Source organism: Alcaligenes sp. SMD-FA (assembly GCF_025960365.1).
Taxonomy (GTDB): Bacteria; Pseudomonadota; Gammaproteobacteria; order Burkholderiales; family Burkholderiaceae_B; genus Alcaligenes; species Alcaligenes aquatilis.
The window spans coordinates 858,673-913,577 of record NZ_CP110108.1; the positions used below are offsets into that span (position 1 = coordinate 858,673).

Annotated in this window: 62 protein-coding genes, 1 tRNA gene and 1 pseudogene (2 of these 64 only partly in view); 35 read left to right on the top strand and 29 right to left on the bottom strand. The window is 56.1% G+C overall.

The genetic code is table 11. The annotated features are described in order from the left end of the window. On the bottom strand, positions 1–1,352 hold the 5' portion of the coding sequence (mutL, locus tag OKX01_RS03925; RefSeq protein ID WP_264672472.1) for a DNA mismatch repair endonuclease MutL. It extends 517 nt beyond the left edge of the window; only the first 1,352 of its 1,869 coding nucleotides appear in the window; the start codon lies at positions 1,350–1,352; its stop codon lies beyond the left edge, outside the window. 145 nt (positions 1,353–1,497) lie between these two features. On the opposite strand from mutL, the gene OKX01_RS03930 reads away from it, so the two are divergent. Next, positions 1,498–2,148, top strand: a complete 651-nt coding sequence (locus tag OKX01_RS03930) for a VTT domain-containing protein (protein ID WP_094195794.1) — start codon at positions 1,498–1,500, stop codon at positions 2,146–2,148. A 69-nt stretch (positions 2,149–2,217) separates the two neighbouring features. Here the strand turns inward: OKX01_RS03930 and OKX01_RS03935 are convergent, their stop codons facing one another. From OKX01_RS03935 to OKX01_RS03965, 7 genes are all read right to left on the bottom strand, one after another. After that, positions 2,218–3,192 carry an FAD:protein FMN transferase gene (locus tag OKX01_RS03935; RefSeq protein ID WP_264672473.1) on the bottom strand — a complete coding sequence of 325 codons (975 nt, stop codon included), beginning with the start codon at positions 3,190–3,192 and terminating at the stop codon, positions 2,218–2,220. Continuing rightward, a complete protein-coding gene (locus OKX01_RS03940) occupies positions 3,173–5,356 on the bottom strand; it encodes a PepSY domain-containing protein (RefSeq protein ID WP_108728013.1) in 2,184 nt (727 codons plus the stop codon). Before OKX01_RS03940 ends, OKX01_RS03935 begins: the two co-directional genes overlap by 20 nt. 9 nt (positions 5,357–5,365) lie before the next feature. Beyond that, complete coding sequence (locus tag OKX01_RS03945) at positions 5,366–5,845, bottom strand: DUF2271 domain-containing protein (protein ID WP_094195797.1); 480 nt, start codon at positions 5,843–5,845, stop codon at positions 5,366–5,368. Between the two features lie 75 nt (positions 5,846–5,920). Then, entirely contained in the window at positions 5,921–6,241 is a 321-nt protein-coding gene (locus tag OKX01_RS03950) for a PepSY domain-containing protein (protein WP_094195798.1), read from the bottom strand. Positions 6,242–6,680: 439 nt separating this feature from the next. Beyond that, on the bottom strand, positions 6,681–8,051 hold the full coding sequence (locus OKX01_RS03955; RefSeq protein ID WP_094195799.1) for an N-acetylmuramoyl-L-alanine amidase: 1,371 nt from the start codon (positions 8,049–8,051) through the stop codon (positions 6,681–6,683). After that, complete coding sequence (gene tsaE / locus OKX01_RS03960; RefSeq protein ID WP_094195800.1) at positions 8,015–8,515, bottom strand: tRNA (adenosine(37)-N6)-threonylcarbamoyltransferase complex ATPase subunit type 1 TsaE; 501 nt, start codon at positions 8,513–8,515, stop codon at positions 8,015–8,017. The genes OKX01_RS03955 and tsaE overlap by 37 nt, the downstream gene beginning before the upstream one ends. Positions 8,516–8,524: 9 nt before the next feature. After that, positions 8,525–9,421, bottom strand: coding sequence for an AEC family transporter (locus tag OKX01_RS03965; RefSeq protein ID WP_264672474.1), 897 nt, complete (start codon positions 9,419–9,421; stop codon positions 8,525–8,527). Positions 9,422–9,629: 208 nt separating this feature from the next. On the opposite strand from OKX01_RS03965, the gene OKX01_RS03970 reads away from it, so the two are divergent. Further along, positions 9,630–10,568, top strand: a complete 939-nt coding sequence (locus OKX01_RS03970) for a tripartite tricarboxylate transporter substrate binding protein BugE (protein WP_234354421.1) — start codon at positions 9,630–9,632, stop codon at positions 10,566–10,568. A 69-nt stretch (positions 10,569–10,637) separates the two neighbouring features. Here the strand turns inward: OKX01_RS03970 and OKX01_RS03975 are convergent, their stop codons facing one another. Then, a complete protein-coding gene (locus OKX01_RS03975) occupies positions 10,638–12,926 on the bottom strand; it encodes an NADP-dependent malic enzyme (RefSeq protein WP_094195803.1) in 2,289 nt (762 codons plus the stop codon). Between the two features lie 151 nt (positions 12,927–13,077). Between OKX01_RS03975 and OKX01_RS03980 the strand changes: the two genes are divergently transcribed. Continuing rightward, on the top strand, positions 13,078–14,073 hold the full coding sequence (locus tag OKX01_RS03980) for a LysR substrate-binding domain-containing protein (protein WP_094195804.1): 996 nt from the start codon (positions 13,078–13,080) through the stop codon (positions 14,071–14,073). Positions 14,074–14,293: 220 nt separating this feature from the next. On the opposite strand, the gene OKX01_RS03985 is transcribed toward OKX01_RS03980, so the two are convergent. Genes OKX01_RS03985 through dctP form a run of 6 tightly spaced genes read right to left on the bottom strand, consistent with a single transcriptional unit; the run spans position 14,294 to position 20,300 of the window. Then, complete coding sequence (locus OKX01_RS03985; protein WP_230019082.1) at positions 14,294–15,778, bottom strand: aldehyde dehydrogenase; 1,485 nt, start codon at positions 15,776–15,778, stop codon at positions 14,294–14,296. Next, positions 15,779–16,666, bottom strand: coding sequence for a 4-hydroxy-tetrahydrodipicolinate synthase (gene dapA / locus OKX01_RS03990; protein WP_264672475.1), 888 nt, complete (start codon positions 16,664–16,666; stop codon positions 15,779–15,781). A gap of 35 nt (positions 16,667–16,701) precedes the next feature. Beyond that, positions 16,702–17,352 (bottom strand): GntR family transcriptional regulator, encoded by a 651-nt coding sequence (locus OKX01_RS03995; RefSeq protein ID WP_094195807.1) that lies wholly within the window; start codon positions 17,350–17,352, stop codon positions 16,702–16,704. A 25-nt stretch (positions 17,353–17,377) separates the two neighbouring features. Further along, positions 17,378–18,697 (bottom strand): TRAP transporter large permease, encoded by a 1,320-nt coding sequence (locus OKX01_RS04000; RefSeq protein ID WP_094195808.1) that lies wholly within the window; start codon positions 18,695–18,697, stop codon positions 17,378–17,380. Then, positions 18,694–19,215: a TRAP transporter small permease subunit gene (locus tag OKX01_RS04005; protein WP_121738228.1), complete on the bottom strand. Its 522-nt coding sequence runs from the start codon at positions 19,213–19,215 to the stop codon at positions 18,694–18,696. The genes OKX01_RS04000 and OKX01_RS04005 overlap by 4 nt, the downstream gene beginning before the upstream one ends. A gap of 26 nt (positions 19,216–19,241) precedes the next feature. Continuing rightward, positions 19,242–20,300: a TRAP transporter substrate-binding protein DctP gene (gene dctP, locus OKX01_RS04010; protein WP_094195810.1), complete on the bottom strand. Its 1,059-nt coding sequence runs from the start codon at positions 20,298–20,300 to the stop codon at positions 19,242–19,244. 550 nt (positions 20,301–20,850) lie between these two features. Here dctP and OKX01_RS04015 point away from each other — a divergent pair. Continuing rightward, positions 20,851–20,925 (top strand) — tRNA-Arg (locus OKX01_RS04015). 166 nt (positions 20,926–21,091) lie between these two features. Next, on the top strand, positions 21,092–22,261 hold the full coding sequence (locus OKX01_RS04020; RefSeq protein WP_264672476.1) for a tyrosine-type recombinase/integrase: 1,170 nt from the start codon (positions 21,092–21,094) through the stop codon (positions 22,259–22,261). 261 nt (positions 22,262–22,522) lie between these two features. Here OKX01_RS04020 and OKX01_RS04025 read toward each other — a convergent pair whose 3' ends face one another. From OKX01_RS04025 to OKX01_RS04055, 7 genes are all read right to left on the bottom strand, one after another. After that, positions 22,523–22,750: a hypothetical protein gene (locus tag OKX01_RS04025; RefSeq protein WP_264672477.1), complete on the bottom strand. Its 228-nt coding sequence runs from the start codon at positions 22,748–22,750 to the stop codon at positions 22,523–22,525. A gap of 104 nt (positions 22,751–22,854) precedes the next feature. After that, a complete protein-coding gene (locus OKX01_RS04030; protein ID WP_264672478.1) occupies positions 22,855–23,151 on the bottom strand; it encodes a hypothetical protein in 297 nt (98 codons plus the stop codon). Continuing rightward, on the bottom strand, positions 23,144–23,359 hold the full coding sequence (locus OKX01_RS04035) for a hypothetical protein (protein WP_264672479.1): 216 nt from the start codon (positions 23,357–23,359) through the stop codon (positions 23,144–23,146). The genes OKX01_RS04030 and OKX01_RS04035 overlap by 8 nt, the downstream gene beginning before the upstream one ends. 172 nt (positions 23,360–23,531) lie before the next feature. Beyond that, entirely contained in the window at positions 23,532–24,905 is a 1,374-nt protein-coding gene (locus OKX01_RS04040; RefSeq protein WP_264672480.1) for a hypothetical protein, read from the bottom strand. After that, positions 24,902–25,060 carry a hypothetical protein gene (locus OKX01_RS04045; RefSeq protein ID WP_264672481.1) on the bottom strand — a complete coding sequence of 53 codons (159 nt, stop codon included), beginning with the start codon at positions 25,058–25,060 and terminating at the stop codon, positions 24,902–24,904. Before OKX01_RS04045 ends, OKX01_RS04040 begins: the two co-directional genes overlap by 4 nt. After that, a complete protein-coding gene (locus OKX01_RS04050; protein ID WP_264672482.1) occupies positions 25,057–25,299 on the bottom strand; it encodes a hypothetical protein in 243 nt (80 codons plus the stop codon). The genes OKX01_RS04045 and OKX01_RS04050 overlap by 4 nt, the downstream gene beginning before the upstream one ends. A 340-nt stretch (positions 25,300–25,639) precedes the next feature. Next, the gene (locus OKX01_RS04055; protein ID WP_264672483.1) at positions 25,640–27,286 is read right to left on the bottom strand and encodes a DNA cytosine methyltransferase; all 1,647 of its coding nucleotides are present in this window, start codon (positions 27,284–27,286) and stop codon (positions 25,640–25,642) included. Between the two features lie 166 nt (positions 27,287–27,452). Here OKX01_RS04055 and OKX01_RS04060 point away from each other — a divergent pair, with 166 nt between their 5' ends. Next, on the top strand, positions 27,453–27,902 hold the full coding sequence (locus tag OKX01_RS04060) for a hypothetical protein (RefSeq protein WP_264672484.1): 450 nt from the start codon (positions 27,453–27,455) through the stop codon (positions 27,900–27,902). Here the strand turns inward: OKX01_RS04060 and OKX01_RS04065 are convergent, their stop codons facing one another. Then, a complete protein-coding gene (locus OKX01_RS04065; protein WP_264672485.1) occupies positions 27,903–28,796 on the bottom strand; it encodes a recombination-associated protein RdgC in 894 nt (297 codons plus the stop codon). 63 nt (positions 28,797–28,859) lie between these two features. Between OKX01_RS04065 and OKX01_RS04070 the strand changes: the two genes are divergently transcribed. Then, complete coding sequence (locus OKX01_RS04070) at positions 28,860–29,474, top strand: hypothetical protein (RefSeq protein ID WP_264672486.1); 615 nt, start codon at positions 28,860–28,862, stop codon at positions 29,472–29,474. 4 nt (positions 29,475–29,478) lie between these two features. Here OKX01_RS04070 and ssb read toward each other — a convergent pair. Beyond that, positions 29,479–29,802, bottom strand: a pseudogene (gene ssb / locus OKX01_RS04075) (single-stranded DNA-binding protein); the annotation flags it as partial. 2 nt (positions 29,803–29,804) lie between these two features. Beyond that, positions 29,805–30,032, bottom strand: coding sequence for a hypothetical protein (locus OKX01_RS04080; protein WP_264672487.1), 228 nt, complete (start codon positions 30,030–30,032; stop codon positions 29,805–29,807). A gap of 104 nt (positions 30,033–30,136) precedes the next feature. Between OKX01_RS04080 and OKX01_RS04085 the strand changes: the two genes are divergently transcribed. Continuing rightward, the gene (locus tag OKX01_RS04085) at positions 30,137–30,742 is read left to right on the top strand and encodes a hypothetical protein (RefSeq protein ID WP_264672488.1); all 606 of its coding nucleotides are present in this window, start codon (positions 30,137–30,139) and stop codon (positions 30,740–30,742) included. 601 nt (positions 30,743–31,343) lie between these two features. Here OKX01_RS04085 and OKX01_RS04090 read toward each other — a convergent pair. The 4 genes from OKX01_RS04090 to OKX01_RS04105 all read right to left on the bottom strand — a co-directional run bounded on the left by OKX01_RS04090 (position 31,344) and on the right by OKX01_RS04105 (position 33,635). After that, positions 31,344–31,934, bottom strand: coding sequence for a hypothetical protein (locus OKX01_RS04090; protein ID WP_264672489.1), 591 nt, complete (start codon positions 31,932–31,934; stop codon positions 31,344–31,346). Positions 31,935–32,056: 122 nt separating this feature from the next. After that, positions 32,057–32,731 carry a LexA family protein gene (locus tag OKX01_RS04095; protein ID WP_264672490.1) on the bottom strand — a complete coding sequence of 225 codons (675 nt, stop codon included), beginning with the start codon at positions 32,729–32,731 and terminating at the stop codon, positions 32,057–32,059. Between the two features lie 411 nt (positions 32,732–33,142). Further along, positions 33,143–33,361 carry a hypothetical protein gene (locus OKX01_RS04100; RefSeq protein WP_264672491.1) on the bottom strand — a complete coding sequence of 73 codons (219 nt, stop codon included), beginning with the start codon at positions 33,359–33,361 and terminating at the stop codon, positions 33,143–33,145. 70 nt (positions 33,362–33,431) lie between these two features. Then, positions 33,432–33,635 (bottom strand): hypothetical protein, encoded by a 204-nt coding sequence (locus tag OKX01_RS04105; RefSeq protein WP_264672492.1) that lies wholly within the window; start codon positions 33,633–33,635, stop codon positions 33,432–33,434. A 103-nt stretch (positions 33,636–33,738) separates the two neighbouring features. Here OKX01_RS04105 and OKX01_RS04110 point away from each other — a divergent pair, with 103 nt between their 5' ends. The 27 genes from OKX01_RS04110 to OKX01_RS04240 form a co-directional block, all read left to right on the top strand. Further along, a complete protein-coding gene (locus OKX01_RS04110) occupies positions 33,739–34,260 on the top strand; it encodes a phage regulatory CII family protein (protein WP_264672493.1) in 522 nt (173 codons plus the stop codon). Beyond that, positions 34,257–34,517 (top strand): hypothetical protein, encoded by a 261-nt coding sequence (locus OKX01_RS04115; protein WP_264672494.1) that lies wholly within the window; start codon positions 34,257–34,259, stop codon positions 34,515–34,517. Before OKX01_RS04110 ends, OKX01_RS04115 begins: the two co-directional genes overlap by 4 nt. Further along, positions 34,514–34,648: a hypothetical protein gene (locus OKX01_RS04120; protein ID WP_264672495.1), complete on the top strand. Its 135-nt coding sequence runs from the start codon at positions 34,514–34,516 to the stop codon at positions 34,646–34,648. The genes OKX01_RS04115 and OKX01_RS04120 overlap by 4 nt, the downstream gene beginning before the upstream one ends. Further along, positions 34,635–35,156 (top strand): hypothetical protein, encoded by a 522-nt coding sequence (locus OKX01_RS04125; protein WP_264672496.1) that lies wholly within the window; start codon positions 34,635–34,637, stop codon positions 35,154–35,156. Before OKX01_RS04120 ends, OKX01_RS04125 begins: the two co-directional genes overlap by 14 nt. Beyond that, the gene (locus OKX01_RS04130) at positions 35,153–35,971 is read left to right on the top strand and encodes a hypothetical protein (RefSeq protein ID WP_264672497.1); all 819 of its coding nucleotides are present in this window, start codon (positions 35,153–35,155) and stop codon (positions 35,969–35,971) included. The genes OKX01_RS04125 and OKX01_RS04130 overlap by 4 nt, the downstream gene beginning before the upstream one ends. 37 nt (positions 35,972–36,008) lie before the next feature. Then, complete coding sequence (locus tag OKX01_RS04135) at positions 36,009–36,683, top strand: ATP-binding protein (RefSeq protein ID WP_264672498.1); 675 nt, start codon at positions 36,009–36,011, stop codon at positions 36,681–36,683. A 169-nt stretch (positions 36,684–36,852) separates the two neighbouring features. After that, on the top strand, positions 36,853–37,233 hold the full coding sequence (locus tag OKX01_RS04140) for a hypothetical protein (protein ID WP_264672499.1): 381 nt from the start codon (positions 36,853–36,855) through the stop codon (positions 37,231–37,233). 570 nt (positions 37,234–37,803) lie between these two features. Next, positions 37,804–38,097, top strand: a complete 294-nt coding sequence (locus OKX01_RS04145; RefSeq protein WP_264672862.1) for an HNH endonuclease — start codon at positions 37,804–37,806, stop codon at positions 38,095–38,097. Between the two features lie 191 nt (positions 38,098–38,288). Then, positions 38,289–38,768 (top strand): phage terminase small subunit P27 family, encoded by a 480-nt coding sequence (locus tag OKX01_RS04150; RefSeq protein WP_264672500.1) that lies wholly within the window; start codon positions 38,289–38,291, stop codon positions 38,766–38,768. 1 nt (position 38,769) lies between these two features. Beyond that, a complete protein-coding gene (locus OKX01_RS04155) occupies positions 38,770–40,530 on the top strand; it encodes a terminase large subunit (RefSeq protein ID WP_264672501.1) in 1,761 nt (586 codons plus the stop codon). Then, positions 40,530–40,685, top strand: a complete 156-nt coding sequence (locus tag OKX01_RS04160; RefSeq protein WP_264672502.1) for a hypothetical protein — start codon at positions 40,530–40,532, stop codon at positions 40,683–40,685. Before OKX01_RS04155 ends, OKX01_RS04160 begins: the two co-directional genes overlap by 1 nt. A 32-nt stretch (positions 40,686–40,717) precedes the next feature. Further along, entirely contained in the window at positions 40,718–41,917 is a 1,200-nt protein-coding gene (locus OKX01_RS04165) for a phage portal protein (RefSeq protein ID WP_264672503.1), read from the top strand. Positions 41,918–41,925: 8 nt separating this feature from the next. Continuing rightward, positions 41,926–42,531, top strand: coding sequence for an HK97 family phage prohead protease (locus OKX01_RS04170; RefSeq protein ID WP_264672504.1), 606 nt, complete (start codon positions 41,926–41,928; stop codon positions 42,529–42,531). A 12-nt stretch (positions 42,532–42,543) separates the two neighbouring features. Continuing rightward, on the top strand, positions 42,544–43,782 hold the full coding sequence (locus OKX01_RS04175; protein ID WP_264672505.1) for a phage major capsid protein: 1,239 nt from the start codon (positions 42,544–42,546) through the stop codon (positions 43,780–43,782). Next, positions 43,782–44,099 carry a head-tail connector protein gene (locus OKX01_RS04180; RefSeq protein WP_264672506.1) on the top strand — a complete coding sequence of 106 codons (318 nt, stop codon included), beginning with the start codon at positions 43,782–43,784 and terminating at the stop codon, positions 44,097–44,099. Before OKX01_RS04175 ends, OKX01_RS04180 begins: the two co-directional genes overlap by 1 nt. Before the next feature lie 11 nt (positions 44,100–44,110). Then, positions 44,111–44,455, top strand: coding sequence for a phage head closure protein (locus tag OKX01_RS04185; RefSeq protein ID WP_264672507.1), 345 nt, complete (start codon positions 44,111–44,113; stop codon positions 44,453–44,455). After that, entirely contained in the window at positions 44,448–44,984 is a 537-nt protein-coding gene (locus OKX01_RS04190; protein ID WP_264672508.1) for an HK97-gp10 family putative phage morphogenesis protein, read from the top strand. Before OKX01_RS04185 ends, OKX01_RS04190 begins: the two co-directional genes overlap by 8 nt. Next, positions 44,981–45,346, top strand: a complete 366-nt coding sequence (locus OKX01_RS04195; protein WP_264672509.1) for a DUF3168 domain-containing protein — start codon at positions 44,981–44,983, stop codon at positions 45,344–45,346. The genes OKX01_RS04190 and OKX01_RS04195 overlap by 4 nt, the downstream gene beginning before the upstream one ends. Before the next feature lie 45 nt (positions 45,347–45,391). After that, on the top strand, positions 45,392–46,048 hold the full coding sequence (locus tag OKX01_RS04200; RefSeq protein ID WP_264672510.1) for a phage tail protein: 657 nt from the start codon (positions 45,392–45,394) through the stop codon (positions 46,046–46,048). Positions 46,049–46,056: 8 nt separating this feature from the next. Continuing rightward, the gene (locus OKX01_RS04205; RefSeq protein ID WP_264672511.1) at positions 46,057–46,377 is read left to right on the top strand and encodes a hypothetical protein; all 321 of its coding nucleotides are present in this window, start codon (positions 46,057–46,059) and stop codon (positions 46,375–46,377) included. Positions 46,378–46,397: 20 nt separating this feature from the next. Then, on the top strand, positions 46,398–46,685 hold the full coding sequence (locus tag OKX01_RS04210; RefSeq protein ID WP_264672512.1) for a DUF1799 domain-containing protein: 288 nt from the start codon (positions 46,398–46,400) through the stop codon (positions 46,683–46,685). A gap of 37 nt (positions 46,686–46,722) precedes the next feature. Further along, positions 46,723–47,049: a hypothetical protein gene (locus OKX01_RS04215; RefSeq protein ID WP_264672513.1), complete on the top strand. Its 327-nt coding sequence runs from the start codon at positions 46,723–46,725 to the stop codon at positions 47,047–47,049. Between the two features lie 86 nt (positions 47,050–47,135). Beyond that, the gene (locus OKX01_RS04220) at positions 47,136–50,006 is read left to right on the top strand and encodes a phage tail tape measure protein (RefSeq protein ID WP_264672514.1); all 2,871 of its coding nucleotides are present in this window, start codon (positions 47,136–47,138) and stop codon (positions 50,004–50,006) included. Between the two features lie 3 nt (positions 50,007–50,009). After that, positions 50,010–50,369, top strand: a complete 360-nt coding sequence (locus OKX01_RS04225) for a hypothetical protein (protein WP_264672515.1) — start codon at positions 50,010–50,012, stop codon at positions 50,367–50,369. Between the two features lie 70 nt (positions 50,370–50,439). Continuing rightward, positions 50,440–50,973 (top strand): DUF1833 domain-containing protein, encoded by a 534-nt coding sequence (locus tag OKX01_RS04230; protein ID WP_264672516.1) that lies wholly within the window; start codon positions 50,440–50,442, stop codon positions 50,971–50,973. Further along, positions 50,973–51,362: a C40 family peptidase gene (locus tag OKX01_RS04235; RefSeq protein ID WP_264672517.1), complete on the top strand. Its 390-nt coding sequence runs from the start codon at positions 50,973–50,975 to the stop codon at positions 51,360–51,362. The genes OKX01_RS04230 and OKX01_RS04235 overlap by 1 nt, the downstream gene beginning before the upstream one ends. After that, positions 51,328–54,905, top strand: partial view of a phage tail protein gene (locus tag OKX01_RS04240; protein WP_264672518.1) — the 5' portion only. Its footprint extends 2,947 nt past the window's final position; only the first 3,578 of its 6,525 coding nucleotides appear in the window; it begins with the start codon at positions 51,328–51,330; its stop codon lies off the right edge, out of view. Before OKX01_RS04235 ends, OKX01_RS04240 begins: the two co-directional genes overlap by 35 nt.

Below are 54,905 nucleotides of genomic sequence, written 5' to 3' on the forward strand. Positions count from 1 at the left end.
CCTTGACGGGTTTCCGACAGAATGTAGATACCGTGCAATTGGCCCAGCGCCATGCCCAAGGGAAATTCGTCGGTCGCGCTATCCGTGTCGCTTTGATAGTTGGTGACGGGGGTGTTGCTGGAAACAGGCTCAATCGGGCGGTACATGCTTTTCCAGTCTGCACCACCTCCGGAAGGTTCGCGCATGTTGAAGCTGGATTGCCAGCCTTGGCGAGCCGGATGGCTATATGGCATGGCGGGTTCGCCGCTGGTATAGGAGCCGCCTGCTGCGCCAGGAACGGGGGAAGGGTAGGGTGTATCAGGCGCTTGGGGCTGGGTGGCACCTTCAGGCAAAGGCATGGCGGCAATAGGCGTTTCACCGGCCATACTGCCTTGCGCCAAGGTTTGTCCCACGGATTGCAGCACAAAGCGGTACACGGCACCACTGTCACGGAAGCGGACTTCGTGCTTGGCCGGGTGTACGTTTACATCCAGTGTGGAGGGGGCAATGTCCAGAAACAGGGCATAGGCGGGTTGGCGATCCCCATGCAGCACATCGGCATACGCACTGCGTATGGCATGAGACACGGTACGATCGCGCACAAAGCGGCCATTCACAAACAGGAACTGCTTGTCTCCACTTGGGCGAGCGTGGGCAGGGTGAATCACCAGACCACGCAAGCTGATCAGGCCTTGTTCCTGGGCGACGGGCAGGCTTTGCTCAATAAACTCTTTGCCCAAGATATCCAGCAGACGCTGCTCTAGCGTGCCACTGCGCCAGTGGCGCTGGGGTTTGTCATTGTGAAACAGACGAAAAGCGATTTGTGGCTGTGCCAGGGCAATGCGCTCCAGCGCAGTCACGCAATGGCCGTACTCCGTGCCTTCCGTACGCAGAAACTTGCGACGGGCGGGGATCTCGTCAAAGAGCTGGCGTACATCCACATGCGTGCCGATCTGCCCAGAGGCGGGCTGGGGTTCAGCGTGGCCCAGCGAGTACTCCCAGGCGTGCGGGTCGTCCTGGGTGCGCGAGTTGATCGTCAGACGGGCTACCGAGGCAATAGAGGGCAGGGCCTCACCCCGAAAGCCCATGGACGCCACAGACTCCAACTCTTCGAGCGAGCGAATCTTGCTGGTGGCATGTTGCAGCAGCGCCAAGGGCAATTCTTCTTGCGTGATGCCGTGACCATCGTCGCTGACAGAGATGCGGCGGATACCGCCGCCGTCCAGACGAATTTCGATGGCACTGGCACCGGCGTCAATGGCGTTTTCCAGCAGTTCCTTCAGCACAGATGCCGGGCGCTCGATAACCTCACCGGCTGCAATTTGGCTTACAAGCAAGTCAGGGAGTGGGATAATACGGCGTCTTGATGACATAGGGCGGCTGGCCTTGTGTGTATTCAGGGTTGAACCATACACGTTCAACGGGTTTCAAACGGTAGCGGCTTATTTTAACCGCTTGATCTATGGTGTCGGTCTGGTCAGTATTGGGCTGGCTGGATTGTTATTTTGGCGTGGAACTATGCCCGATTTACTCAGCATGATCCTTCATATTGACCAATACCTGGGGGTGTGGGTCGAGCAGTATGGGGCCTGGATTTATCTTGTTCTGTTCTTGATTATATTTGGCGAGACCGGGCTTGTGGTTCTGCCTTTCCTGCCGGGCGACTCTTTGCTGTTTATTGCCGGAGCCTTTGGCGCTTCGGGCATGCTGGACCCGGTGATGCTCGGTGGCCTGCTGATCGTGGCGGCGGTGCTGGGCAATACCGTGAACTATCACGTGGGGCGGTATATAGGCCCGAAAGTCTTTACCCAGGAATCCCGATTCCTGGATCGCCGTGCGCTGGTCAAAACCCATGCTTTCTATGAAAAGCATGGTGGCAAGACCATCGTCATTTCCCGCTTCCTGCCTCTGTTCCGTACCTTCGCGCCTTTTGTGGCGGGAGTGGGGCACATGAATGCCTGGCGCTTTCAGATGTACAACATGACAGGCGCGGTTTTATGGATTTGCAGCTTGATTACGCTGGGCTACTTTTTTGGCAATGTGCCTTTCATCAAGGCGCATTTGAATACCATCGTGCTGATTGGTATTGCGGCTGCTGCGGTGCCTGTTGTAGCTGGGGCCTTGTGGAAGATCTTCAAGCGCAAGAGCAAGGGTGATGCGGCTTTATAGGCTGTCGAGTCCGTTGCCTGATACGGCTGGGCCGTGCGAAAACGGGACGCCTTAGCGTCCCGTTTTTCATCATGCCTTTGCTGGCGATGCTGGCGCTTCGCTAAACCGCCCCAGGCCAACGGTGGTCAAACGATTGTCACGACGCAGTAGCCAAAGCGCCTCTATGCCCAGGCGTTGTGCCAAGGCCATGCCATCGCTGCCGCTGACCAGCAAGGCGGTGGCCCAGGCATCGGCCCGCATGCAGTCTGGCGCCAGAACAGTTACGGACGCGATATCGTTGCGCACAGGTGCGCGATGCCTGCTATCCATGGTGTGTGCGACTCGGATATCACCGAGCTGTAAAAAGCGCCGATAATCGCCCGAGGTGGCGATGGACAGATTATCCAGTTCAACCACGCTGTGAGTGGAGCGCCGTCCATCCTGGGGGTATTCGACCGCTACCGCCCAAGGCTGGCCATGACACTGGCTGTTCAGGGCGCGAAGTTCTCCGTCCAGGGCCAGCAAGGCGTGATCAAGGCCGTGCTGACGCAGCACCAGGGCCATACGGTCTACCGCATAGCCTTTGGCGATCCCGCACAGGTCTAGCTGTAGGGGAGCGTGTTTGATGGCGCGGCCGGCGGCCATATCCAGTTCCAGTGTTTCGTAAGCGGGGGTAGAACCTGCTTGAGCGGCACGACGGATGGCGGCAGCATCGGGCTCATGTCGGGCGGGGCCAAAACCCCAGGCATCTACCAGGTCCCCCAGGCCAGGGTCAAAAGCGCCCTGGCTGCGACGATTGATCTCCAGGGCACAGGCTAACACCTCAAGTATTTCTGGGGGCAGGTCCAGCCATGTACCGGGAGGGGTCCGGTTGAGCCGATTTAGCTCGCTGTCGGGCAGCCACGGGGACATTTGCCGATCCACTTGGTGAACGGCCTCTGCCAGCGCTTGTTGCAGGTCTGCTACCTCCACGGCATCGGTCGTTTCCACAAGGGCGGACCAGCGCGTGCCCATGGTTGGGCCGTTCAGTGTCAGGCGTCGAACGTCAGAAGAGGTCTTCGGCATAGCGCCCGTTCTCCTTGAGCCAGGCCAGGTTTTTGCCCATATCCATCAGAATAGTGTCCAGTTCTTGTCTGATTGCCTGAGCCATGGGGCGGCTGCCACAAACACGCACAAGCGCGCCTTTTTCCAGAAGGGTGCGGATCTGTTGGGCGTCACGCTGTACGGCGTTCTGTACATAACCGCCACCATCAGGCATTCGGGAGAAGCTTGTGTGCAATTGGTGTAGATGGCCCTGGGTCTGCCAGTCTTTGAGCTCCTTTTCAAAATAATAATCCTGTTTGGAATCACGAGTACCGTAATACAGGTACATGGGACGATGTCGCCTATTGTCGCGAATGAAACCGGCCAACGGAGCCACCCCGGTGCCCGCGCCAATCAACACCACCGGGCTTCGGGAGCCGGTCAGCGTGAAGCCGGGGTTGGGCCGGATGAAGGCTTGAATCTGATCTCCGATCTGCAGGCGATGCAAATACGGAGAGCAAACACCACCGCTTGTGTATCGCACACAGATTTCCACGAACCCATCCTGTTTGCCTGAGGCCAGTGAGTAGTAGCGTGGGACTGACTGTTCGCCGGGAGGAAGAACGCCCAGCAGGTCTCCGGCTGCGAAGCGGGGCACTGGCTGGTCGGGCAGCGCAAAGCGCAGGATGACGGCGGGCTGACCCGTAGCACCGGGAAAGTCCTGGCGTGACAGCAGTGTCAGGGTTGCCATGCGCGGCAAACGAGGCTGGTAGGCAAGCGGCACAGCTTGCCCCAGCGCGTCAGAAAGGCTTCGTCCCCAGCGAGCAAACTCCTGGGGAGATTGCTGATGAATACGCTCTAGCGCCAGCAAAGGTTTCCATCCCCGCTCCCGCAAGGCGTGCTCGAGCGTGTTGGCAAATCCGCAAAAGTCAGGAAACTGTCTATCCCCAAACCCTAAAACCGCGACTTGAGCGTCAGTGGGCGGCTGGCTGGCGATCTGTTTGAGTGCTTTTTGTGCGTGGGCGGGCGGCTGGCCTTCACCGTAAGTGGCGGCCAGGATATATACCTGGCGGGCCGTTGGTGGTACTCGCCAGTTCTCCAGCGTGGTGGTATGTACCTGACGACCCATGGCTTTGAGTGCGTCGTGCAGCGCTTGCGCAAACCCCCAGGTACTGCCGCCCTCACTGGCGACAAAAATCAGACTGTCGGCCTGGGCCAGTGGGCTATTGCCTTTAAGCGTGGGACGGCTGCGGCGCGCTTGCCACCACATTAGGATACCTGTGTACCAGAACAAGGGTATGCACGCTGCCGATAGGCCAAGAAAAATGGCCCACAGCCAGGCTCCATCTCCGGTATGCAAGAGCAAGATCCAGTCGTAGAGGCGTTGTGCCAGGGTCGACGGCTCCCAGGCCAAGGTCTGACCTTGGTACTGGTCCGCCCAGCCTTGGCCCTGAACAGTGAGAACGCGCCAAGTGTCTTGAGGGTCCTCATGTGTTGGTAGATTGAGCCGTTGCAGATCCTGCACACGTAAAGTCTGCAACAGGTCGATCTGGCCCGGTGGAAGCGGCGGCTGTCCGGTGGCTTGCGAGCTCACTTCGGGCTCCGTGCTCGGACTTAGCGTGATCAGCTCGAACGTGCTGGCGCTCATGTAAAGGGCCGTGGCTGAGGACAGGGCCAGGATCAATAAAATGACCCTGCCGCTCAGTACATGCAGGCGTTGGGGGAGGGTGCCACGCACGGGCCCGGTAAGTCCCCGCCAGCCACCCATTCGACGCAGCAGCAACACCAGTCCGGACACAGACAGGGTCAACATGGCCAGAGCAACCATGGCTGCTGTAATGCGTCCTGGGTCGTCCATCAAGAAAGTGCGATGCAGGTTTTTGACCCAACGCGGCAGCAGGGAGGCCTGGTAGTCTCCCAGGATTTTGCCGTCTGCCGGGTCCACACGTATGGCCCGGGCTTGTCCGTTCTCAAACGCATAGACCACGAAGATGCCTGATGGCAGATGACGAATTTCTTCTGCGCCAGGGACAGTGCTCTTTACGCGCTCCACCAGTGTGGCAAGCGGCAGGTCGGACTCGGTGGGAGCGGCCTGCAGGGCGTTGCGCAAGGGCTCAAGTGCCAACATCGTGCCTGTGATGGCCAGTACCAGCGCGAGGGTGCCTGCTACCAGTCCCAGCCATCGATGGACGAATCGCCAGATCATGTAGGTTCCTTACTGCAACTGATAGGTCAGGGATTGAATATATTGTTTGCCTGTCTGTGGCGAGCCCGCGTTGGCGGCAGTCAGGGGAACACGGATTTCCGATGGGCTATCCCGCATGTCTTCGGCGGCGGCATCGACACGGAGCTCGTAGCCGGCGTCAATCAGGGCATCCTCCAGTTCTGCTGTCACCTCCAGAGTGCGCCCGGCACCGACGCTGGCGCCGGTTACTCCTTGCAGGCGTTGGCCATCGCTGGCGGACAAGCGATTCCAGTCTGCCAGATGCTTGTAGTATTTGGCTTTGCCGCCGGCGACCCACAGTGTGCGTACATACGCGCCCTGGGCATCGGTCAGGTAGACGGCCAAATAGGCCCCGTCACCGCCGTAGTCTTTGAGGGTAGTGGAAAGTGCCACGGTACGGCCCTGCGCTAAAGAGGGCAGGGCCACGGTACAGGCTGCAGCCAGGGTGGTGAGAAGAAAACGCTTGGACATGATGGTTCTCCGGTGTGATCAAAGGGAAACAACTTCAGGGTTGAGGGCAGGAAGGACGGCGGCCAAGTGCAGGCTTCAGTGATTCCTTTCGCGCTCACGTTCGCGCTCCGGTTTGTCGTGACCCTCGCGCACTTTCATTTTCACGATGCGTAGCGTTTGCGGGTCAAGCTTGGCTTTGAACGAACGGCCTTGAGCATCCCGGCCGCGAATTTCATAGCAGCCGTCGTCAATTTTCAGGCGTTGCACCTGCCAGCCCAGACGAGCGGCATGCTCCAGGGCCGCATCCCGGCTTTGCCATTGCTGTACTGGGACATCGCAGTCGTCATCAGCACGGGCTGGCCCGGCTATCAGGGACAGGCATAGGTACACAATAAGCAGGCAGGGGGGGGATTTCATGATTTTTTCCTTGTCGTTTGAAGCCAATGCAAGAACGCTCGGAGGACATGGCAGGGTGTGTGTGTGCCTGGTCGTTGAGCCGACCAGCACATGGCTGCAGGGTGAGCCGATCAGGGAGGTGATTCGCGACAGGCGCGCGGACTACCCTGGCCTGGGATGAAGGGCAGGGGAGACGGGTAAGGAGCCGGACTGTACAGGCACAATGAGGCTTTGTTGGAACGGCGAAAGAAAGTGGATAGAGCCCTTGTTTGTCTCATCGACTATCTCTTGGAAATGAGTACTGGTTAACCTGTTTTCACGTAACGGCGCCGTAAAAAGAAATACGGCTAGTGTAGCGACTACGGGGCCTGATGAAATGAGTTTACGCTGGTGGGCATTGCCAAAGATCAAAAAAAGCGCAGCAGAAATCTGGTGCGCTTTTTGTGTGGGGCTTTACGGTTCAACTGCGGCTGGCCAATGCCGGGAATTCGGCAAAATAGCCTCGAATGCCCGTCAAAATAGCCTGGGCGATCTTGTCCTGATGCGAGGAACTACGAAGCAGACGTTCTTCTTCCGGATTACTGATAAATGCCGTTTCAATCAGAATTGAAGGAATATCGGGGGCTTTCAACACAGCAAAACCGGCGCGCTCGACACGACGTTTATGCAGGCGGTTGATCTTGCCGATCTCGCCCAGTAGACGCGAGCCCACTTTTACCGAATCGTTGATCTGGGCAGCCGTAGACAGGTCCAGCAAAATTTGCGCGACCTGCCGGTTATGGGAACCCAGGTTCAGACCGCCGATCAAGTCGGCATCATTCTCTTTTTTTGCCAGCCAACGGGCCGCCGAGCTGGTTGCCCCGTTTTGAGACAAAGCGTACACGGACGAGCCACGCGCGCTAGGTTTGATCCAGGCATCTGCGTGAATACTGATAAACAGATCCGCCTTTACCCGTCGAGCTTTTTGCACACGTACTTGCAGCGGGACGAAAAAGTCTGAATCCCGCGTCAAATACGTACGCATATTGGGCTGCGCATCAATCAGGCGCTTCAAACGTCGAGCGATGTTTAGCACCACATCTTTCTCGCGCGTACCACCCGGACCAATGGCACCGGGATCCTCTCCGCCATGACCGGGGTCCAGTGCAATCAACAAAGGACGATTGGGTGTGCCAGGTGTTGCCGCCGGCGAAGGAGCGCGGGGCGGGGTGCTGACGGGTGGGGGAGTCCGTGCCACAGCGGGTGGCAGGGATTGCCCTCGGACAGTTGGCACTGGAGCGTCAGGCGAATTTTGAGCCAGGCTTTCCAGCACGGAAGCCAAGGGGTCATCGTCGTCCTGAATTTGCAGGGCCAGTAGCGGGTCCTGGGCCACGCGCGGGTACAAGTCCAGAACCAGACGGTACTTGTATTCACCAACGGGCTTGAGCGTAAAGATCTGGGGGGCGATGGGCTGTTTCAGATCCAGTACCAGACGCACGACGTCGGGCCGGTTCTGGCCCACACGTACCGAGCGAATATAGGGATCGTTAGGACGGACTTTGGAAACCAGCTCCTCGATAGTGCGGTTCATGGTCAGTCCCTGGATGTCCACCACCATGCGATGGGGATTTTCCAGCGTGAAGTGCTCGGCCTTGAGCTCGCTATCCATTTCAAGGGTGACGCGGGTGTATTCGTCAGCCGGCCAGGTACGGACGGCCACGATGGTGCTGGCGTTCGCCAGTCGCGGGATGACAGGAAGCAGGAACAGGGTAGTGGCCGTGGCGACGAATCGGCGACGGGCCTTGCCGGCGGGGGCTACTTCTGCAGGCTGGGGGCGAGTGTCGTAATCCATAGCGTTCCTTTGGCGCTGTGTGCATCCAGAGTGGCCAAACGACCGTCACCGCAATAATCCAGGTGTAAATCCAGATCGGGCTCGGGCAATAAATCCCCTGCTTTTTCGGGCCATTCGATCAGCACAACGGCATTGTCTTGCAAAATATCGCGAAAACCTGCATCGACCCATTCTCGTGGATCGCTAAATCTATAGAAATCAAGATGATAGAAGTATAAGCTAGAAACTTTATAACTTTCAAGTAAAGCGTAGCTGGGGCTTTTGATACGACCGGTAACACCGCAGGCTCGTAACAGGGCGCGAACGAAGTGGGTTTTACCGGCGCCCAGATCACCATGAAGGTGAATTCGGCCCCCCAGGGGTACGCCAGGCACCTGACCGCTAAGCAAGGGAGCAAGTCGCTCGGCCAAGGCGGTGGTGGCGTCCTCGTCAGGCAAGGACAGGGTCAACGCATGCGGATTCATAGGCGAGGATCAGGTAGCAAGGGATAACCACAGCGGAATGGTCAAGCCCGCTAGTATAGTGCCGATCGACATGGTTAGCGCGACCATGCGGCTATCGGCCCCCATACGGGCAGCCAGGACGTGGGCAGAAGAGGCCGTAGGCAGAGCGGCAAACACCAGTAACATCTGGCGCTCCAGTGGGCTCATATCCAACACCCAGGCAGTTGCCAAGGCAGCCAGGGGCAAAGCCAGCAGTTTGATGGCCGTGATCCAGCTGATCAGTGCGCCCGCCCGGCGCGAGCCTTGCAGCGATAGGGCGGCACCGACACACAGTAAACCAATCCCCAAGGCGCAGGCCCCCAAGCGGCTAAAGGCCAATTGAACCGGGCCTGGTACGGACAAACCAGCCAGATTCCAGGCCAATGCCGCTACGGTAGACAGGATCAGGGGATTTTTAAGCAGTTCGATTGCGATGCGGCCTTGTTGCCCACGCGCCAGCACGGTGACGGCCACCATATTGGCCATGGGAACCGAAAAACCTACCAGCAAGGCCATGACCGCCACTCCCGGTGGGCCAGCAATCGCGCTGGCCAGGGACATCCCTAAATAGGTATTGAAGCGAAATGCACATTGGGTCAGGGCCGCATGCTGCAAAAGTTCGGGTTTCAAAATAGGCAGGGCCAGCCAGGCCAGTAAGGTGCCGACAGAAATTAAAACAGCGGCAGCCACTAATAGAGGCCACGTGTCAGCCAAATTGAGGGGGATACGGGTAATGGAATCAAACAGCAGTGCAGGAAACAGCACGTAATAGACTAGTTTTTCAGCACCCTGGAAAAAATCCCGACCGAAATGGAAGCGGTGCAGCAACAAAGCCCCCAGTGCAATCAACAGAAAATCGGGCAGGATCAGCGGAAAAATGGTGGTCATAATGACGGTCGTTAAAGGCAGATATAGGTATATCCCCTGTAAGTATCTGCTTTCACAATTAACAATGGTTGGGGATTAGCTGCGCTATTATTGTTTGGTTCCCCTTACCCAGGGGATGGATCTACAAAAAGACGAAAGAGGAGATGTTCCCATGATAGAGAAGTTTCCCAAGAAATTTGCACTGCTATCCCTTTGTGCAAGTTTGTCCATGATCGGCACGGCCAATGTCGCGCACGCTCAAGCGGATTACCCTAATCAGGCGATTCGCGTCATTGTTCCGTTTGCGCCCGGTGGCTCCACCGATATTGTGGCGCGTATTGTGACCAAGGGCATGAGCGAAGTGTTGGGTCAATCCATGGTGATAGAAAACAAGGGTGGTGCCGGTGGCGCTATTGGAGCGGCAGAGGCGGCTCGCGCTAAACCTGACGGCTACACCTTGTCGATCGCGACTGTCTCGACCTTGGCCGTGAACCCCGCCTGCCGTCCCAATGATCTGCCCTATGATCCCTTGAAAGACTTTTTGCCGGTCAGCAACTTTGCCAACCTGCCCAACGTGATCGAGGTCAATCCCAAATTTCCGGCACAAAACTTCAAAGAGTTCGTGCAGCAGTTGAAAGCGAATCCCGGTAAATATTCTTATGGCAGCTCCGGGACATGCTCGGTGTTGCACTTGTTTGGTGAAGCCTTCAAGCTGGCAACCGGCACAGATATCGTCCATGTGCCTTACCGGGGCTCCGGTCCTGCTGTGACCGATGCCGTTGGTGGCCAGATCAACGCCATGTTTGATAACTTGCCTTCCTCCATGGCTCAGATTCAGGCTGGTAATTTACGCGCCCTGGCGATTGCCTGGCCCGAACGTCTGCCTGCGCTCAAAGATGTGCCGACCCTGGCTGAGGAAGGTTACCCGCAGCTAAATAGTCCAGCCTGGTATGGTCTGCTGGCCCCTAAGGGTACGCCTCCTGAAATTGTTGCCAAGTTGCATGCAGCCGCTGTTGAGGCTTTGAAAAAGCCTGAAATTATTGCTGCCCTGGAAAAGCAGGGAGCAACACCTTCGGGTAATTCGCCTGAAGAGTTCGCCAAGGAAATCAAAGAGCAGTACGACTGGGCCCACGACGTGGTCAAGAAAGGCAATATCAAGCTGGAATAAGGTTTGAATCAGAGGTAGTAATAAAAAAACCGGCCTTTGCAGGCCGGTTTTTTATGTCAGCCCTAAGGCTTAGCCACGATTGGCTTGCAGCACGGTCAGGGCTGTCATGTTGATGATGCGGCGTACGGTCGAGCTGTAAGTCAGAATATGCACAGGAGCATTGGCACCCATCAGGAAGGGGCCAATGGCGACGTTGCTGCCGGCGGCGGTTTTGAGCAGGTTGTAGCTGATATTGCCGGCATCCACGTTCGGGCAGACCAGCAGGTTGGCAGAGCCTGTCAGCGAAGAGTTAGGCAAGGTGCGGCTACGCAGGGCCTCGTCCAGCGCGCAGTCGGCGTGCATTTCGCCTTCTACTTGCAGGTCCGGTGCCTGTTCGTGAATCAGCTTGAGCGCTTCGCGCATCTTGGGGCCGGAGGCGGCTGAATCCGAACCGAAGTTAGAGCGCGACAGCAGGGCTACCTTGGGTTCCAGACTCAGCGTGCTCAACATGCGGGCCGCTTCAATCGTGTATTCCGCAATTTCCTGCGCATTCGGGTCGTCGTTGACGTGTGTATCGGTCAGGGCGAGCGTGCGCTCGCCCAGGAGCAGGATGTTCATGGCGGCGTACACGCTGGAGTCGGGCTTGCGACCGATCATCTCGTCGATGTAGCGCAGGTGGTTGTGGTAGGAGCCGATTGTGCCGCAAATCATGCCATCGGCATCGCCCAGGTGCACCATGGTGGCGCCAATCAGCGTCAGGCGGCGACGCATTTCCACGCGAGCCATTTCCTTGCTGATCCCGCGACGGCACATTTTTTCCCAATAGGTGGTCCAGTACTGGTGGAAGCGGTCGTCCGATTCCGGATTGGTCACTTCCACATCCACGCCCAAACGCAGGCGCAGACCGAATTTCTTGATGCGGGACAGCAGTACGGCAGGGCGGCCCACCAGAATCGGGTGAGCCAATTTCTCATCCACAATCACTTGTACGGCACGCAGCACACGCTCCTCTTCGCCCTCGGTAAAGACGATGCGAGCCTTGCCGCCTTCGCGCACCAGTTGCTTGGCGATGGCAAAAACGGGCTTCATGAATGCGCCGGAGTGGTAGACAAACTGTTGCAACTTGGCAATGTAGCCTTCCAGATCGGCGATAGGGCGGGTTGCCACGCCTTCTTCCATGGCCGCCTGGGCCACGGCGGGGGCGATACGCACGATCAGACGGGGATCAAAGGGTTTGGGAATCAGGTACTCGGGGCCAAAACTCAGTCCATAACCACCGTAGGCTGCGGCTACTGCTTCGTCTTGCTCTTCTTCGGCCAGAGCAGCAATGGCGCGGGCAGCCGCTTTTTCCATGCCACGGGTAATCGTGGTGGCGCCCACATCCAGCGCACCGCGAAAGATGTAGGGGAAGCACAGCACGTTGTTGACCTGGTTCGGGAAGTCCGAACGGCCAGTTGCCATGATCACGTCGTCGCGGGCGGCTTTGGCCACTTCAGGCAGGATTTCGGGGGTGGGGTTAGCCAGCGCCATCACAAAAGGACGGTCTGCCATCTTTTGCAGCATTTCAGCTTTCAGCACACCGCCGGCGGACAGGCCCAGGAACACATCGGCGTTTTCGATGACGTCCGCCAGCTTGCGGGCCTCGGTTTCTTTGGCGAAACGAGCCAGCTCGGGCACTTGGTGGCCAGGGCGGCCTTTGTAGACCACACCATCAATGTCCGTTACCCAGACGTTTTCTTCGGGCAGACCCATGTCCACCATCAGGTCCAGGCACGCCAAAGCGGCCGCACCGGCACCGGAGGTCACGACTTTGATCTTCTTGATGTCTTTGCCGACAACTTTCAGGCCGTTCAGAAACGCTGCCGACACGCAGATGGCGGTACCGTGCTGGTCGTCGTGAAAGACAGGGATGTTCATGCGCTCGCGCAGCTTGCGCTCAACCTCAAAACACTCGGGTGCCTTGATATCTTCCAGGTTGATGCCCCCGAAGGTAGGCTCCAGGCCGGCGATGATGTCCACCAGTTTGTCGGGATCGGTTTCGTTGATTTCGATATCAAAGACATCCAGGCCAGCAAACTTCTTGAATAAAACGGCCTTGCCTTCCATCACGGGCTTGGAGGCCAAGGCACCGATATTGCCCAGGCCCAGCACGGCAGTACCGTTGGAGATCACGCCCACCAGGTTGCCACGGCCGGTGTAGCGGAAGGCATTTTGTGGGTCAACCACGATTTCTTCGCAGGCGGCAGCAACACCTGGGGAATAGGCCAGGCCCAGGTCACGCTGGCTGACCAAAGGTTTGGTCGCGGCAATAGTGACTTTGCCGGGAATGGGGAACTCGTGGTAATCCAGGGCGGCTTGTCGATCTACTGGTGAACTCATTGCGTGTCCTTTTGTTCAGGCGCCAAACAGGTGTTTGGTGAAATCCAGGGAAGGCGTGGCGAATAGTGCGTCACTGCCGGTTTTCAACAAGTGTAGATAATTAAACAGGCCCGGGTATTAGGGCTTATTATTACCCTATTAGTAAATGCTTATGGATAGAGGTAAGGGCTTGGAATCAAACGAAATCGCGCATCGCTTGGTGCAACGACTCAAGCTGCGCCACTTGGCCTTGCTGATCGAGATCGAACGCCTGGGGTCGCTGACCAAAGTGGCGGATTTAATGGCGATGAGCCAGCCTGCGGTGACCCAGGCCCTGGCCGAGGTGGAACAAGTTTTTGGCACGCCGCTGTTTTTGCGCTCCTCCCGTGGCATGGAGGCAACACCCCAAGGTCAGATCGTGATTTCACGCGCTCGGGCGATGGTCCAGGACATGGAATTGTTGAGTCTGGATTTGCAGGCGCACAGCATGGGGCGGCAAGCGCATTTGCGTCTGGGTGTGATTCCTTTTGTGTCCGGCAAACTGGTTTCTACGGCCTTGCGGGCGACCCGCCCTCAGGGACAGGTGGTTTCTGTCAGCATTACCGAAGGTTTGACGGAAACCCTGCTGGAACAATTGCGTGATCATGCCCTGGATGCCGTGGTGGCGCGCAGCTCTGCGGATCTGAATATGAAAGGGCTGCGCCATGAGGCCTTGTACGCGCAGCAACCGCGTCTGATTGCCAGTCGGGAACTGGCAGGCCGACTGGGACGTCGCAAGCTGGACTGGTCGCAGTTGCAGGATCTGGACTGGATTCTGGGGCCGCGCAGTACGCCCATGCGACGGCAGGTGGCCAACCTGTTTTTACGCGCGGGCTTGCCCGAGCCTGTGCCCAGCGTGGAAACGTCTTCACCCAAGCTGATCGGTGAGTTGATCGTGAATCACTCCCGGGCCGTCTCCGTGGTTCCCACTGAAATTGCCGAGGAACTGGTACGGGTATCCGGGGTGGCCATCGTGCCGTATTCCTTTGAATGGGGGCTGTCACCGATCGCGCTTTTTACACGGGTGGCCGGTCAGCAGCGTCCGGTGGACAAGTTGTTCGCGCAGGAGCTGAAACGGGTGTGTACCGACAAGACTGTGCCCTTGGAGCGGGGGGCTTTTTTCTACTAGTGTTGTTTTGCCCGCTGAGGGCTGATGACCAGTGTCACATCGTGAACACCCTATGCCGAGTGGGCCGGACGAGACCTGGAAGCAGGATGTCATACCGGCTCAAGAATCCGGATCCGCTCACGGACAAGAACCGCCCCCCGCTTTCATGTCCAGAAGTTTGGGGGGGGGGCGGTGTGTACAGCGGCCTGCTTATTACTGCCTGAGCCGCGCAAGGAGCGGATTACTGATTCACATACCAGATCGCCTTGGTTTGCTGGTACTGATCCAGGGCTTCCATTCCCTTGTCCTTGCCGCCAAAACCGGACAGTTTGAAGCCACCAAAGGGCGCGGTGATATCCCCTTCGGAAAAACCATTGACCGACACGGTGCCTGCTTTGATCTTGCGCGAGACACGTTGTGCGCGCCGTACATCCAGTGTGTAGATGGAGGCGGCCAGGCCGTATTGGGTGTCATTCGCCAAGGCGATGGCTTGTTCCTCTGTCTCGAAGGTCGTGACGGCCAGGATGGGGCCGAACACTTCCTCCTGGAACAGGCGGTCTTGTGGAGTGATGTGATCGAAGATGGTGGGTTCGATATACCAGCCACTGCCCAAGTCACTGTGGACACGCCCACCATGGACCAGTTGGGCGTTTTTACCGGGGTTCTGCAGAAAGCTGGCCACTTTTTCAAAGTGCGCTTTTTCGACCATCGGTCCGATAGACACATCCGGGTCGGTAGGCAAGCCCACTTTCCAGGAGTCCAAGCCCTGCTTGAGCTTGTGTAGCAGTGTGTCTTTCAGGCTGCTGTGTACGATCAGGCGGGAGCCGCAACTGCAGTTCTCGCTCATGTTCCAGAAGGCGGCGGCCAAGATGGAGGGAACCGCTTCGTCCAGCAGGGCGTCCTCAAAAACGACCTGAGGGCTTTTACCGCCGCATTCCAGCACGACTTCTTTCAGATTGCTTTCCGCAGAGTATTTCAGGAACAGGCGTCCCACTTCGGTGGAGCCGGTAAACGACACGATGTCCACGTCCTCGTGTCGTCCCAACGGTTCTCCTACTTCTTCTCCTGTGCCTGTGATCAGAATGAGCGCCCCCTCCGGGATGCCTGCCTGATGCGCCAGTTGTGTCATGCGATAGGCACTGAGGCTGGTCAGCTCGGATGGTTTCACAATCACCGAGTTGCCGCATACCAGGGCTGGGGCCACTTTCCAGGCGTACATCTGGGCCGGGAAGTTCCAGGGCAATACGGCGGCCACCACACCAATGGGTTCTTTGGTGATCAAACCCAGTGCTTCTGTGCCAGTGGGGGAGATTCGGCCAAAGCATTTATCAGCCGCTTCCGCATACCAACTGAAGGTGTCGATGGTGGCTGGCATATCGGTGTTCAGGCATTCGGTAATGGGTTTGCCTGCATCCACACAATCGAGCGCAGCCAGTTCCTCGGCGTGTTGCTCCAACAAGGCCACCCACTTGAGCATGATCTTCTTACGGTCAGCCGGAGACAGCTCGGACCATTGCCCGGATTCAAAACTTGCGCGTGCGGCAGTGACCGCCGCTTCTACATCCGAGGCTTGGCCAGCGGCGATTTTGCCAATCACGGTCAGGTCAATAGGGCTGATGTTATCGAGCAAGCCCGCAGCCGTGGTTGGGTGGCCAGGAATCAAATGGGAAGCGTGCAGCTTGCCGGCGCGGGCCAACTCAAAGACCGTCTCTTTCTGTGTAGACATTCAAGCCTCCTGTTCGACTTGGTAAGCGTTGATTTGTGCCAGGAAGTCATCCCGTTCCTGCGCGTCGACGGGTAGCAGGGGCAGGCGTACCGAACCGACATCAATGCCGTGACGCACGCAACCCAGTTTGGCCTTCTGGTTGTAGTTACCCGATTCCATGGCGGCAATGGCGGGCAGCATGGCGGCCATCATGCGGCGCACGCTGTCCCAGTCTCCTTGTTCTGCCGCTTTGAGCATTTGAACCTGCTCGGCCGGAAACACATTGGCCCCGCCACTGATCCAGCTACGGACGCCCCAGAACAGGAAGTCTGCGGCTTGGTCATCACAACCACACACCACCTGAAAATCGGGCAGATTGGCATTGACCATGGCCACTACCCGGCTGAAGTTACCGCTGCTCTCCTTGATACCCACAATGTTCTTGACCTTGGCCAGTTCGTAAACGGACTCAAGCTCGATCTGGATGCCGATGCGTGCCGGGAAGTTGTACATGACGATAGGCAGTTCGGTGGCGGCGGCGACTTCTTTGAAATACGCCACCACTTCATTTTGGCCCGGCAGGCTGTAAGGAGTGGGGGAGAGCATCAGCGCTTCGTAACCCAACTCCTCGGCTTCGCGGATTCGGCTGATGGCTTCGGCAGGTGACATGGAGTTCACGCCGGCAATCAGTGTTGTACGGCCACGGCCGGTGTTGGCAACAATCTCCAGCACGCGGCGGCGCTCTCGTGCGCTCAGTGCGTAGTATTCGCCCGTGGTGCCACAAGCCACGATGCCACCCACGCCGGCTTCAATAAAGCACTCGACCAGGCGCTCCAGAGCGGCTTCATTTAGTTGGTTGTTGGCGTCAAACGGGGTAACGATGGGAACGAGAATTCCGTTCAGATTCATGATGTCTCCAGATTATTAGTCGTTGGTCTATCGGTTTACTCAATGACCTTGCGGGTGAAGGCGCTAAGGTAGGCCATTAGCGTTTCAGCGCCTTGCAAGGCCAAGTCGGGGTTTCCAGCCTGGATGCCTTCAGCCAGTGTGAAATGAGCTTGGGCGCCGGCCTCCAGGTCGCCTTCGTATTGATAGGCGTACCAGAATCGTCTGCACTGAACGATCATGGGCGTGACCGCTTGCACAGCAAAGGTGTTGCGGCAGGCCTGGTGGATGACTTCGTCCAAATGCTGATCGGCCAGCATATAGGCGTCGATATCCTTGGCGTTGGCGGCATCGACCATGGCCTGGGCGTGGCCGAGCAAGGCGCTGCGCTGCGCCGGGCTTGCCCAGCGGGCAGCGCCCTGCACAATCAGGCGCTCCAGAACCCGGCGCGTTTCAATCAGGGTCAAGTGTTCAGCCACACGGATTTCACTGACACGCAGACCACGGCGGGGCTGCTGCTCGATCAATCCCAGGGCTACCATGCGCATCAGGGCTTCACGCAAGGGGGTGCGCCCCAAACCTGTCATTTCCACCAGATCACTTTCCACAATGGCCTGACCAGGCTCCAGTTTGAGTGTGGCAATTAACTGCTCAATCGCTTGGTAAGCGGTTTCAGCGGCACGAGAAGAAGGGGCAGGGGCGCTACTCACAGAGACTCCAATACAAAAAATGACGTTAAAAGCCGGAGACTTGCTGGGGTAACCAGGTTGCAATCGCGGGAAACAGCGCCACGATCAGCAAGGTCAGTAACTGAGCAAGAACAAACGGCATTACACCTCGACAAACTTGTCCGTATGTCATGTCTTTGGGGGCAATGGACAAGAGGTAGAAAATGGATGAGGCCAGGGGCGGTGTCAGATAGCTGGTTTGAATAACGACAATCACCATCACGCCAAACCACAAGGGGTCCAGTCCTGTTGCCACAATAAAGGGCAGGAACAGCGGCACGCAAATCAGGACGTTGGCAGTCCAGTCCAGCACAAAGCCCAGCAAAAATACGATACCCAGAAACAGAATGATCGTACCGGTGCTGCCCAGGCCCAGATCACTGGTCAGCATGTGTACCAGCTTGGCGCCGCCATTGGCAGCGAAGGCGCCGGTAAACATGGTGCCTCCGGCCACAATCAGCATGATCATCGCGGTAATGCGTACCGTAATCCGTAATGCTCCACTGAAAACGTCCCAGTTGAACTGACGGTAGAAAATGCACAGGACAGCGGCGGCTGCCGCGCCCAGGGCAGCGGCCTCGGTGGGCGATGCAATCCCTTTCATCAAGGAGCCCAGAACGGCGATGATCAGCAGCATCATGGGAACCAGACCACGCATCGTAATACTGATTTTTTCACCCAATGGCCGGCGCATATCCTCGTCGTCCGCCCGAGGCCCCAGCTCCGGTTTGAGCGTGGTGGCGATCAGGATGTAGCCCACAAACAGCGTGGTCATCAACAGGCCCGGAAAGAGCATGGCAGCAAATAACTCTCCCACCGGAACCTGTGCCAGGGAGGCGTAGACGACTGCAACCACCGACGGAGGGATCATGGTGCCCAGCGACCCGCCAGCGCAGATCGTGCCGGCGATCAGGGAGTTGTTGTAGCGAAAGCGTTTCATGGCCGGGATGGCCATCAGCCCCACCATGATCTCTACCGCCCCCACCACACCGGCTGCGGCGGCAAAGGTGGCGGCCATGGCGATGGTGGCAATGGCCAGCCCGCCTGGCAGACCACCTAGCCATAATTGCATGGTGCGAAACAGGCGGGCAGCAATACCTGAACGCTCCAGCAGCGCCCCCATCAGCACAAACATGGGAATCGCTGACAGGATATGGTTGGTGGCCGCTCCATACAGAGCACCGTACATCTGATCAAAGACCATGGGGCCAAAGGCGTACCAACCCGCCAGAAAAGCCGGCAGGATCAGTGCAAACGCCACGGGCATGCCCTGAAAAACCAGCAGAAACAGAGCGGGAAACATCAGTCCGGCAATCCATAAGTTCATGGGTTCACCTCGACCTCAGTATGGCTTTGCCCGTTGACCGCGCAGCGCAAGCCATGCGCCAGCAGTTGCAAGGTGAAGGCGACCAGACCAATGGCAATGCAGGCGTAGAACGGCCACATCACGGGGGCCCAGGGGCTGACCATTTCAACTTCGTTCAGCTTCCAGGCCATCCAGGCTTTGTTGATGCCAACTTTGCTCAATACGGCAAACAGGGGAAACAGCACCAGCAAGTACAGGACTACATCTGAAATACGGGCAAAGGACTTGGGTAAGTGCTTGCGAACCACATCAATGCTGATGTGTTCGTTCTGACGCATGACCCAGGCCATGCCCAGCAGAAAAATGGCTCCGTTCATCATGTACGCGATATCGAAGGCCCAGACTGTTGGCGCATGCAGCACGTAGCGGGCAAAGACTTCCCACACCATGGCCGTGACCAGGATGGCTGCAGCCAACTGCGCCAACCTGGCACTGACAAGGGCAACAAAGTCGATCAGTTTTGAAATAGGCTGCAGCATGGCAGCTCTCCTTCAGAAAGTAGGACTTAGTCGCGGATCAGGTAATTGCTCTCGCTGCGCCAACGAGTCAGAAAACCATCGTAGTCCGCCAGCAGATTTTTCATGTAGTCGTTGCCGGACTGCGCCTGGGCCTCGGCTTTCTTGTGTACCCAGTCATTGCCAGCCTCGGCCAATTGTTTGATGAAGGCCGGATCCAGGGTGATGACTTCGTTGCGTCCCTGGCGATACTTCTCCATGGCCTTGATGTCGGCGTTATAGAAGTAGTCCAGCGATTGATGCGTGGTCAGCTCAGCGGCGGCCTCAATGAGTGGCTGCAGATCGGCGGGCACCTTGTCCCAGGTTTCCTGCTTGAGAACGACTTCCCACATAAAAGTAGGCTGGTGCACACCCGGTACGACGATGTATTTGGCCGCCTGATGAAAACCTTCTGGGGTATTGGAAGAAGGAGTTGCCCATTCCACGGCATCGACCCCTTTGCGTTGCAGCAAGGTGTAGGTATCACCAGGAGGCACAACCGTGGGAACCGCAGCGAAATAGTCTTTCATCACATCGGCCCAGGCGCCGGAGGTTCGGTACTTCAGCCCTTTCAGGTCTTCAGCGGTTCGGATTGGGGTATTGGAGTGCGCCAGCACTTCGGTGGAGCCCAGCCCCACAATCATGGTTTTCAGGCCATTTTTGGAACGTAGTTCCTGCAGCTTTTCCTTGCCGCCGCCTTCATAGAGCCAGACGCGATAGGCATCGGGCCCCATGCCGCCGGGATACCCTGCAAAAATGGCATTGGCTGGGTCCTGGTTGACCAGATAGCTGGAGGTGGAGTGGCCCGCTTCCACCACGCCTGTTTCTACCGCTTCAAAGACTTTAAGGGCGGGAACGATTACTCCGGCTCCAAAGGGCTGAATCTCGACACGGTCCCCCGTCATGAGTTTCACGTTCTTTGCAAAACGCTCCAGAAAATTCTGATAAAACGGGGAGCCTTCGGGAACCGAAGTCGGGACGCGCCAGCTAATTTCGGCTGCCTGTGTCGAGGCCATGCCGCTTAGTAAAAACAGGCCAGCCAAGGTGGATGCAACAAGTTTGGAATTCATGTTTGTCTCCAGTGGTTTTTTTATAGTCCAGCTCTGTCAGAGGCCGACGGCCAGGGGCAGAGCATGGGATCGATCTTAATATTTTATAAATATATTAACAACATATTTAGATTGGGGTTTGTCCTAAAAAGGGCTGAAAATGGCGTTGTGGACGGGGCTTGGGTTTTTTCAGTAAGCGGCAAGGCAGGGAAAACCTTTCCAGACTGGGGGCTGAGGCGGTTTTTGGACTACGGAGTCATTCGTGGTCTGGATGCTTTTAGGCTTGTCTGGCGTATCTTGGGGCCGCTTTGTGAAGCTGTTTCAAACCTTTCACCTCTGCGGTCTAGCTGGTACACTTTGCGGCTGCTTTTCTGACAAGCGCACAGAGGCAGGACAGGTAGGTTGAACCGCCTTTTTGCTGTAGCACTTTCAGTAGCAGCAGGCAGGAAAACACCCGGTTTTTTGCAGACAAGAAAAGGCGTCGGATCTGCCCTTATATGTTGTAAAGCCTGAATTCCTGCCGTGTATGTGGCGTCTGGCCTGCTTGGGCCCACTCCACAGAAAGCCCGCCGGGCCCATAGTTAAATGGATATAACTTTCCCCTCCTAAGGGAAGATTGCAGGTTCGATTCCTGCTGGGCCCGCCATCAACGCCCCTCATATACGCTTGTAAGACCACGAAAACCCGCTAAAATCAAAGCCTTTGGCGCGTTTTTAATCCCTCGTATACCCACACTGGCCCACACTAAAACACGGTTCACCACACCGTATCTGTTGGCATTCTTGTTGGTATCGATTTTCTGGTCTCGCAGGATGCCTACAAATACTCTGACTGATTCTCAGTGCCGTGCCGCTCAGGCTACGGACAAACCACAAAAATTGTTTGACGGCGGCGGGCTGCACCTTTGGATCTCCAGTAAGGGGGCGAAGGTGTGGCGCATGGCCTACCGGTTCGAGGGCAAGCAAAAAACAATGTCCTTCGGCGCCTACCCGGAAGTAGGCCTGGCTGAGGCTAGAAGGCGGCGTGCTGAAGTGCGGGAGCAGCTACGCGGTGGTATTGACCCCATGGAGGACCGAAAATCATTAAAAAGAAAGTCGGTGACATTATTGCAAGCGTCAGGCACGTATTGGGAGGGCAGGCAAGACCTGTCGCCCTCATACCGCAGCAACGCTATCCGTGGGATTGAGATGCACTTGGGGCCTGTCCTGGGCAATAAGGAACTGCCCAGTATCACTAGAGATGATTTGTTAACCGAGTTGATGCGTGTCGATGCTGCTGGGCGATTGGTGTATGTGCGCAAAATTCGAAACTGGGTTAGCCAAGTTTTTGAGTGGGCGGTGGAGCAGGGGCTCGCGCAGATCAATCCGGCGGCGCTGATTAACCCTCAGAGGGCCTTCCGGCATCCGGAAAAGGGGCAACAAGCTGCGCTGGAGCTGCAGGATGTGCCGGAACTGATCCGACACCTAAATTTTCAAGGCGACCTGTTAAGCGCCTTGGCATGCAAGCTCTTAGCGTTGACGTGGGTTAGAACTAAAGAGCTGCGGTTTGCAAAGTGGGATGAATTTGAGGGGGATGTGTGGCGAGTTCCTGCGGAGCGGATGAAGCAGCGCAGGCCGCATGTGGTGCCGCTGAGCAAGCAGGCCATGGAGATTCTGGAAGTGCTCAGGGTGAGGGGGCGTGGCAGCGACTATGTGTTGGCCAGTGAGGGCTCTATCAGGCGCCCGATTTCCGAGAATGCGGTTCTGTACTTGTTGTATCGCATGGGTTATCAGGGACGCATGACGGGGCATGGGTGGCGTGCCGTAGGCTCGACGTGGAGCAACGAGAACGGGTACAACGCCGATGTGATCGAAAAGCAATTGGCGCACTCTCACGCGGATTCGGTGAGAGCGGCTTACAACAGAGCAGAGTACCTGCCTCAGAGACGGGAAATGCTCCAGGCCTGGGCGGATTGGCTATTTCCACAAGTCGACCCCAGCTGACTTGAGCGTTGAAGCATTCCATCCAGAGGTGCGGTGAGAGAGCTTGATGTCTGGTTGGGGCAGCTTTCCGGTCCGGAGCCAGCGTCTAACCGTTTCTGATGAGACTCCAAGAATCTGCTGTAGATCTTTGCGCAGCACGAGCGATGTTTCTTTTACAGGCGTTGGGGTTTCCATTTCTGGCTCCAAAAAAACCCGCCACGGGGGCGGGTAGATTCCAATCCTTGGCTGTAACAGCCAATATTTCTAAAATTCGATCTTGCATTAGCGGGCCTGCCGGAACTCCTGCAAGAACCGCTGGCGGAACTGCTCTGTATCTAGCTCAGCGTTGCGTACCGCTGTGTTTTCTGGGTTGTTCATCCAGTTCCACATGCGCGTGCTGAGTAGCTGGGCTGCCGTGATCTGCTTTTGCAGGCTCTCGATTTCGCATGCTACGCAGGTGCGACCGCGATGCGCCTGGGCTTCACTGTGTTTCTCACAGCTGTAGTTCATGTCTTTTTCCTGGTCAGATAATTAAAGGGGCAGGCTGTCCACCCACTTGATGAACAGCTCCCAGAGTGTTTTGCGTCCGGCCTCTGCGGCCTCGGGGGAAATGTTCATGCGCCAGGCTCCTTTTCTGCCGGCGCCTCACGCAGCATCTTGAGCAGGGCTGTCCGGTACTCGCCCAGACTCAGATACGAGATAGCGGACGCATCGCAGGCAACGAAGGCCTCGATGTTGGCCAGGGTTCTCTGGTGCCGGTCGGCTTGGCCCGCCATATCCAGCAGCGCGAGGATATTCAGCGGGTGAGCCACAACATCAACGAATGGCCCGAAGTGCCGATTGCATGCATCTCTCGCATCCTCGGCAGCTCGGCGCAGGCGTTTGCGCTCTTCGTAACTTAATCTAGCCATTGACCGCCTCCTTGGTGGCAGCGCATTTGCATGGCAACACTGTCGCCTCCCATTGCCCAGTGAAACGAGGCGTCACTGAGCAGCCATCAGAAAGCCACTTGCCCAGTACCTGGCCTGCGTCCTTTTGATCGGTTCGCGTAAAGTCCATAGCGCCGGTCAGCACGCCGCATTGGCAAATGGCGACAAAGCCAGTTGGTTTGCGCTTCATGCCTTCTCCTTACGGACCGCCGTGAATCGTGAGGGAGACCAGTCGCAGTATGTGTCGGTTTCAGTGTGCCCAAACATCGCTTTACAGCGATAAATGTGGGTGCAGTCCCCGCAAGACATACCCACCGGCAGGTTCATTTTGTCTGGGTCTGCTGGGTCGTAATTTAAAGGTTTCATGCCTGCTCCTTACGGGCTGCGTCGGTTTTGATTGTGATAACCATCGTCCCGTTTCTGAAGATGTTGTGATAGTGGATCCGCGATCCCTCCGGCAGCATGAGTCGCATGCTCTCGTTCCACCAATGAACGCGCCATCCATTGCCGTTTGCTGGTTCGCGCACTGACCCTGCCAATTTTCTGTATGCGTCCTGCTGGGCGAGTGCGGCGCGGGCTTGCCATCCATGCCACGCACCATCTGTTTCCGGGCATTCATAATCACCCAGGCTGTTTCGCCCAGTCGGGAAGTTTGCTGAATTAGGGGTATCGTTGAAGGCCCAAGCCTCAAACGCTTCCTGCTCGTCCAACTCTCCGGAATTTCCGGATGGTTCGATCATTTGCGCGGCGTCACGCAATTGATCAGCACCGCTTACAGGTTGCTGTGCCTGGGCGGCAATCATTGCCTTGCGGCATTCATTCCAGCCGATTGCTTCGTGATAGGAGGCCATCATCAAATCTGGTAGCGGCTTCTCGGGCGGGATTGCCGGTGCGCTGGACTGGGCGGCCACTTCCGGCCCGTCTTTCTGGGCCAAATTTCCATCTTTGCCGCGTGTAATGCCTTTATTCATGCGGGCTTCACCTTGGGCCAAAGCAGGCGATGTGGTGGCCACCTGGGCAGCAGACACGATCTCATGCAGTGCGCGTATGTCATCATCATTCGGTGCCGCGTTGAAATATACGGCTAGCGCAGACGGATTATCGTCAATGACTCCAACGCCCCTGACGCCCACCGAGAATGCAGGAGCAGGGGTTGCAACGGGGCCTGCAGGGGCTGCGTTCAGCATTAAACTCCACCATATTTCGGTGTCGTGTACGTCGGAGTAACCCGCCAACAGCATTGCATCGGTCGGCTCAATCGGTACAAGCTTCCAGCCTTTCGATACGGCCACCGGCTCCGCACCTATAGTGGCTTTTAGCGTCTCAATTTCCTTTCGCAGTGCTGCAATCTCCGCATCCCTTGCTGGGATGCCTGCCATCACATCATCGAGCGTCTGCTGTGTGACGTCTGGCTGGGCGGCAACGGGGGCGGCGTAAGCCACCTCAATTCGGTACAGTTCAGGGGTTTGCCAGCAATCACGGATTAGTTCCGGCGGGGGCCAACCGTTTACCCAGTGTTTCGCGTCATGCACCCATTCTCCATCGCCGTTACGCCGCAACAAGCGGTGGGCCACCGGCTCCGCGCTCACAGGGGTGTCAGCAAACTTGATGGGGCGTCCGACTGTTCCAGTGCCTTCTACGCTGAAAATGTTGTCACCACATACGCAGCCTTCATCCCAGACAGGCGCTCCGGTTTCTGGGTCACAAGAAAAGTACCCGATTAGATCTTTGCTCATCGACGTTTCTCCATCAATTGCGGGTAATTAGGATTGGGGGCGGCTTTTGAGGTAACGGGGATGAATGCGCGTGTTCCGTATACCTGTGCTGCGCGTTGCAGGTTGAACGCTTCTTGCGGGGTAGACCGCGCCTGGTTGTTTATTTGCGTGCTCACTTTTGTGCTCCATTTATCTGTTGATACATCCGATCCACCGCCTCTTGGCGTTTGTCCAGTTTCTTCATCCGATCTATGTGGGCTTGGAGCGCCTTGTCGTATGGTTGGATTTCACTCAGTAGCCGCAGCTTTTCTTGAATGTCTGAGGTAGCGTTGAGTTGGACGGCCAGGGCATCACGCACTTTGAAGTCGGGTTTTTGTGTATCCCAGGTGGAAAGTTCTGCGTCGTAGTCAGCCATGAGCTTTTTGCTGGCCAGATCCCATCAGATGAACAAAAGGTCACGCCTGTTGACGCGGAATATCAGCCCTCTATGACGTACCCATTGGATGATTTCTTCTTTGGTGAACTCTTGGAGTATGTCTGCGCTCAAGGCTTTGCCTCCCATCCGTTCTCACCCCAGACCACACAAGACCGTTCCAGCTCATGGCACAGGGATGCATATCCGTTATTGAAATGACCGTGAGTGCTTGTCTTGTGCAGGAGCACGCGCACTTCCGGGTCATGGCGTAGGGTAAAAAATTGCCCCGGTTCGGTGTGTCGAAGGCGGGGCAGGGGTTTGTTGCTGTAGGCGCTTTGTGTCATGCGACTTTCTCCCGAGGGGAGATCTGCTGATCGGAGTAGTTTGCTTGCACCAATGCATGGGCCAGGGGCGGGCAGACGCTGTTACCGCACATGCGGACCTGCGCCGTTTTGGTGAGTGGGCTGCCGTCAGGTTTCTGATCGATGATGTACGAGTCCGGAAAGCCCTGAGCGCGGTAGAGCTCGCGTGGTGTCAGCATGCGTAGGCCAATGTCCACGATCTGATAGTCAATGCCATGCACTGTGACGAGTCCAAAGCGGTCTTTGGTAGTCACTGTGTGCAGGGGCTGACCCATCTGAGGATCTTGGTCCGTGCCGTAATACTTGAGCAAGAAGGCCCGCACTTCACCCACATGGCCACCACCAGCGGTCAGAGTCGGCATAGGCTCCTCATGGCTTTGGCCGAATTGGTTGTTGCGCAGCTTCACCAGGTGGCTTGTCACCAGACCTGCAGGGCAGCCAGACGCCGTGACGGTGTTCAGTGGTTGCTCTACATCGCGTATACCGTGGCTGAACCGTTTGCCGCCTGCTTTGCCTTCGCCGTGTCCCATGTGAACCAGGTTGGCAGTAATCAAGCTGTGGTGATCCACGCTGGTGACTGTGCCAATCGGGTCCTGTAGGTCGCTGCCTACTACGCCGGTGTAGTGCTTTGCCAGAAATGCGGCCACAACGGCATGCTTCTGCGAGGCGACGATGGTGCCCAGCGGCTTGTCCAGGCCCGGAACACGCGGCGCTTGCCCTGGCCGTTCCCCGTAGCCGGTTTGGATCAGGGTGGGTACAACCAGCGCATGATGACCACCCGTTGTTACCGTTCGCAGCGGCTCATCAATACCGGCCCCGGGATGACCGGTTGTGTTGGTGACGATAAACGGGTTGGCAGACTCCACCACATACCGCATCACACCCTTAGCAATGCGCCGGCATGTTGCATCAGCAAGGGGACGCTTGCGTTCAAAGATGGATGGGCACGGGATGGACCAGTCGATGATGTCCGATGCCGGGCGCCAGGCCAGCTGGCCCTTGGCTGGTTTGGCGAAGTGCGTCTGCTGCGGCCAGACGATGGGCAGGCCATCACACCGAGCCACCATAAAGAAACGCTTGCGGATGGTGGGAGCGCCGTAGTTGCAGGCCCGCAGTTCCTTGTATTCCAGGCGGTACCCAAGGGCACGAAGCTGCTCTTTCCAGAGTTGGAACGTCTGGCCCTTACGCTCAGGGCACGGCATGCCGTCATCCGTCAGCGGTCCCCAGGTCTGAAACTCCTCCACGTTTTCGAGAATGATTACGCGGGGGCGTACGGCCTTGGCCCACTTGACGACGACCCAGGCCAGGCCACGGATGCGCTTGGACACCGGCTTCCCGCCTTTGGCCTTGCTGAAGTGTTTGCAGTCAGGACTTGCCCACAGCAGCCCGACTGACCGACCGCGTGTAGCAACGTGTGGATTGATCTCAAACACATCACTGACATAGTGCTCGGTCTGAGGATGATTGATGGTGTGTAGGGCAATGGCCTCTGGGTCGTGGTTGACGGCAATATCAACGTGCCGCCCCAGGGCTTGTTCCAGCCCGGTGGATGCGCCACCGCCGCCAGCGAAAAGATCGACCGTGATCTCCGAGGCGATGGGCAACAAAAACTGCTTGGTGGTCATGGGTTGATCCTAAAAAAGAAAAACCCCGGTTGAGTAAATCAAGCGGGGTTATGGGGTGTTGCTGTAGTAGTGATGCTTCATAGGAGAGGCATCCTATGTTTTAGTCACAGATGTTCGGCTATCATCCCTATGGATATAGATAGTAGAAATTATTTGGAGGTGAAGAGTGGCTGTCGAAATTGAAGGTCTGAAGAGATTGACGGATAAGTTTTTCCAATTACATTGGAACGATGAGGCCATTGGTCGTGAGCCGCCGCTATGGTCAGAGCCATTTTCCTTTAATGGAGGGAGCGCCCCAAATTACGATAAGCAAGGTCTGTACGCATTTTTGAAACATGGGGAGATTACTTATATCGGGGTTGGTGCAGCTCTAGGTAGACCTCCTTACGAGGGGCATGGAATTGGGAAAAGGCTCCAAAGTTACACAAAAATAATTAATGGGGTCTTCACTCTGACGGATGCGAGATTGGCGGATGCCGGCGCAATCGTGACAATCGGCTTTGAAAAAGAACATGCGTATTTAGCATTAGCTCTTGAGTCATATCTAATTGGCCGGATGCCTACGATCCATAACGTAAATCGCCAGGGAAGGCCTGCGACTCAAGTGGCTATTTAACTAACGTTCGCCGCCCAGCACCTCGACCAGATCGCTGATCATCTTGGCCAGCTCGGAGGTCATCAAGGTCATGTCGGCATCAAAAATTTCGTCATCGTTGACGGCCGTCACGTCTTGTTTTTCAGTCAGGATATCCAGCGGGGCCACGCGTTTGACGTCCAGCGCGTCGGTCAGCACAAAGCTGATGCGATCCGCCCAGGTCATGGCCAAACGGGTGCACTGCTTGCCAGCCTCCACGTGCTTGCGCACTTCGGCTATATCCGCGCTTTGCTTGACGTAGCGCACGGCAGCACCGCTGTCGCCAGTAGAGCGCAACTCGGTGTCCTGGTCCACGGTGAAGTTGGCCAGTTGCTCTTCGTCTACCAGCCAGGAAGTCATGGCCGCACCGGGCGACTGCTCCGTATACAGGGGCTGAACCGGGAAGGGCTCCACGCTCTTGGCGAATAGCCCCAGCACTTCATCACTCTTAGCCACAGCAGCGGTATCAATCACAAACCAGTGGTTTCGTGTGTCGATCCAGACCATTGTGTCGCGCTGCACAGCATGAGAGCGGGGCATCAGTTCTACGATGACCTGCTCTTTGATTTCCTTCATCTGCTTGCGGCCTGGCTTGTAGCCTTGCTGCTCTTCAATTGCGCGGGCCTTCTCACGGGCTGCCTGGTTGACCACAGTGCTGGGCAGCAGTTTCTTTTCAGCCCGCATGCAGATCAGATACTGACCGTTCACCTCATGCACCAGCTCACCGCCTTCGCGTGGTGCCACCCAGCCCAGGCTGAGAGGTTCTTGGCTGCCGCCAGGGGCGAATTGATGCTTGGCCAGCAGGTCGGCCAGCTGTTGAGCGGATAAGGCAAATGCCGTGTTCAAGCGATAGATACGCAGGTTTTTAAACCACATGGGTGAATTCCTTTCAGGATGGGCTATGCTCACGCCGTATATACAGGCATGGAGCAAGGGGCTATGAGGATTAAGTGGAAAGAGGACTACAGTGCAAGGACGCAGCGCTGCTGGGGCGCGATTCTAGGCGTGGTTGTTGGCCTTTTAATCGGCATTCCGATCGGCTGGGGGGCGACGAAATTTCCATCTGATACCAGCTTTGTTCTTGCGCTGATTACTGCAATTGGCACGATTGGATCCGCTGTGGGGGCTGTAGTCATTTCATTCTGGGCGCAACAACACTCACAGAAGATGGAGGTGGAGTCTTCCAAGAGGTACGCGCTAGCAAGTGTCGATACTATGATTTCTGCTAACAGGGACATTCAAAGGGCTTTGGTTTTAAAGCAGGCTGCAACGAGCTTTTTGAACCCTAGTTTTGAGAGGCTGCCTGATGAGGCTTACGAACTTATAGAGCGCGCCTGGATCAGATTGAGCTCTCTGGATTTTGAGAGGCTAAGTCACGCCATGCCGGAGCATGGGGCAATATTTGTGAAGCTTAAAGTCAACTTTGGGCATCAAATTGATTTGTTGCCTCAAAATAAAGAGGACCCTTCCCCTCTGAATGACATGGTGCTTAACGATATACAAGCTGATCTGAAAAGAATGTGGGACTTTATTCTTTCGTCCTGTCAGCGGTAGGTGGAAGCATTTGCATTTGCTCGGCAATAACTTCGGTGGTGAAACGCTCCTGACCATCCTGGCCCGTCCATTTACGAGTGCGCAGACGACCTTCTACGTAGACGGGGCGGCCTTTACGCAAATATTCACCCGCGATTTCAGCCAGACGGTTGTAGAACACCACACGGTGCCATTCGGTTTCCTCTCGGGGTTCGCCTGTCTGCTTATCCTTCCAGGTAGACGTAGTAGCAATCGAGATATTGCACACGGGGGCGCCACCGGCTTGGTAGCGGACTTCGGGATCTCGCCCGAGGTTGCCTACGAGAATTACTTTATTGACTGAAGCCATTTTTAGAAACCCGCTGCGGGGGCGATGTAGTTGAGCAGGCCAGCTGAGACCGTGATTACGAAAGCAAAGCCTAGACACCAGCCTGTGGGGATTTCACTGTCAGCAGGTAAGGGATCCCAATGAAAGCAAAGTGCCAGCTTAGGATGCAAGACACGCACCCACAGCTTGTCCATCAGTAGCGCGGCAGTTACCAGGCCAGCGAGCAACATCAAATAAGCGAGCGCGGTCATAGCGCCTCCTGTTGAGAAAAGAAAAGCCCCACGCTTCGATTGAAGGTGGGGCGTAAAATTAACCATTAGTTTTTCGAAACTTTGTTCTTATAGGTGAGGGAAAGATGGAAATGGCAACATGGTTAGCTGGAATTGGAACATTTCTAGCAGTCGGGGTAGCGTACATGACGCTTTATAAGCAATCTAAGCCGCACATCCTTGTCTTCTATGTGCCTAATCAAAAGCAGGCCAGCATAATAGATTTAGTTGTAACTAATATCGGAAGCGGCAATGCAATTGATGTAAGGTTTTCCGTTGATCTCCCAATTCACTTCTTTGGGATTGATCATCCCACAGGAGATGGAAATTATCTTCAAGCTTCTGGTTTTCCAATGATTGCCCCTGGGCAGCGGTATGAGTTCCAAGGGGGGCAATTTGGCGGTCTTCAGGAAGAACTAGGGGATGGCCTTCGACTGCTGGTTTCATATAAATATAAAAACCCAATAGGTTGTTTGTGCACTGATCAAGAAGATTTTGTACTTAGTGTTAGTCATTTAGGTCATTTACCTGCTAGTAAAAGTGCAGAGCAGACGATTGTTGATGCCTTTAAGCTGTCAAATGGAACTGCCACTACACTTCATGAGATCCGTGATGAGCTTCGCAAGATCAATAATTCATTTGAAAGAATTTTGAACTTAGGGGAGGGCAGGGGACCCAGTCATCGCAATTGACTAAATTGGGTCACTTATTCAATTTGTGACCTATTCTGCTGTCGGTGGTTATTGTTTTCCGCTTTCAAAAGCGGAGATAAGAGCGCTTTTGAGAGCGGCCTGCTTCCAGGCCTTGTGATGCTGGGATTCCAACCAGCATGACCGTTTCCGTTTTTGGCCGTCTACGCCTCACCCTCTTTCTCCGTAAACCGTGCTTTGACGGACTGGAGACGGCAGAGATACCGCGCAGAGCCACAACCATGCTTGTGGGTGCTATTGAGCCGGACGAACACTCCCACATAGGCGGGGTGAGCAACATCGGCAGGTGGGTTGTTAAAGAGCGTTGAACGAATAATCGCATATGCGATTATTCTGGTCAAGCGCAAATGCGATTTAATGGTGCGATTGCTTTTTGGGCTAACGGTGTTTCAGCGAGATAATGCCGCCGCTTGGGGCGAGAGTGCTATGAACGAAAATCCCCAGGAGGGCTTCAAAAGCATCTAAAAGCGCAAAAGCCCGCATTGGCGGGCTTTGCTTAAGTATTAAAAAAGGAGCCAAATGGCTCCTTGTCGCTTTCTGCTTGCCCTCAAGCCTTCCTGGGCCGGGGCATGATTGCAGTCATTTACTTGCTGCCTGGCGATTTATTCTCTAGGCCTAGGCTATCGCATAAAAACATACTCCCACCATGTTGCGGCAGTTTCTGCTTCGCGGATTTGCATGTTTCCCATTCGTCTCTTAGACCCAGAAGGAACTCAATTCGATCATGAAACAGAATAAAGTCGGAGGGGTTTTGGTGTGCGCTTGTGGGAATTTTCGGCTTAAAGCTAGCGGGTATCGGGAAGGCAAACAATCCAGAGCTCATCGAGCCGGTAAATCCAATTTTGGCAGTCGTTCCTTCCGTTGTTTCTTCAAAATCAACGCTATACCAGTCCCTGCCGAAGCCAACGCTGAACACAGCATAGTAGGTTGACCATCTAGTCGCCAGCAGACTATCGCTTTGGACATCAAATTGCATGTCATTGGGGTCAAGCAGGTAAAGGACCTGTTGTGCTGCTTGCCTGACCTCAGGGACGCTCTTGCCGTTGTACAAGCGAGAGGACTCTACTTCGTTTTTTTTGAGTGAAGCATCCAGTTCGGCGAGTGTTTTTTGAGGTGGCGCAGCACAACCTGAAATCAAAGCCACTAGGGCAATAGAGCATAACGACTTAAACATCAACCCTCCAAATATTTTCAACCTTTGATTTGGTGGCACCGTTATCCGGGTGAAACGCGGGACAGCCTTATCTGCGGCTCGACATCCACAAACACCACCTCCCGTCATTGGTGGTGTGCGTATTATTCCATCACCCACTTGCCAATAACCACTCCACAGATTGAAGCGTTGCCATTTATTTCTAAGTAACGCGGACTCCAGTCAGGGTTGAGGGCCTTAAGTAGCTTGCGTCCATCCTCCTCCATGTATTGCTTAAAGGTGGTTTTGTCCTGGTCATCAAGTTTCGCCACCACCCGATCGCCGGGGGTGGCGCATAGACCGGGGTCAACAAATATGATGTCTCCTGGATCATACGATGGACGTCCGGCTGGATTCTTCATGCTTTCCCCTTCGACGCGCAAACAGAACGTAAGCGGTCCATGTTTTACCGGACAGGGAAGCCACATTTCCGCATCCTGCTCTCGGAACACCACAGCCAAATCGCTCCACTCACCGGCCTGCACTGAAGATATCAAGGGGACATGGCCCCTGACCTCTGGACCAGGTGATGTGTTTGCATTTAAAGCATCTATGACCGCTTCAGCCTGAGGCTGCATTGGGCCGCGCCCAGTCTCAAGCCACTCCGGATTGACATTTAACGCACGTGCAATCTGGAGCATTTTCCCGCTGCCCTGATTCCGGCCATTTTCGATGCTACCGATGGTCGACTGGCCAGAGCCAATTTGCTTCGCCAGTGCTGCCTGGGACACTCCGGCGATCTCTCTAGCGTACTTAAGACGTTTGGCAAGTGTATTCATATCGCAATTGTGATTGAAAACATAATCGCATTGGCGCTTGATTGTTAATCGTAAATGCGATTAAATTAAGTATGAACTGGCAATCAATGATCGCAGACCTGGCACAAGCTGGCTGGACCCAGGCCCAAATCGCATTAGCCCTTGGCGGACGTCCGCAATCATGGGTCGCTGACATCGCAAGAGGTCGATACAAGGACCTTAAGTGGAGGGATGGCGAGCTTCTCAGGGCCTTGCATATCCGTGTAACCAAAAAGGAACCCCACATGCCCAACACTCCCGACCCCAAACCTGACGACCGTATCCCCATCGGTCCCCCTGACTGCATTACGAAAGCGGGCGCTCATGTCTAGCGGCCGCGAGCAGACAGTTTCATTGAGCGTGGATGCTTCTAGTCTGCTCGCGACGATGGAATCACTTAAACATTTTGCTGAGGTTTCGTTGGAAGTCAGACAGCGACTTCTCAGCCTTGGCGATTCCATTTCTCAGACCAGAAGCATCGATCTTGGTAGTAACGCCACAGGAGCATTTGATATCCGGATCCTGTTTGAGCCTTCCGATCGTTTGACTGAGCTTCTTGCCGCATGCCTGGCAGGGGACTTCAACGGCATGTGAATCGATGTTGAGTTTCATGGCTTGCTCCTTTTGAGACATGTTTGGTTACGTGCATTTCCAAGCATAGCTGATTGGGGCAGGCCGCCTCTTAATGAGTGGTAGTTACACCTACCTCGTCGAGCCCATGTTGCTCGTTCCAAATAAGCCGGTCATATATGCCGGTGATGTGGTCATCGGTAGGGCAGTTGAAGGCTTGGTACGCCAGCTCAGTAGCTCTATCAATGATTTCAAAGCGGGGGAGTTCTTTTTTATCCATCCCTGCATTTTCAGTTTCACGACCGATTTTTTCCATTTGTAGTTCCCACTCCGCATCAATCACTACGTACTTTTCACACTTTTACTGTAGCGATTGTCAGGAGAGGGCGAAACGCTGAAATACACAGGAGTTCAACCCAATGACAAGACGTTTTTCCTCGCTCAACTGGCGGGATGCGCTTTACAGTGCTGTCCGCCAGGCCCCAGGCGGCGTTGGCGCGGCTGCCGTATTTCTCTCTGACCGTCGCGCCGTAACCATCCACCCAGAGTCCCTGCGTCGGAAACTCACCGGTGGGGAGCAACTGGACCTGGACATGGCCTTCTTACTGACCGAGTGGCTGGATGAGCTGGCCGACTGCCGGGTAAGTGCTCGGGACTGGCTCATCGCTGCAGCTCACCAAGGTGGATTGCATGTGGTTGATCTGCCGCCTGAGCCGGTAGGGGGATTCGAGAACGAGGCCACGGCATTAAACGAGAAGGCACTCAAAGCAGCCGCTGAACTTGGCGAAATGTGTAGCGCCATCACCGGCACAACGGCAGACGGTCGAGTGACCCATGAAGAGCGTGAGCGTGTGGTGGCCAAAGCCTTGGATCTGATCCGCCTGTGCTTTCGCATCATCCGCAACGTTACCCGCTGGCACCGCAAGGAGGTCTCAGCATGACCAAAGCACCGTACGGCACCTACTACACCGACCTGTACAAGCTGCACTGGTTCAAGAGCCGCCAAGTCTGCGAGAAGTTGAAAGTCGATTTCAGCCTGGAGCCGCATGAGCGCCAGCAGCAGATCAAAGAAAAGCTGTATGCGGAATTTGGCACGGACAGCCTTGCCAAAGTGAACCCACAGCATTTTGTTCGTGTTCTGGACGGCATGGGCCTGTTCTTCACGCTGCCGACCTCCCTGAAGGACCAGCTGCGATGAAGACCTTGGAAATCATGACAACCATCTACGGTGGCTACCCCATGACCCTTTGGATAGCTCTGGCTGTTGTAAGCATCAGCATGGCCGCATCACTGTGGATTGCTCTGGGGAAGATTGATGAAAAAGACTGACTTCCCACAGCGCACCCAGTTGCAGCGCCGACAAGCACTCAAGCGCAGCGCCTTCAAAGCCAAACCAAAGGAAAAGAAGGGCCCCAGCCTTGGGCAGCGTATTGCCCAGATAGTCGGAACAGCCCTGCAGCATCGGCCCAAGCCGGTAGCTGTCTACCGCTCAGAGCAGCACCGTCGCAACGTCGCAGCATTGCCATGCGCCAACTGCGGCCGCTGGTACCGCTCCCAAGCTGCCCACATGAACGGCATCGAGTTCGGCAAAGGGTTGGGCCTGAAAGTATCTGACGCTTTGATGTTCCCGCTGTGTACCGATAACGCTTGGGGGCGAGGCTGCCACAGCAAGCTCGACCAGGGCGGGATTTACGACAAGGCCACCGCAGTGGGCTTGCAGATCACCTGGCTGCAGAACACACGCGATGAATTGAAACGCCTGGGCCAATGGCCCGAGGAAGCCGACCGCGACATCGAGCGATTCGTGGGAGCGTATTTAAGGAGGCAACCGGCATGAAGCCGCTAGACACTATCAGGGCTATTGGTAGGCCAATCGCTTACCACGCTTCGCTGGCGCGTCATGTAGGCGGTGTAGCTACGGCCATCTTTCTTGGCCAACTGATGTATTGGGACGAGCGTTCTACGGACGAGCGTGGCGTTCACAAAGAGTCAAAGCAGTGGGAGGAGGAAACAGGCCTTTCCTACCGTGAGCAGACAACGGCACGCAAGAAGCTGCGGGATCTAGGGTTGCTGATTGAAACCCCGGAGCGCCTTCAGCACCGCATCTACTACAAGCTGGACCGTGAGGCTTTTAACGCCTGGATTGAGACCATTTCTAAAGGCTCTGATTCTGAATTTGGCGAACTACCAAAAGCGCATTTCCCGAACGACGAAAACGCAATTGGGGGACAACACATTCCGCAGTTGGGGGATGACGCAAAACGCAGTTCGTTAATAGAGAAGACTACTACAGAGACTACTGCAGAGATTACAGAAGATATTTCGTCCGGTTGCCGATTCCAGGAGTTCTGGGATGCCTACCCGAACACTGCCCGCCGAGTAGCGAAATCGAAGTGCTTGGAAAAGTGGAAGGCCCACAAACTCGATGCTGATGCCGACACCGTGGTTGGCCATGTCAAAGCAATGTGCAAGACCTCGCAGTGGAAGGATGGCTTTGAGCCTGCGCCGTTGACGTACTTGAACCAACGCCGTTGGGAGGATGGTGTGCCAGTGGACAGCGGCCAAGGGGGCGGAAAGCTCGGCTCACCCCAGCACACAGGGTTTGATCGGAAAAACTACGGGGAGGGCATTGGCGATGATGGCCGTTTCTAACTTGGGCGGAATGTTGTCCGCGCTGGAGAGCTCCACGATGAACGCGCTTGCGTCAGGCAAAGACCCAAAGGCCATGATCGAGGACGAGATCCGACGCATTCAGGCAGGTGTGGCAGCAGATCGGGCCAAGACGATTTCGCATTCGATCCTGTCCCGAGCCGCTATCCCCCCACGGTTTGCCGACCGCCGCTTGAGCAACTATCTGCCCACTTGCCCGGAAGCGGCCAAGGCTTTGCAGGTTGCCCAGCAGTATGCGGACACGTTCCAGCAGGCGATTCGTACTGGTCGCAGCCTGATTTTCATCGGCAATGTGGGGGCGGGCAAGACGCATCTGGCCGTGGGCATTGCCCATGAGGTGATGCAGCAGGGCTATTCGGCGCTGTTTGCTTCGGTCATGGGGGCGGTACGCAGCATCAAGGAAACTTACGGGCGCCGCGAGTTGACCGAATCTCAGGCCATTGCTCGACTGGTTGAGCCCGATCTGCTGATTCTGGATGAGGTCGGTGTGCAGTTCAGCAGCGATACCGAGCGTCTGTACCTGTTCGAGATCCTGAATGGCCGGTACGAGAACATGCGACCCACCATCGTGATCAGCAATCTGGACATGGCTGGTATCAAGGACTGCCTGGGCCAACGTGTTTACGACCGTCTGCGTGAGGGTGATGGCCGAGCCGTGACGTTTGGCTGGGATAGCTACCGGGGGCGTGGATGAGTCCGCAGAAGCGGGAAGCAGCAGAGAAGGCAATGCAAAAGTTGGATGGATGGACGGTGGTGGACCCGCAGCGAGATCACAAGGCATGGGCAAAGAAGATTCTCGCAAACCCGGCAGGGCGATCACCAACTGTGATTTGGATGGCTCAGCGAGCAGTAGGAGAAGCGGAATGAGTGAAGTAACAGGTTTGGCCCTAGTGCTGCCTTGGCCGGACATGCGGCTGATGCCCAATCGCAAGAACGGTCGGCACTGGGGCGGTGTCCAGTCAGCCAAGGAGCAGGCAAGGCGCGATGGGCGTGTGGTGGCAGTCGTTGAGCTCGGGCGGCGGCGGTTTGTGGGCGGTGACCGCATCCCAGTGAAAGTGACTTTCATGTCACCAGACCGCAGGGGTAGAGATCTGGATAACCTGCTGGCCTGCATCAAGCCGCAGATCGATGGCATCGCCAAAGCCCTTGGGGTGGATGACAAACGGTTCCGACCGTTGATTGTTGATGATGGATTGGACCCAGCCAAGCGCGGGTATCTGAAGATTGAAGTGGGGGATGTATGAAGACGAGGCTTGAGATCCTTCTGGGTGAGTGGGGATGTTGGAAGCGAGGGGAAAATCGGTCAGCCTTGGGTCTGCCCTCCCAGTCAGCATTTCAGAACATGCGTGTTGATGGGATGTGCGCACCAGAAGCTGAGGCGTTGCTTGTGGATGATGAGTTGCGGCGTTTGGATGATTGGATTGACACACTGTATCCAGACGCCAAGGCTGTAGTGATTGCGCAGTATGTATGGCCAGGGCTGGTAAAGCAAAAGATAGATCGTCTCGGTCTATCACGGCCAACCTATTACTTCCGGCTAGAGTTCGCAATGAAGCAGCTTGACCACCTTATGTATGGCGTAGCAACTAAAGTGTCTAGACAGGTTGCCCAAGTGTCTAGATGAAATCATACTGTTTCCCGTAGGCTGGATATTGCTCAGCCTGAAGGATTTAGAAGCCAAGCCCTGCCGGAAACGGTGGGGCTTTTTGCGTTTGGAGGCTGCATTGGCCCAACGACCCCTGCGTCCTTGCCGAAAACTAGGCTGCCGAGAGCTGCACCGCAATGGCAACGGATACTGCGAAGCACATCAAGACATGGCGGCAGCATGGGGAGGCAACAGTCGAGGCTCGGCGGCTGAGCGTGGGTATGGCGCCGCTTGGCGCAGGCTGCGCTTGCTGGTGCTTAAGCGCGATGGCTGGGTCTGCCGCTGCGCAGACTGTAAGGCCGTTGGGCGTGTGCGTAATGCCAGCGAGGTTGATCACATCATCCCTAAGGCTGAGGGCGGAACGGATCATCCCGACAACCTATCCGCGATTCATCCCGATTGCCATAAGCGTAAAACACAGGCAGAAGCGGCCAGGGCAATGCGGCGCCACACACACGCGTAGAGCGCGTTTTGCAGTCGTTAGCGCCCGTACCCAACCAAACTCGCGATGATGCTTAGGCGAGTCTGCAAACAAAGTGGCGGGGCCGGCTTAGGGGGAGGGGGTGGTCAGATTTCTAGGGGAATCCGGCACCATGACCACCCGTTCAGTCAAATTTTTATCCCCGCGAAAAATGAAATTTAGGAGTTGGCCCGATGGCAGGCGTTCCTGGCCGGTCTGGCCGCAAACCTAAACCCACGGAGCGCAAGGTCGCAGCTGGCAATCCCGGCAAGCGGGCGATCAATAAAGAAGCGCCCGATTTTGGCGCGGTGATCAATATCGACCCGCCTGAATGGATGGCCGATGAAGGGCGGAACCTCTGGCTGCACTTGGCACCACTGTTGTGCAAGCAGCAGGTGCTGCAGGCTACCGATATTCAGAACTTGGAGCTTTACTGCGCTGCCTATGGCCGGTTTCGTGAGGCGCAGCGTCATATCGCGGAGCATGGCATTACCGTGCTGGGCGCTCAGGGTGGGGTAGTAAAGAACCCTGCAGCGACGGTGATTAACGAGGCGGCGCGGCAGATGGCTACGTTTGGTTCGCTACTGGGCCTGGACCCGTCCAGCCGCCAGCGGCTACTGGGGCCGAAGAAGCGTACAGCTGGCGACGAACTGGCAGCCATTTTGGAAATGTGACATGGCAACAGGAAAATTCCCCCGAGTTGCCCGGGCACAGAAGTTTGCCCGCGATGTAGTACGTGGTGTTATTCCATGCTGTCGATTTATCAAGCTGGCTTGCCAACGGCACTTGGCTGATGTGGCGAAGAGTAAGGATCGGGATTACCCATACCGATTCGACCAAGCTAAGGCTGAGAAGAAACTGCGGTTTGTCGAGTTTCTGCCCCATACCAAAGGCGAGTGGGCGCGCCAGCGCAAGAAGATCACGCTAGAACCCTGGCAGCTTTTCGGCCTGGCCTGCACGTTTGGCTGGGTTCGAAAGAAAGACGGCATGCGGCGCTTTCGTGAATCGTATTGGGAAGTGCCGCGCAAGAACGGCAAAAGCGTCATTGCAGCCGGCGTGGGCCTTGGGATGTTCTGCGCCGATGGCGAATTCGGCGCGGAAGTGTACAGCGGTGCCACTACTGAAAAGCAGGCCTGGGAGGTTTTCCGGCCAGCCCGGCTAATGGTCAATCGTACGGCTGAGTTGAAGGACTTGCTAGGCATTGAGGTGAACGCAGGTAACTTGAACCGACCTGATGACGGAAGCCGGTTTGAGCCAATCATTGGTAACCCAGGCGACGGCTCATCCCCGTCGTGCGCGATTGTGGACGAGTACCACGAGCATGATGCAGATGACCTGTACGTGACGATGCAGACAGGCATGGGGGCGCGTCGCCAGCCGTTGATGTTCATCATCACGACGGCAGGCGCCAACATTGCAGGCCCTTGCTACGACAAGCGCCAGGAAGTGATTGAAATGTTGGACGGCCTGGTACCGAATGATGAATTGTTCGGTTGGATCTGGACCATTGACGAGGATGACGATTGGATGGACCCGAAGGTCCTGGCCAAGGCCAATCCGAACATTGGTATTTCGGTGTTTCAGGATTATCTGGAGTCGCAGCAGCAACAGGCTATTCGCCGCGCGAGGTTCGCCAGCACATTCAAGAATAAGCACTTGAATGTGTGGACTGCCGCCAAGTCGGGCTTTTTCAACATGGCTCGGTTCGGGGCCGAGCCTTGTCTTGACCCTAGCCTTTCACTAGACCAGTTTCGGGGGCAGCGGTGCAATTTGGGGCTGGACTTGGCGGCCAAGATAGACCTGACGGCGATGGTCAAACTTTTTTGGGAGGATCGACCTTGGAAGGACCAGCAATCCGGCAAGACAGGAACCCGTAGACATTACTTCTGCGTTGATCCTGTGTTCTGGGTACCAGAGGACACGATCCAGAACACCGAGAATCGACGTATGGCGGATCGCTACCAGTCCTGGGCTGCATCAGGTCACTTAATTGCAACGCCTGGCGCGGAGATTGACTATCGGGATGTTCTTGCCGAGGCGCTGGAGGTCAACCAATTAGCGCCTGTCGAATCTACACCCATAGATCCGCACGGCGCTGCGAACCTGTCGCATCAGCTTGACGACGAAGGGCTTAGCCCGATCATCATCACGCAGAACTACACCAATATGGCTGACCCCATGAAGGAGTTGGAAGCTGCGATATTGGCAGGTCGATTTCATCACGATGGGCATCCCATTATGACCTGGTGTATCGGCAACGTAGTGGCAAAGTACCTGCCTGGCAGCGACGACATTATGCGCCCGACGAAACAGCATAACGACAACAAAATTGATGGAGCCGTCGCCTTGATTATGGCGATATCCCGCGCGATGGCGCCGCCTGCAAAGCGGTCCATCTTAGAGTCGCTGAGCGACGACGACATTCTGGTGATGTGATGAAAACTCTGGTACGTGATTGTGTAGCGCTGGTTGGCCTGGGCTGTCTAGCGGCTGGCTTGTACCTGCAATATGGCGCGGGCGTGGCTTTGATGGCTACTGGCGGCTTGTTGCTTGCCGCAGCCGTGTTGCCAGCAATGCGGAAGGGGGGCTGATGTTACTTGATTCGCTTTTCGAGCAGCGGTCATTGGAAAATCCCGATTTGCCTCTTACTGGGCAGAATCTACAGGAGTACCTATACGGCGATCAAGGCGGGCTGCGCGTGACGCAGGAAACCGCAATGCGATTGGCGGCTGTGTATTCCTGCATTTACGTGCTCTCAAGCTCGCTAGCGCAGTTGCCGGTGGCCGTGCTGCGCAACACAGGGGATCGCATCGAGCCTGGCTCTGATCACCCGGCGCATTATCTGCTGCATGATGCCCCCAACGATTGGCAGACGTCGTATAAATGGCGCGAGACCAAAATGGGGCACATTTTAGGCTGGGGCAATGGGTACTCGCGGTTGATTAGGTCACGGCGTGGTGAGCTGCAGGCCATCGAGCAGATGCATCCACGGGACACAACGCTGATTAAGGTGGCTGGTCGGTGGGTGTACTCATCATGGGACGACGAGGATGAGCGCTTGATCGCTATCCAGCCCGAGGACATGCTGCACATCCGAGCATTGGGCAGCAATAAGCGCATTGGCATTAGTCCCATTATGCAAAACGCGGAGTCGATTGGCCTGGGCCTGGCGGCGCAGCGGTATGGAAAGCAATTCTTTGATGGGGGCGGAAAGCCCTCGGGCCTGCTGACCGCCAAAGGTGACCTGAGCGGTGATGCGTGGGCGCGCCTAAAGGATTTCTGGAAAACAGCGGTAAGCCGGCTCCAGTCCTCCGATAACAAAACTCTGCTGCTGCCTGCTGACCTGGACTACAAGGCGCTGAGTCTGGAGCCGGAGGCCGCGCAGTTCATTGAGTCCCGGAAAATGAGCCGCTCTGAGATTGCTGGGCTGTTCAATGTGCCGGCGCACATGATCAACGATCTGGATAAGGCCACGTTCTCGAATATCAGCGAACAAGCCATCCAGTTCGTGCGGCATACCGTCATGCCCTGGATCCAGAACTGGGAGCAGGAGATTGCACGTCGAGTATTCACCCGGTTTGAGCGGGCAGCCGGCTACTACATCAAGTTCAACCTGGGCGGGCTGCTGCGCGGCACCGCCAAGGAACGCGCTGAGTTCTATCACTATGCGATTACCGACGGCTGGATGACGCGCAACGAAGTGCGCCTATTTGAAGACATGAACCCCATCGACGGTCTGGACGAAATGCTGATCAGCGTCAACGCCCAGCCTGCCAGTCGATTGCTCCTGCCTGCAGAGCAGACCCTGCCACAAAACCAATAGGAATCCCAATGAAAGACATCGAAAAACGCACGCTGGTCAGCCAGCCGTGTGAGCTTCGTGCTGCCAGCGAGGGGCAGCCCGCCACGATTGTCGGCTACGGTGCCGTGCTCAACGAGCGCAGCGCACTTCTGTTTGGCAGCTTCTACGAGGAGATCGCTGCCGGCGCATTTGACGATGTGATGGGCGACGACGTGCGTGCGCTGTTCAACCATGACCGTAATTTTGTACTGGGCCGCACTCGCAGCGGCACTTTGCAATTGTCGCTCGACAGCCGTGGCTTGGCGTACACGATCACACCGCCTGATACGCAGATGGTACGGGATCTGGTTCTCACGCCCTTGGCCCGTGGTGACGTGACCGGCAGTAGCTTCGCCTTCCGGGTTGCAGACGATGGGGATGAGTGGCGCAAAGAGGGGGAGTTTGTCGTGCGCACCATTCATCGGATTGCTGAGTTGCGCGATGTATCCCCTGTGACTTATCCCGCGTATGACGGCGCTCATGCCGCACAGCGCTCTCTTGACGCCTGGCAGCAGGCGGAGGGGCATCGACTTTCCTCCAAAGCTGTAACTGAGCGTCGCGCCCGCGAACGCTTTCTTGATCTACTCAACCTGTAAACGAGGTAACTCATGACTCTTGCAGAACTGCTACAAAAGCGTGCGCGTCTGGCGACGGAAATGCGTACTTATCATGACGCCCAAGGTGAGGCCGAATGGGGCGACGAGCAGCGCTCCAAGTGGGCCGCCATGCGCGACGACATTAAAAAGCTGGATGATCGTATTCAGCGGGAAGAAGAGCTGCGTGCACAAGAGCAGCGTCATATCGATGACAATGCAGAAGACCTGGAGCGCCGTGCTCGCCAAGAAAGCGGTGCAGGCACCGAGGATGAGCAGCGTGCCGAAGCGTTCGGTGCCTTCCTGCGTGGCGGCCTGCGTTCCTTGACACCGGAGCAGCGTGCTCTGGCCCGCCAGGATGAACAGCGAGCCCAGGCTGCCGGCGTGAACGACAAGGGCGGCTACACAGTGCCAGCCGACTTCATTGCACAAGTCCACGAATCCATGAGGGATTACGGTGGTATTGCCAGTGTCGCCCGTGTGCTGGTGACTGATCGTGGGAACCTGATCGAATGGCCGACCAGTAATGGCACGACCGAAGAAGGTGAGCTGCTAGGGGAAAACGCCGAAGCCAGTGAAGGCGATGTGACCTTCGGCATGGGCAGCTTGGGCGCACACAAGATGTCGTCCAAGATTATTCGTGTCTCCAACGAGCTGCTCAATGATTCGGCCATCAACATGGAAGCGTACTTGGCCAGCCGTATCGGTAGCCGTATTGGCCGAGGCGAGGCGCGGTTGATTGTTCAAGGCACTGGCGCCGGCACGCCGCTACAGCCTAAAGGCCTGGCCGCATCGGCAGCCATCGGTAAGGTGACGGCAGCTGCAGGTACTTTCACTTGGAAGGAGGTCAATGGTCTGATCCACTCGCTGGACCCGGCATATCGGCGCGCGCCCAAGTTTCGCCTGGCCTTCAATGACGCTACGCTCCAAATTTTGGAGGAAATGGAGGATGGCCAGGGGCGTCCGCTGTGGCTGCCCGGTGTTGCTAACGGCCCGCCAGCGACCGTGCTCAACCGCCAGTACGTGATCGACCAAGGTATTGCGGACGTGGGTGCCGGCAATAAATTTATGTTTGCAGGTGACTTTGACCAGTTCATTATCCGTCGCGTTCGCTACATGGTTCTGCGTCGCCTGACCGAGCGTTACGCAGAGTACGACCAGACGGCATTCTTGGCATTTCACCGCTTCGGCTGCGTGCTGCAAGACGAAAGTGCCATGCGTGCCCTGCAGGGCAAACCTGGGACAGGCGGCTAATGATCAGCCTGGGTCTTGTTCGTGAGCATTGTCGGGCAGATCCGGAGGACGTGAGTGATGAGCTTCTCACGTCCTACTTAAACGGAGCTATCCGGCTGTTCGAGCGGCGTACGGGCCGCAAGCTGTATCCCGGCCCTGAGTTGCCTGGCGATGCTCTCGTGAATGCGCTCCTGCTGGACGCCGACGTGCAAACGGCCATCCTGCTGCTGGTCGAGCATCGAAACGTCTATCGGGGCGAGGCGACCGAAGGCAAGCCCGAGGAAATTCCGCTTGGAGCTCAACACGTCATGAATATGTGTCGGTGGTTCTACGATTGACAGGAGGAGCCATGCTGGAGTCACGCAAGCTTAACCGACGCATCAAGATTCAGCAGCGCGGTCCGGCCCAGGATGCTGGCGGCCAGCCCATTGATGGCTGGGTCGAGGTGGCTAAGCCATGGGCTTGGATTAAGGGCCAGACGGGCATGGCGGTGGGCACGCAGATGGCAGGCGAGGGCACGGTGGCCGCTTCCCTCAACGTCTACTCCTTCCGGATACGTTACCGGCCAGCGATAACGAGTGCCATGCGCGTGCTGTATGCCGGACAGGTATTCGACATCAAGCATGTACGCCATGACCTGGCTGGTCGGGAGTGGACGGATCTGGTTTGCGGGATGGGGGGCAACGATGGTTGAGTCTGCCATTGAGTTCGATATGGAGTCTGCGCTCAAGTCGTTGGACGCGCTTGGGGCCGCTGCAAAATCACACTTGCCGCGCTCAATGGCGGTAGCCGCCGGTAAGGTATTCCGAGACGAGGCCAAGGCAAAGGCTCCTGTATTTGATGGCTCTACTGTGTTAAAAGGCGGCGCAAACATCAAGAAGGAACCTAAAGCGGGGCTTTTGCGAGACGCGATTTATTTGGCGTTTTCGGATAACCGATCGTTTCCAAGCGATGGACATTTTGTGTACTCCGTGGCTTGGAATGCGGCTAAGGCCCCCCATGGACACCTTCTGGAGTTTGGGCACTGGCGTTACAACGTGATCCGGGGCGGATACCCCACAAAAGAGCGACTTGAAAAACCGGTATGGGTAGCAGCGCATCCCTTTTTGCGGCCTGCCTATGATGCTGCGCGTCAGCGGGCTATTCAGGCAGGGATGGAACGTGGTCGTGAGCGTACCGCCGAGTTGCTGGCCAATCCTGCGTTGCTGGAGCAGTTCAAATGACGATTGAATCCGCTCTATTTACGTTGCTTGGACCGCTGGTTGGTAATCGGTGCTATCCCGATATCACGCCGCCAGGGGCTGATTTCCCATTGATCGTGTATCAATCTGTGGGTGGAGAATCTCCTGAGTTCTTGGAGCGCCGTTTACCCGATTGTGAGCATTATCGGATTCAGGTTCATTGTTGGGCAAAGGCTCGATTACAGGCCAGTTCTCTGGCATTGCAGGTACGCCAGCAGATTATCGAGCACGGAACTGCCTTTGTGTCTGCCAAAACTCTTGGTCAGCGCACGGCGCTATACGAAGACGAGCTAAAGCTTTACGGCACTCGCCAGGACTTTGGTATCTGGATTAAAGAACGATGATTTTTCAGCCGCCTTCGGGCGGTTTTTTCATATAAGGAGCCTGCAATGGCACTGAAATTCCCTGATGGTTCGGTAGTGGGTTTTGCCACTGCATTGGCCGAGCCCATCCCGTTTACCGCTATCAGCAATGGCAGCCCGGCTGAAATTACGCATGAGGGCACACTGGCAAAAGATGCGGTTGTGGTGGTGGCATCCAGCTGGGCCGCTATTAACAATCGTGCCGCCGTAGCTGGCCTGACTGCTACCGGCAAGACGCCGCTGATCGGCATCGATACGACTGACAGCGATCTGTTCCGGCCTGGCGGCGGCAAGGGCAGTGTGGCCGTGGCCAGTACTTTTATTGATTTCTCTCAGCAGGGTGAGCTTTCCAGTTCGGGTGGTGAGCCGCAAACCTATACCGGCAAATGGCTGGAAGACCCAATGGGCCAGGAGTTCCAGGTGCCTATTGGTCAATCCGCTCGGCAATATGCACTGCAACTGGATTATGACGCCAGCATGCCTTGGTTTGAGGCGGCCAAGGCGATTTCTCGCAAGCGTAAGCCGACAGTGATCCGTATCCAGCTGCCTGATGGCGATATTGTCTATGAATTTGGCTACGTTCACTTCAATCCCGGCCTGAATATGCAGTCGGGCAATCCAATCAAGAACGCGGTGACTTTCTATCTGATGAGCAGTGAAGGCACCTTGATTCCCGCAGCGTAAGGACGAACATGGCTATCAAAAAAGGCAATGCGCCCAAGACAATCCCGGCCAAACTGGAGTTGACCGGTGGTGGTGAAGAAAACACCCTGTCTTTGACGTTCCATAACCGCAAGCCCAGCGAGTTTACAGAGAAGGTGGAAAAGCTGGGTTTGCCGGATGCCCCACCGTTTTTCCCTTCTCTTGTGCTCTTCCTGGTTAAGGATTGGGATACCGATTACTCTCTATCGGTAGAGGGTGCGACAGAAATGGAGGATGAGCGCCCTGGTATTCTGGCGTCAATCGTTCAAGGTTTTCATGAGGCACGTAAGGTCAAGCTGCAGGGAAACTAAAGGCGGTGGTTCGGGCGTTGATGTGGCGGCGCCCGACCGCCGCTCAGTTGCGTGGGACTGGCCTCAAGCAAAGCCACTACAAGGAACCTTTTGTTGAAGTCTGGCCGGAGTGTTGGCCGGCTGTAGAGCTATACCTGAAATACCGCACGCAGTGGATTCAGGGGCCTGGTGGCCCAAGCGGTTTGAATTACGCCATTTTGTTTGCAGACTTAGATTGTTCCGGCATCGAGGGTGACGAGCGCGAAGAAATCATGGACGACATCCGCACGATAGAGGCGGAAGTGCTGGCGGAGATCTACAAGGAATAGCCACTGGTATCATTCCGTCATCTTTAGGGAGGATGGGATGAGGAAGGTATTGCTTGGTACTGTACTTGTTGCTCTCTGTATATCGGTTGCTAAAGCCAGCTCAGCAGAGGATAACCAGAGTACTTGTAATTTTGTCGGAGACTTTTCTAAGTCAGTTATGTCAGCTCGTCAGAACGGCGTGCCAGCTCAGAAAATTATGGCCTCACTCACTGAGGATGATGGTGCTGTGTATGCAGATACATTAAAACGAATCGTTGTTGCTGCCTACCGCATGCCGTTATTTCACACAGAAGCCGGGAAAGAAGAGGCTATAACTGAATTTCAGAATGCATGGTATTTAAGTTGCTTAGAACTACAAGATTAGCTGGACGGGAGTGATTCCTAGTCCAAGCATAGAGTTAAAGAGGTCTTAAGCCCGCGTCCGTGCGGGCTTTTTCATGGGTGAGTGAAATGGAAGGTCAAACAATCGCGACAGCGCGAATTGACATTACAGCCAACGCTGAGGGGGTGGAGGCGGCTACAGCAAAGGCTAAAGCCAGCATTACATCCATGAGCATAGATGCTCAGGCTCAATATCAGCGATTGTCTGGGGCCGAGAAGCGGCGAGTGGATGCGCTGATCCGCCAAGCCGACACGGTGGGAATGACGCGCGCGCAGCAGATTGCGTATAACGCGACTTTGAAGACCGGCGGTCCGGTTCTTGACGAGATCACCCGGAAACTTAACGCGAGCGAGGCTGCTGCTCGCAAGTCCGCTATCGAGTTCAACAAGCACGGCATTTCAGCAGGGCAGTACGCTGCTGCCCTGCGCGGCACCCCTGCTCAGATTACGGACATCATTGTGTCTTTGCAAGGTGGCCAGCGCCCTTTAACTGTTTTGCTCCAGCAAGGGGGGCAACTAAAGGATATGTTCGGTGGCATTGTTCCGGCTGCACAGGCATTGAGCAGCACCCTGATGGGAATGGTAAATCCCGCAACTTTATCTGCGGGGGCGGTCGCCGCATTGGGCCTAGCCTGGTACCAAGGCAGTCGGGAAATGGATGAGTTTCGCACCGACCTGACAATGACCAATGGCGCGATCGGCTTGAATTTGGATCAGTTATCGCAGATGGCTGATGGTTTGGATCAGTTGGCCGGGGTTACCCGTGGACGAGCGGTCCGGGCCCTGACAGAAATCGCGAAGTCCGGCAAGATCGCAGGGGACCAGATTGGCACTGTCGCTGAGATTGCCATTCGCTCAAATCAGGTGCTTCGGCGTGAAATGGCGGATGTGGTTGACGAGTTTGAGCGCCTGGCCGAAGAGCCCACTAAGGCTTCGGCCAAGCTGAATGAGCAATACAACTACTTAACCGCCTCTATTTATGAGCAAATTCAGGCGCTAGAGGAGCAGGGAAACAAGCAGGCAGCCGCCCAACTGGCGCAAGAGACTTATGCCAATGTCACTAAAGAACGCCTGAGCGAGGTTGAGGGTTCTCTCGGGTACGTTGAGCAAGCATGGAATGCAGTCGCAGGGGCGGCGTCGAAGGCTTGGGACATTATGAAGGGGGTTGGCAGAGAGGCCACGACCAGCGATATTCTCCGGATTGCCGAAGACAGTATTAAGGGGTACGAACAAACGCTGATTTCCTTGGGGCTTTCGGCGGATGCGACAGAGGATAGCATTAAGAAGGTTTTTCTGACGGGAACTGAAAGACAGAGTGCAATTTCTGCAATCCGAGGGAAATTGCAAGCGTTGGCGGTAGATGCTGATGTTAAGGCCAAGGCAGCTGGTGATGATTTCACGGCTTGGGCAAAGGGCCTTAATGCGAAGGAGCAAAAAGCTGCAATTGAAGCCCAGGATAAAGTGAATAAGCGGCTCGAAGGCGCTGCAACCAAGGCTGAAAAAGCACGTAAGGAAATCGCAGCTTTCCACGATGAGTTGGCAGATATAAGGAAAACCAACCCTGAAAGTAAATATTTAGATCCTGAGAATATCGCCAGAGTCGAAAAGTCGATCCGGGATAAGTACAAGGAGGGCGGGGGAGGCAAGACAAAGGCCTACTCCAATGATACAGCCACGCGCCTGCTGATGACGCTCAGAGAGCAAGAGGCGTCCTTGCGAGCCCAGGCAGTAGGAACTGAAAAGCTGTCCGCGCAGAAGTCGCGATTAGCGGCGTTTGAGCAGCAGATTGCTGATATCAAGACAAAGAAAGTTTTGACAGCAGACGAGAAATCCATCTTGGCTGCCGAGGATAAGCTGCGAACGCAGATGCAAGTAAACGTAGCGGTGGAGCAAGAGGCAAAAGCCAGGGAAGCATTGCTCAAGTTTCAGGAGCGTGCTGCGCAGGTATCTGAGCAGATGGCCACGGCCAGAACCAATCAGAATGAGCAGCATCAGCGAGTTCTGGACGCCTTCGGTTTGGGTGACAAGGCGATGGAGCGTGTTGAGGCTCAGCGGTCCATCTATCGAGAGTTTGAGCGATATCAACGCCAGCTCTCGCGTGGTGCTGATCTAGGCCTTATCGGTCAAGACCGCTACCGTGAAGAGTCGGACAAGATCCAGGCAGAGCTGCAGCGCCGGCTGGCAATAGAGCAAAGCTATTACGCCGAGGTGGATAAGCTGCAGTCGAGCTGGGTTCTGGGCGCCAGTCAAGGGCTGGCCAATTACTCGGATGAGGCCGCAAATGTGTACCGCTCAGTAAATAGCCTGGCAACAACCTCTTTTAAGGGCATGGAAGACGCGCTTGTTCAGTTCGCTACGACAGGTAAAGCGTCGTTTTCAGACCTGGCTAATAGCATCATCCAAGACATGATCCGCATCGCCATACAGCAATCGATCACTGGCCCGCTGGCCGGTGCGCTGGGCGGGGCCTTGGGTAACCTGTTTGGTGGTGCCGCCCCGGCAGGGGTCACTCCAGGGCTCGACTGGACATTCAATGCCAAGGGCAACGTATATGACAGTCCGAGCCTTTCCAAATACTCGGGTGATGTTTACGACTCCCCTCAATTCTTCGCATTTGCAAAGGGAGCGGGTGTTTTTGGTGAGGCGGGGCCAGAAGCGATTATGCCGCTCAAGCGAAGCTCGGATGGATCGCTTGGCGTGAGGGCGGAGATGCCTCGTATGCCCGTTATGTCGCCTGCACTTCCCGAAATCAACGTCAACATTCAGGGCGCACAGGGCCAGCCAGAGGTATCGGCTCGGCGCAACCAGAACGGCGGCATCGACCTGGATATCATGTTTAAACAGATCGAGCGCCGCGTTGCAGGCGGTATTGCATCAGGTCAAGGGGCTGTTGGGCAGGCCATAGAACGGCGCTACGCACTGACGCCGAAATTGGGGTAAGAAATGGCAATACCAGTATGGCCCTTGGACGTTCCGCTATTGGACGGATTTCAGCGCCAGCCGAAAGACCCGTTCACTCGCACTGACATGGATGATGGCATGGCTCGGACGCGGCGCAGGTTTCGTGTATTCCCGATCACGATTCCTGTCAATTTTCTTGTCATGGCAGGCCAGTACGACGAGTATTACGACTTTTGCGTGAATACGCTCAACGGGTACGCGGACTGGTTCATGGTGACGGTCGATGGCCCAGGCGGAATCATGCAAAAGCGGTGTCGGTGGCTTGGAGCGCCAACAGAGGACCGAATCGGTGGCGGGCATTGGAAAGTGTCCGGCCAACTTGAGACTCTGAGTAACTTTTAACACCGCCTTCGGGTGGGCTTTTCTATCCCTGGCCTCGGCTCTGTCCGGGGTTTTTTTTTGGACGTTTGATATGTCACTTGAGCAAGCGCTGAAAGAAGCCTACGCATCGGCACCCACTGACCGTGTGATCTTTGACACGTTAGAAGTGAGGCATCCTGCGTTTCGGGATGACTCTGGTCTACCAACGGCCATTCGCGTGGTAATCGGCTACGAGAACATCACCGCAAAACTGGAGGGCGATGCGCCTCTGCATCCTGGTCAGTATGTTGAGTTTATTGCGGGTGCGTTCCGGTTCAAGTTGCCGGGGTTTGAAGAGGGCAAAGTCCCCCAGTTGCAGATCACTATCGACGGGGTGAGCCGTGAAGTGGTTGGCCATATTGAGGCAGCCATTGCCGAACGTGAGCCTATCGAGGTCACCTACCGGCCTTATTTGTCCACCGATCTGACTAAGCCGCAGATGGACCCTCCATTGAATATGGTTCTGTCGAAAGTGTCGGTGACAGGGACGTCAGTATCTGGCACGGCTTCGCTGTCCGATGTTCACAATTTTGCTTTCCCATTTGAAAAATACATGGCCAGCCGCTTCCCTGGTTTGGTGCGCTGATGACTTCTGATGATGCAAATCGCTATATCGGGCTGGGGTGGCGTTTGGGCGCTCGCGGGCCGGATCAATACGACTGCTGGGGTTTGCTGCTGCACTGCCGCGCAACTTATTTCGGCGGCGGCATACCCGATGTTGAGTTTGGCGACCCGACCCGCGAGATGTACTCACGCAAGATGCGATCGGGGGAGTGGGAGATTGCCGCATCCCCAGCGCATGGCGATGGCGTCTTGCTGCGAGACGGCAATGACCCGCATGTCGGCATTTATCTTGATCTGGATGGCGGCGGCGTCTTGCACGCGCTGGAGGGCAAGGGTGTTGTGTTCACGGCCTTGCGTGACCTGAATTTCATGGGCTTTGCCCGTCCTACGTTTTACCGAATCTATGCCTAATATCACTATCTGTAAGAACCCGTTCCGACCACACTTGGATCGGGTTGAGACGGCCGTGCGTGCTGGAACACGCCTGGATACTGTTTTGCGTCGTGAGCATCTCATTCGCGGTCGCGGTCGTTCGCTTGTCCGCAACCACTCTTTTGTTGTGCAAGTGAATGGTAATTGGCTGACGCAGGATAAGTGGGCGTACCGGCTGAAATCTGAAGATGTCGTGTTAGTCGCGCTACTCCCTGCGGGTGGTGGTGGGTCTAACCCATTGCAGATGGTGGCAATGATTGCGCTGGCTGCAGCTGCAATTTATACGGGTGGATTGGCTGCCGCTGCATATGGAACAGCAACAGGCGTAGCTGCTGGGGTAACGACGGTTGGGATGTCCGTTGTTGGTGCTGTCGCCTCTACCGCCGTGATGGTGGCAGGCGGCATGCTCCTGTCTGCTATTTTTCCGCCCGCAAAGCCGCCCAGCACCATGGCGCGTGAGCAGGCCAGCCCGACCTACACGATCGGAGCCCAAGGTAATACGGCGCGACTTATGGAGTCGATCCCGGTTCAGTACGGCCGCTTTCGCGTGTACCCGGACTTTGCCGCGCAGCCGTACACCGAAACAGACTCTAATAACGTTTTTCTATACCAGCTATTTTGCCTGGGGCAGGGTGAGCTCGATATTGAGAAGATTCGGATCGAAGATACACCCATTGAGAACTTTGCGGAGGTCACATGGGAAGTTGTGCGACCAGGCGAGAAAGTGACGCTGTTCCCGGACAATGTTGTCACATCGAGCGCCGTCCAAGGCATTGAGCTTAAAGCGGCAAACGAAGAGGGCGGCGGAGGGTATGTGGGGCCTTTCGTCTCGAACCCAGCGGGTACGACATGCAATGCCATTGGGATCGACATGGCTGTGCCAGCGGGACTCTTCAATGCTCACAGAGATGGACTGCGGACATCGTGGGTGCAATGGCATATTGAGATTCGGCCTATCGATGATTCGGGAGCAGCGGTAGGCGACTGGAGATTGCTGACTGATGGGTATTGGCAAGACAATACGGCGACCCCTCAAACTCGCTCCTATCGACATGATGTGCCTGACGGCCGGTATGAGGTTCGTGCTATTCGCGTGAACCCCAAAATTCTTAGTGAGCAGAACCAGAACACGGTGGTTTGGTCGGGGTTGCGAGCTTATCTGCCTTCGAAAGAGTCCTACGGCGACATTACACTTTTAGCCGTTGTGGCGCGTGCTACCAATAGTTTGAATCAGTCTACGGCCCGGCGGATCAATGTGATTGCAACTCGCAAGCTACGTACCTGGGACCCCATGAACGGTTGGTCGTACACGATGAAGGCTACCCGCAACCCAGCCTGGGCGCTTGCGGATGCCTGTAAGAATTCGGTATATGGCCGTGGGTTGCCAGACAGTCGCATTAATTTGCCTGGGCTGTATCGCTTGGCTCAAATTTGGGAGGCGCGAGGTGACACCTATGATGGTGTGTTTGATACAGCTACGACATTGTGGGATGCACTGACGCGAATTGCTCGTGTTGGTCGTGCCATGCCCATGTACTACGCCGGCGTGATCGATTTCATTCGCAATGAGCCGAAGACAGTTAAGACGCAGATGTTCACGCCTGGCAATATGGTCACAAACTCGTTCTCTATCGATTACGTGTTTCCAGAGCATGACAGCCCGGACCACGTTGTTGTCGAGTTTATCAATGAAGAGACGTGGCAGCCAGACGAGGTGGTGTGTACCTTGCCGGGCAGCGCACAGATGCGCCCGTACCGTCTGCAGATCCCCGGTATTGTTCAACGGGAGCAGGCATGGCGTGAGGGCATTTCACTTGCTGCGCAAAACCGCGATCAGCGTCGTTTCGTGTCGTTTCAGACCGAGCTTGAGGGCAATATCCCTCGCTATGGCGATCTGGTGGAAATTAGCCACGATGTGCCCAAGTGGGGTTTGACGGGGTTTATCGAGGGTTACGACCCCGATACCAAAACGCTGGTTACCTCTGAGCCGTTGGAGTGGTGGCGTGGAGAGAATCATTACATCAATCTACGAAAGCGCGATGGATCGCCCGACGGTCCGTACCGCGTCGTTGAAGGGAGCCACGAGCGCGAAGCCGTAATTGCTGACGGTGTGGATGGGTATGCGATTTTCGTGTCGGATGGGCAGGGCGAGGAGTTTACGTATTACCAGTTTGGGCCCGGAGAGCGTCGGTCGCTGCTGGCTCAGGCGGTGAGTGCTGTTCCCGATGAGCAAGGGAATGTGACGCTGGATTTTGTGAACTACGCTGATTCAGTTCACGCCGCTGAATACGGTGGGGCGGTGCCTCCTCCCAATCCGCCTTCTTTATTGCCAATGACCCCGAATGCCCCCATTGTTAATGAGGTCTCGGTGTATGCCACTCCTGTTTCTGGTGAGCAGATTGCCGCGTGTACGCCAGCGCGTGGGGCACAAGGATATGAGTTTCAAGCGAGTGATGATCTTGGTGCGAGTTGGGCTCCTTTGGGCAGCGATACAGCCCCCTCGATTCGCATCCGACTCCCTGCGGGACCTTGGTGGGTTCGTGCTCGAGGTGTTGGGGCAATGCCAGGGCCTTGGAAGGTCTGGCAGGGCTATATCAGCGCCACAATGTTACCGCCAGCCGCACTTGTTGATCTAGCAGCCAAGCCCCTGAATTTTGGAATACGACTTGAGTGGGTTTGGCCGTCTGCCATTGCGCTACGATATATCGAGATCTGGCACAGCCAGACACCAGAGTTTCTTGATGCTGCCCCTCTGGGGCAGTTTTCGTATCCACAGTCGTCTCATGAAATGGCCGGTCTTGCCGCTGGCCGGATTTTTTATTTTTGGGCGCGGATACGAGATGAAGCCGATCAGCCAGGCCCTTGGTTCCCAGAGTCAGGTGCGGGCGTGCTTGGGCAGTCCAGCGCGGATGCCGACGACATTCTGGAATTGTTGGAGGGCCAGATAGGCGAGAACCAATTAACTGGTGAGTTGCTGCGTCCCATCCAGTTGGTCGATCAAATCAACGATGTGATGATTCCTGGTTTGGCCGACGATCTGGCCAGGAATGCGCAGGCGTTGGCGCAAGAGAAGCAGGACCGAGCCACGGCGTTAGCCGCCGAGGCCCAGGCTCGCCTGGATGGTGATGTGGCCGCTGCACAAGCGTTGGCCGCCGGCCTGTTGTCTGAGGCGCAGGAGCGGGGCGCGGCGATATCGCAGGAGAAAACCGAGCGCCAGCAGGCCGACAGTTCGCTGGCCGGCCAAATAGACACCGTCACGGCAGCCGTGGGCGCGAATGCGGCGGCGATATCGCAGGAGGCCCAGGCACGGGCATCGGGCGACAGCGCCGAGGCCAATCAGCGGCAGATGCTGGCCGCGCAGCTGCGTGGTGGGCATGAGGGCTCAGATCTGGACGGCGTGACCTCGGGGCTTATCGCTCAGGAGAAAGCAGCGCGCACGACCCAGTATGAGGGGCTGGCGCGTCAGATGACGCTGTTGTCCGCTGGCGTGGGTGAGCAGTTTGATCATGCCAAAATCTGGTA

What these genes read in the sequence shown, in the direction of transcription:
- OKX01_RS03930 (WP_094195794.1), top strand. Translation starts at nt 1,498, where the DNA reads ATGCCCGATTTACTCAGCATGATCCTTCATATTGACCAATACCTGGGG.
- OKX01_RS03935 (WP_264672473.1), bottom strand. Translation starts at nt 3,192, where the DNA reads ATGCCGAAGACCTCTTCTGACGTTCGACGCCTGACACTGAACGGCCCA.
- OKX01_RS03940 (WP_108728013.1), bottom strand. Translation starts at nt 5,356, where the DNA reads ATGATCTGGCGATTCGTCCATCGATGGCTGGGACTGGTAGCAGGCACC.
- OKX01_RS03945 (WP_094195797.1), bottom strand. Translation starts at nt 5,845, where the DNA reads ATGTCCAAGCGTTTTCTTCTCACCACCCTGGCTGCAGCCTGTACCGTG.
- OKX01_RS03950 (WP_094195798.1), bottom strand. Translation starts at nt 6,241, where the DNA reads ATGAAATCCCCCCCCTGCCTGCTTATTGTGTACCTATGCCTGTCCCTG.
- OKX01_RS03955 (WP_094195799.1), bottom strand. Translation starts at nt 8,051, where the DNA reads ATGGATTACGACACTCGCCCCCAGCCTGCAGAAGTAGCCCCCGCCGGC.
- tsaE (WP_094195800.1), bottom strand. Translation starts at nt 8,515, where the DNA reads ATGAATCCGCATGCGTTGACCCTGTCCTTGCCTGACGAGGACGCCACC.
- OKX01_RS03965 (WP_264672474.1), bottom strand. Translation starts at nt 9,421, where the DNA reads ATGACCACCATTTTTCCGCTGATCCTGCCCGATTTTCTGTTGATTGCA.
- OKX01_RS03970 (WP_234354421.1), top strand. Translation starts at nt 9,630, where the DNA reads ATGATCGGCACGGCCAATGTCGCGCACGCTCAAGCGGATTACCCTAAT.
- OKX01_RS03975 (WP_094195803.1), bottom strand. Translation starts at nt 12,926, where the DNA reads ATGAGTTCACCAGTAGATCGACAAGCCGCCCTGGATTACCACGAGTTC.
- OKX01_RS03980 (WP_094195804.1), top strand. Translation starts at nt 13,078, where the DNA reads ATGGATAGAGGTAAGGGCTTGGAATCAAACGAAATCGCGCATCGCTTG.
- OKX01_RS03985 (WP_230019082.1), bottom strand. Translation starts at nt 15,778, where the DNA reads ATGTCTACACAGAAAGAGACGGTCTTTGAGTTGGCCCGCGCCGGCAAG.
- dapA (WP_264672475.1), bottom strand. Translation starts at nt 16,666, where the DNA reads ATGAATCTGAACGGAATTCTCGTTCCCATCGTTACCCCGTTTGACGCC.
- OKX01_RS04000 (WP_094195808.1), bottom strand. Translation starts at nt 18,697, where the DNA reads ATGAACTTATGGATTGCCGGACTGATGTTTCCCGCTCTGTTTCTGCTG.
- OKX01_RS04005 (WP_121738228.1), bottom strand. Translation starts at nt 19,215, where the DNA reads ATGCTGCAGCCTATTTCAAAACTGATCGACTTTGTTGCCCTTGTCAGT.
- dctP (WP_094195810.1), bottom strand. Translation starts at nt 20,300, where the DNA reads ATGAATTCCAAACTTGTTGCATCCACCTTGGCTGGCCTGTTTTTACTA.
- OKX01_RS04020 (WP_264672476.1), top strand. Translation starts at nt 21,092, where the DNA reads ATGCCTACAAATACTCTGACTGATTCTCAGTGCCGTGCCGCTCAGGCT.
- OKX01_RS04025 (WP_264672477.1), bottom strand. Translation starts at nt 22,750, where the DNA reads ATGAACTACAGCTGTGAGAAACACAGTGAAGCCCAGGCGCATCGCGGT.
- OKX01_RS04030 (WP_264672478.1), bottom strand. Translation starts at nt 23,151, where the DNA reads ATGGCTAGATTAAGTTACGAAGAGCGCAAACGCCTGCGCCGAGCTGCC.
- OKX01_RS04035 (WP_264672479.1), bottom strand. Translation starts at nt 23,359, where the DNA reads ATGAAGCGCAAACCAACTGGCTTTGTCGCCATTTGCCAATGCGGCGTG.
- OKX01_RS04040 (WP_264672480.1), bottom strand. Translation starts at nt 24,905, where the DNA reads ATGAGCAAAGATCTAATCGGGTACTTTTCTTGTGACCCAGAAACCGGA.
- OKX01_RS04050 (WP_264672482.1), bottom strand. Translation starts at nt 25,299, where the DNA reads ATGGCTGACTACGACGCAGAACTTTCCACCTGGGATACACAAAAACCC.
- OKX01_RS04055 (WP_264672483.1), bottom strand. Translation starts at nt 27,286, where the DNA reads ATGACCACCAAGCAGTTTTTGTTGCCCATCGCCTCGGAGATCACGGTC.
- OKX01_RS04065 (WP_264672485.1), bottom strand. Translation starts at nt 28,796, where the DNA reads ATGTGGTTTAAAAACCTGCGTATCTATCGCTTGAACACGGCATTTGCC.
- OKX01_RS04070 (WP_264672486.1), top strand. Translation starts at nt 28,860, where the DNA reads ATGAGGATTAAGTGGAAAGAGGACTACAGTGCAAGGACGCAGCGCTGC.
- OKX01_RS04080 (WP_264672487.1), bottom strand. Translation starts at nt 30,032, where the DNA reads ATGACCGCGCTCGCTTATTTGATGTTGCTCGCTGGCCTGGTAACTGCC.
- OKX01_RS04085 (WP_264672488.1), top strand. Translation starts at nt 30,137, where the DNA reads ATGGAAATGGCAACATGGTTAGCTGGAATTGGAACATTTCTAGCAGTC.
- OKX01_RS04090 (WP_264672489.1), bottom strand. Translation starts at nt 31,934, where the DNA reads ATGTTTAAGTCGTTATGCTCTATTGCCCTAGTGGCTTTGATTTCAGGT.
- OKX01_RS04095 (WP_264672490.1), bottom strand. Translation starts at nt 32,731, where the DNA reads ATGAATACACTTGCCAAACGTCTTAAGTACGCTAGAGAGATCGCCGGA.
- OKX01_RS04100 (WP_264672491.1), bottom strand. Translation starts at nt 33,361, where the DNA reads ATGAAACTCAACATCGATTCACATGCCGTTGAAGTCCCCTGCCAGGCA.
- OKX01_RS04105 (WP_264672492.1), bottom strand. Translation starts at nt 33,635, where the DNA reads ATGGAAAAAATCGGTCGTGAAACTGAAAATGCAGGGATGGATAAAAAA.
- OKX01_RS04110 (WP_264672493.1), top strand. Translation starts at nt 33,739, where the DNA reads ATGACAAGACGTTTTTCCTCGCTCAACTGGCGGGATGCGCTTTACAGT.
- OKX01_RS04115 (WP_264672494.1), top strand. Translation starts at nt 34,257, where the DNA reads ATGACCAAAGCACCGTACGGCACCTACTACACCGACCTGTACAAGCTG.
- OKX01_RS04120 (WP_264672495.1), top strand. Translation starts at nt 34,514, where the DNA reads ATGAAGACCTTGGAAATCATGACAACCATCTACGGTGGCTACCCCATG.
- OKX01_RS04125 (WP_264672496.1), top strand. Translation starts at nt 34,635, where the DNA reads ATGAAAAAGACTGACTTCCCACAGCGCACCCAGTTGCAGCGCCGACAA.
- OKX01_RS04130 (WP_264672497.1), top strand. Translation starts at nt 35,153, where the DNA reads ATGAAGCCGCTAGACACTATCAGGGCTATTGGTAGGCCAATCGCTTAC.
- OKX01_RS04135 (WP_264672498.1), top strand. Translation starts at nt 36,009, where the DNA reads ATGAACGCGCTTGCGTCAGGCAAAGACCCAAAGGCCATGATCGAGGAC.
- OKX01_RS04140 (WP_264672499.1), top strand. Translation starts at nt 36,853, where the DNA reads ATGAGTGAAGTAACAGGTTTGGCCCTAGTGCTGCCTTGGCCGGACATG.
- OKX01_RS04145 (WP_264672862.1), top strand. Translation starts at nt 37,804, where the DNA reads ATGGCGGCAGCATGGGGAGGCAACAGTCGAGGCTCGGCGGCTGAGCGT.
- OKX01_RS04150 (WP_264672500.1), top strand. Translation starts at nt 38,289, where the DNA reads ATGGCAGGCGTTCCTGGCCGGTCTGGCCGCAAACCTAAACCCACGGAG.
- OKX01_RS04155 (WP_264672501.1), top strand. Translation starts at nt 38,770, where the DNA reads ATGGCAACAGGAAAATTCCCCCGAGTTGCCCGGGCACAGAAGTTTGCC.
- OKX01_RS04160 (WP_264672502.1), top strand. Translation starts at nt 40,530, where the DNA reads ATGAAAACTCTGGTACGTGATTGTGTAGCGCTGGTTGGCCTGGGCTGT.
- OKX01_RS04170 (WP_264672504.1), top strand. Translation starts at nt 41,926, where the DNA reads ATGAAAGACATCGAAAAACGCACGCTGGTCAGCCAGCCGTGTGAGCTT.
- OKX01_RS04175 (WP_264672505.1), top strand. Translation starts at nt 42,544, where the DNA reads ATGACTCTTGCAGAACTGCTACAAAAGCGTGCGCGTCTGGCGACGGAA.
- OKX01_RS04180 (WP_264672506.1), top strand. Translation starts at nt 43,782, where the DNA reads ATGATCAGCCTGGGTCTTGTTCGTGAGCATTGTCGGGCAGATCCGGAG.
- OKX01_RS04185 (WP_264672507.1), top strand. Translation starts at nt 44,111, where the DNA reads ATGCTGGAGTCACGCAAGCTTAACCGACGCATCAAGATTCAGCAGCGC.
- OKX01_RS04190 (WP_264672508.1), top strand. Translation starts at nt 44,448, where the DNA reads ATGGTTGAGTCTGCCATTGAGTTCGATATGGAGTCTGCGCTCAAGTCG.
- OKX01_RS04195 (WP_264672509.1), top strand. Translation starts at nt 44,981, where the DNA reads ATGACGATTGAATCCGCTCTATTTACGTTGCTTGGACCGCTGGTTGGT.
- OKX01_RS04200 (WP_264672510.1), top strand. Translation starts at nt 45,392, where the DNA reads ATGGCACTGAAATTCCCTGATGGTTCGGTAGTGGGTTTTGCCACTGCA.
- OKX01_RS04205 (WP_264672511.1), top strand. Translation starts at nt 46,057, where the DNA reads ATGGCTATCAAAAAAGGCAATGCGCCCAAGACAATCCCGGCCAAACTG.
- OKX01_RS04210 (WP_264672512.1), top strand. Translation starts at nt 46,398, where the DNA reads ATGTGGCGGCGCCCGACCGCCGCTCAGTTGCGTGGGACTGGCCTCAAG.
- OKX01_RS04215 (WP_264672513.1), top strand. Translation starts at nt 46,723, where the DNA reads ATGAGGAAGGTATTGCTTGGTACTGTACTTGTTGCTCTCTGTATATCG.
- OKX01_RS04220 (WP_264672514.1), top strand. Translation starts at nt 47,136, where the DNA reads ATGGAAGGTCAAACAATCGCGACAGCGCGAATTGACATTACAGCCAAC.
- OKX01_RS04225 (WP_264672515.1), top strand. Translation starts at nt 50,010, where the DNA reads ATGGCAATACCAGTATGGCCCTTGGACGTTCCGCTATTGGACGGATTT.
- OKX01_RS04230 (WP_264672516.1), top strand. Translation starts at nt 50,440, where the DNA reads ATGTCACTTGAGCAAGCGCTGAAAGAAGCCTACGCATCGGCACCCACT.
- OKX01_RS04235 (WP_264672517.1), top strand. Translation starts at nt 50,973, where the DNA reads ATGACTTCTGATGATGCAAATCGCTATATCGGGCTGGGGTGGCGTTTG.